We start from the raw sequence: 55,638 nt of genomic DNA, 5'->3' as shown, positions 1-55,638 counted from the left end.
GCTCGGCCAGCCCGGACAACGTCGGCGCGTACACCTCGTGCCCGGCCTGCTGTAGTAATTCCCGCACGTACCGATAGCACCAGCCGCCGTGTCCGCCGCCGTGCACCAGGACAAAGGTAGCCATTTCACTCCTGAAAATATGATTCTCTTATCAGGAGAGTCTAAATACCGAAGGCTCCGGCTGCTGGCGATTCAGGGTTCGATCGCTCGGAATTCGGGCTCGATCGCCAACGCCGCGATCACAATCGGCCGAGAACGCCACATCCCCGGCGATCCGGCCCACGCCGAGGCCATGCGGACAGATCCGTCGCGTACACGTCGCTCTTCCAGATGATGTTCGGTTCCCAGAGCATGCGCGGGGCCGGTTCGAACAAGCCGCCCGCGCGCGGCCGAGCGCGGTACTGGGCGTGCGTCTCGCTGACGGCGACTCGGCCTCGTGGGCACAGACTCGATTCGGTTCCGGCGGCAGGGTCGGTCAGAGCCGCCCGGAAGCCGCGTCTCCCACTGTATTGCCATACCGCTCGGACAGCCTGCGGCGATGGGCCGCCGGAGAACCGAACAACGCGCGGTTCAGCATCGCGCGCTTGTGATAGCGGTGGATGCCGCTCTCCCAGGTGTAGCCGATTCCGCCGTGCAATTGCATTGCCTTACCGGCGATTTCGACGGCGGCGGCACAGCTGTAGGACTTCGCCATCGAGGCGGCCACCCAGGCGTCGGGATCCCCCTCGGCCAGCTGCCGCACCGCGTCCGCGACCAGATGCCGGGCGATGGTGATCCGCACGAGCATATCCGCGCAGGCGTGTTTGACCGCCTGGAAGGAGCCGACGGGGCGGCCGAACTGTTCGCGAACGCGCACGTAGGCGGTCGTGGCGTCCAGCATCGCCGCGGACAGGCCGAGACTGTCGCAGGCGATCGAGAGCGCGGCGCGGTCGCGCAGACGCTGCACCGCGTCGACCGGATCTCCGGCGAACCGCCAGGCCGAATCCACTCGCACCGCAACATCATCGGCGGTGACCACGCCGAACGTCCTGGTCTCGTCCAGCACCGGTTGGGCGGCAATCGCCAGCGTGTTCGCCTGGACCGCGACGATGACCGGTACCCCGTCGGGGTCATCGGCCAGCAGCAGTAACGGGTCCGCGTTCGCGACATCGGGTACGAATTCCGCACGGCCGGAGAGCAACAGCCCATCGGCACCACCGCGGAGCCGAAACGGCGACGGAGCGCCTTCGCAGTCATCGGGTACCGCGACCAGGGCCGCGGTCGTCATCGTCTCGCCCGCGGCCAGGGTGCGCAAGAGATCTTCGTGATCGGCCGTCTCGGCGAGCAGAGCACAGGTTCCAGCAGCGAGCGTGGCGCCGAAGTATCCTCCGGCCGCCGCGCGCCCGAATTCCTCGAGCACGATCGCCGTCTCGGCGAAACTCGCTCCGCCGCCGCCTGATTCATCGGGCACTTCAAGGCCGAGCCACCCCAGATCCGCGAGCCTGCCGGGCGTGAGTCCCACGGCATCCTGGGAAGTGAGCACATCCCTTGCCACCGAACGCAATTCATCGTGTATTTCGGTGAAGTCCACAGTGTCCCCGACCGTTCCGCTCATCGTGCCCCGCTCGGTTCCCGGGGCAGCCCGAGCCCGCGCTCCCCGATGATGGTGCGCTGAATCTCACTGGTACCACCGGGAATCGTCCATTCCCACGACCCGAGGAAATCCAGCGCCCAGGCCCCGGACTCCCAGCCGCCCGAGCGCGGCTTGTGCAGCACGGTATGGGCGTTCACGCCCCCGAGCTCGGTGCCGAAATCGGTCATCCGCTGTAGCAGTTCACTGTAGTACAGCTTGACGATGGACGCATCCGCCGGCCCCGCGGCCCCGGATTCGTGGCGCTCCACCAGATCTCGGCACAGCAGCCGAAGTCCGGCGATCTCGGTCTCGAATCCGGCCAGCCGATCGAGCAGGGCCGGATCCTCGGCCGGACACGCCCGCACCAGCCAGCGGAATCCGGCATTGCCCAGCCGCTCGGCCAGTTCCAGCATGGTCAGCCCGCGCTCGGCCCCGAGCGTCTGCTGCGCCACCTGCCATCCGGAGTTCTCCGCGCCGATCAATCCACTGGCCGGGATGCGCACCCGGTCCAGGAATATCTCGCAGAAATGCGATTCCCCCGTCGCCTGCCGGATCGGGCGCACATCGATCCCCGGCGTCCGCATATCCAGCAGGAAGTACGAAATCCCTTGTCGCTTGGGCGCATTCGCATCGGTGCGCGCCAGCAGCAGACACCAGTCCGCGAACTGCGCGCCGCTGGCCCACACCTTCTGACCCGTCACGACATACCCGTCGCCCTCGCGTCGGGCCGTGGTCGCCAATGCGGCCAGATCCGATCCGGCCGCGGGTTCGGAGAATCCCTGCACCCAGATCTCGCCGTCCAGAATGGCGGGCAGATGCCGCTGCCGCTGCTCCTGAGTCCCGGCCGCCAGCAGCGTTGCCGCCGCGTGGTGTATCGACACGAATGCCAGCACCAATCGCGGCGCGTCATGCGCCGCCAGCTCCTGATACAGCACGATCTGCTCGCCCACCGGCATCCCCCCGCCCCACTCCGCGGGCCAGTGCGGCACCGCGAACCCAGCCCCCCGCAACCGCTGAAACCACTCCTGCTGAAACTCGACGAACTCCGCGTCCGAGGCCCCGGTCTGCGCGGCCCGCCACCCCGCCGGAAGCTCCGCCCGGCACCAATCCCGCACCTGGGCGCGAAACTCCCGCAGATCACTCGGCGTGTTCATCCACCAACCCCTGTCTCCCCCAGCCGATTCGAGCACAGCATTCGTCGTCATCAGCCGTCACGGTGAAAACAGCGATGGCCCCCAACGTAATCCGATCGCGCCGGATACAGCCCGTGGCCACCCGCCGCCGTCCGCCGAACGCGCACGCCCGGCCCCGGGGCCGAATAGACATCCGCAGAGACCGTGCAGCCATTCGTGACTCGCTTGCCGCTGCGTCGATCCCGCGTGGTGATCGGACGGACCGGCCCGGCGACCACACGACGGTGCCGGAACCGGGTTCGTGGACGCGATCGGCTGGGTCCGGCGTCATCGGCTCTTGGTCCTGTCCCGCAAGGCTTGCAGACGTTCTCGATGTTCCGGAGACTGCATGGTGACGACCTCGGCGGCGAATCCAGCCTGCATCGGGCCCGCCAGAGCCTGCGAAAGATACATGTTCACAACGCGTTTGGTGCTGCGCAGGGCTTCGGGCGGTTGGGCGGCCAGGCGCTGCGCGAGCCTGTGGGCCTCGTCGAGCAGATCGTCCGGCGCGACCACCCGGGTCGCGAGGCCCAGCTCGACGGCGGTGGCGGCATCGATCCGGTCGCCGGTGTACAGGTATTCGCGCGAACGCAGGATGGGCGTCAGCAGCGGCCAGAATGCCGCGCCGCCATCACCCGCGACCAGGCCCACCGCGACATGTGGATCGGCCAGGTGCCCCCGCTCGGACATCAGCACCACATCGCACAGCACGGCGATGCTCGCGCCCAGGCCCACGGCTGGACCGTTGACCGCGGCGATCACCGGGAGCTGGAACCGCAGCATCTCCTCGATGATCTGCGCGCCCTCGCGAATACTCTCGTCCCGCGCGACCGGATCATCGAGGAACGAGGTGATCCAGTCCAGGTCGCCACCCGCGCTGAACGCCCGGCCCGCACCGGTCAGAATCACCACCCGCGCCTCGGTATCGGCCGCCAGCTGCCGCCAGACCGTCGCGAGACCACGGTGCAGATTCACATCGACGGCATTGAATTCCGCCGGCCGGTTCAGCACCACCGTGCGCACCGGACCGTCGCACCGAATCTCCAGCGCGTCGGGTAGGTCGTACCGCAATTCCTCAGCCTCCCTGGATGTTCGGACCATTCACACGCCCATCGGGTCCGAGAACAACCCGCTCAGCCCGCGCCGGCCCAGTCCATCGCTGAGCAGCTCCTCGGTGGTCGTGGCGCCGAACGGCAGACGGCGAATGGGCTGGCTGTACCGCGAGACCCAGGACAGTGGCGATTCGTCGCAGAACCCCAGCGCCCCGTGCAGCTGATGCGCGACCCGGAAGACCGTATCGGCCGCCTCGATCGCGGCCAGACGCAGGGCCAGCGCGTCCTGAACCGCCGCCGGATCGCCGGATCCTATGCTCCACAACGCATATCGCGCGAGCATCTCCACACCGCGCCGCTCCACCTCGGCATCGGTGAGCTGGAACTGCACCGCCTGGAACTGCGACAGCGGCTGCCCGAACTGCTCGCGCACCAGCACGTGCGTCCGAGCCAGATCCACGGCCCGATCCAACATGCCCAGCAGCGTCCAACACGGCAGCACCAGCCCCAGCGCGACATCGGCAGCTCCGTCGGCATCCTCGAGCGCGGCTCCGACTTCCAGTCCGGCCACGAACATCGAGGTTTGCGGCATCGAATCATTCTGCCGCACAGCGACATTCCGGCGCACTCCGGCCACCGTCACCGCGGCCCACCGCAGGTCCAGCCCCGCCACCGGCGCGGCGGGCCGCACATCCGAGACCACCAACAGCCCGTCGACACCGGCCTCCGCGGGCCGCGCCAGCCGCTCGGCAACCGGATAAGGCGCAGCGACATATCCGGCGCTACGGCACAGCGCCGCAGCGGCTTCCAGCTCGACCGAGTCCTGTCGCGGCGAGAGATCCCAAGCGCCCAGCTCACCGAGCACCCCAGCCACGACCGAGCGCCGTACCTCCGGCTCCAGCTCGGCCCGCTGCACCAGCTCATCACCACCGGCCGCGGCCAGCGCCCGCCCCGCCTGCATACCGAATTCCCTTGCTTCGGAGCATAATTCAATGTTCATCGGACACCCTCCAGCTCATACCGCACAGTCTTGCGACGTCCGGTCGAACTCCGTACCGCGCCGATGGATCCAGAGCCGCACGCGGATACAGCCCTACGACGACCACACCGCCGCTCTCCGCCACACCGTGCCCGAATCCCCGCCGCCGGGACATTATCGCCACCGCGCCAACGGATTTCCCCCTCATGCCGGGTCCCGCTCGTTCCGACTGCCATGCAGCAGCCCCCGCGACAGCAGGATCCGCTGTACTCCTCGAGGCGACCGTCACAGCACGGCCATGTCACCCGCAGTCGACTACGGCGTGGCGGAAACGTTGCCGCATATTCCCCTCTCATGCCGCGTCCCGGTTCTTGCGAGGACCACTCAGCAGCGCCCGCGACAGCAGGATCCGCTGTATCTCGATACTCCCCGAGGCGACGGTGGCCGCGTGAGCGTAGCGGGCGTGATCGGCCACGGCCCGGCGGAAACGTTCCCGCGCGGGATCGTCGCCGGTGGCGAAGGCGGCGATCTCGGTCAGCACCGCGCCGCTATCCTGGTCCAGGCGGGTGACCGCGATGCGGTAGGCGGCCGCGTCGCCCGGGGTGATCTGCCCGGAATCCTGTAGTGATACAACCTGATACGCGAGCAGGCGAGCACGGCGGCAGTGGGTCAGCATGCGCGCCCAGCGGCCGCGCAGCGCGCAGGGCAACGTGTCCCAGACATCGCCCAGCACCTCGGGCGCGGCCTGCAGCAGCCGCTCGCAGCGGGCGTAGCGGGCGATCCCGACCCGTTCGAAGGACAGCACCTCCTGCACCACCGGCCAGCCGCCGCCCACCGTGCCGAGCACATCGGCCTCGGTGGCGCGCACGCCGTCGAAGAAGACCTCGTTGAGATGATGCGGCCCCAGCATCGACCGGATCGGGCGCACCTCGATGCCGGGATCGGACATCGGCAGCAGAAATACCGTGAGCCCCTGCTGTTTTCGCTCTTCCTTCGAGGTGCGCGCGAGCAGGAAGCACCACTGCGCCATACCGGCGTAGGAGGTCCAGATCTTCTGCCCGGAGATGCGCCAGCCGTCCCCGTCCCGGCGCGCGGTGGTCCGCAGTGAGGCCAGGTCCGAACCGGAATCGGGCTCGCTGAACCCCTGACACCAGATGACCTCGCCGCGCGCGATCGGCGGCAGATGTTTGCGCTGCTGCTCGGGCGTGCCGTGCCGCATGATCGTCGGGCCGACCCAGTTCACGCCCATGTACTGCGCGCCGCGAGGCTCATGATGGGCCCACATCTCCTCGCGCACGACGGTCTGTTCCCATATCGAGGCGCCGCGCCCGCCGAATTCGACCGGCCATGCCGCGCACAGCAGACCACGCTCGGCGAGCATTCGGGAAAAGCGCTGGGCCACTGCGAGATCCGCGGGATCGTCGGTGAACGCGCCGAGAAAGTCCGTGGGAACCTCCGCGGCGATCAGCCGACGCAGCTCTCCACGGAGTTCGGAGGCGGCCTCACCCATCGTGAAGTCCATGAAACGGACAGTACTTCAATCCTCATAAGGATAGCAATATTTGAACGGTCACCAGCCCGTGGGTAAACTCGCACGCGTGACAACACCGAAACAGGCAGGTCAAGCGCGCGGAGTCAGAAGGTGGGTTGCGTGACCAGCGCCCGGCGCGGCCGTATCCCGCAACGCCGCATCGCGGAGACCGTCGCCGCGGAACTGCGCACCCGCATCCTGTCCGGCGACGACGACTACCGCCTGCCCACCCAGGACCAGCTGGTCCAGGATTTCGGTGTCAGCTACCCCTCGATCCGTGAGGCGCTGCGCATTCTCGAGACCGAGGGCCTGGTCACGGTCAGGCGCGGCAATATCGGCGGCGCGGAGGTGCATCGCCCCGACGAGTCCTCCGCCGCATACCACCTGGGCCTGGCCCTACAGGGAGCCCGAGTCACCCTCGGCGATCTGGCCGCGGGACTGCGCACGCTGGAACCCATGTGCGCGGCCGAATGCGCCCGCCGCGAGGACCGCTCCGAGGAGATCATTCCCGCGCTCGAGGCCAATATCGAGGCGTCCGCGGACCTGATCGGCGAGGGCCTGCCCTTCACCCACAAAGCGCGCGACTTCCACGATCTCATCGTCTCGTTCACCCCGAACGCGACGATCCGCTACGTGGTCAGCAGCCTGGTCGCGCTGTGGTCCTCCCAGGAGGAGGCATGGGCCGAGGTGCTCACCAAGCGCGGCGAATACCCGTCCCCCACCGAATCCAAGGAGTCGGTCCGCACCCACCGCCGCCTGCTCGAGGAGATCGCCGCCGGTCGCGCCGAGGCCGCCGAGCGCCTCTACCGCGCCCACCTCACCGCCACCCAGGCGCTGGTCCTGGAGCGCTTCGACAACGGGATCGTCAACGCGACCTCCGACCTGGCCCGCCAGGCGATCCAGTCCAGCCGAGGCCCGCGGGTGTAAGCCCCGCGCGACGAAACACGCTGTCCGACGGGCACTTTCCGCATATCGGGATAACGCACCGGCACGTGACTCGGTGGCGAACAGACCGAGCTTCCGGACGGGACCGGTCCAGCCCAGATCTCGGATCGGCGACTATCGACAGCACCGAATACGCGTCCGCCGCAGACGCTCTCATGAGATCACAACCGACCGGCGCTGATGCGGTACGGCAGGCGACAGCGGGTGCGTCGTCGAATTCGGCGATGCGACAGCACACTGCGGGCGGTCACTTCACTGCCTCGGCGCGTCCTGATCCGCCCAGCCAGCCGAGCCCGCCACATCACCGCGATCGACCGGGCACAGGCGGCCCGGATCGACTCCCCCGGGCCATCTTTCGCTCAGCAACGCCCCTGAACACCGCTCACGGCGGTGTCCGCCCCCGCGACACTGTCCGGACCAGCGGTTTTCCGCTCTGCTCGGCCACGAACAAAAGCCCGTAGTGTAGTCCCGGAAAATCAGCCCTTCAAGTATTGCTATCCTTATGAGGATTGAAGTAGCGTAGCCCCACGAAAAGTGGCGTGCGTCACGACCGCCGATTCGGCCGGGTCCGCAGTCACCTCGTAAAAACATCGACGTTTCTCTTCAGTATGGGAGGCCCCGCCGTGACCCTGGGGGCGCGCTACAGCAGCACCACTCCGGTCGCCCTCGCCGAGGGATGGAGCCTGGAACGGCTCACCCCGCCGAGCCGACTGTTCGGCGCCAACGGATTACGCACCGGACCCGATGGGCGCGTCTACGTCGCCCAGGTCGCGGGCAGCCAGATCAGCGCCCTGGATGTGACCACCGGCGATCTGGAAACCGTCAGCGCCAAGGGCGGCGACATCGTCGCCCCCGACGATCTCGCCTTCGATCCCGGCGGCAACCTCATCGCCACCGAGTACATGGACGCGCGCGTCAGCGTGCGCAACACCGACGGCAGCACCCGGGTGATCCGCGCGGATCTGCCTGGCGCCAACGGAATCACCGTGCACAACGGCCGGCTGTTCGTCAACGAATGCCGGATCGGCGGACGCCTGATGGAGCTGCCGCTGGACGGCAGCGCACCGCGCGTCCTACAGGACAACCTGGTGATGCCCAACGCCATGGAGGTCGGCCCCGACGGCCTCCTCTACTACCCGGTCATGGGCTCCAACGACATCTGGCGCATCGATCCCGACGGCGGCGAACCCGAGCGCGTGGCAGGCGATCTCGGCACACCCGACTCGGTCAAATTCGATCCCTCGGGACGGATCGTCTCCACCCAGGTAGCGACCGGCGAGGTGCTGCGCATCGACCCGCGCACCGGTGAACGCCGCGTCCTGGCACAGCTCGCGCCCGGCCTGGACAACTGCACCTTCGTCGGCGACCGGCTGTTCGTCTCGAACTTCTGCGGGGAGATCACCGAGATCCTGTCCGACGGCGCGACGAAGACCGTGCTCGACGGCGGCCTGATGTGGCCGCTGGATCTGACCGTCGACCCCGAGGGCAATCTCTACGTCGCCGACGGCACCTTCTTCTACGTCCTGCGCGATGGCGAATTGCGCGTGGTCGCATCGCTTTTCAGCGCCGGGACGCCCGGATACGTGCGCGGCGTCAGCGCCGTGGCCCCGGGAGAGTTCCTGTGCGCCACCTCCGGTGGGCAGATCGCCTACTACCGGCTGAATCCCGAGCCGGAGACCGAACTGATCGCAGAGGGCTTCGACCAGCTCTACGGCATCGCCGCGACCGCCGATCGCACGATCGTCGCCGCGGAATTCGGCACCGGCCGGGTCCTGTCGGTCCGGGCGGGCGGCGCCGACGTGCTGGCCTCCGGTCTGCGGGGCCCGATGGGCGTGGCCTTCGGCCCGGACGGCACGCCCCTGGTCTCCGAATCCGGCGCCGGACGGATCGTCTCGATCGGCAGCCGCGTGGACACGGTGGTCGACGGCCTGGACACCCCGCAGGGAATTCTGGTGCGCGGCAACAGATTGCTCATCGTCGACGTCGGTCTCAACGCTGTCATCGGCGTCGACCTCGTCACCGGCGAACGCCAGACCATCGCCGCCGACCTCCCGCTCGGCGCACCGCCGGGAGTGGTGCCCAAACCACTGCTCGGCACTCCCCCGTTCTCCGGTCCGATGGGCCCGTTCGCGGGCATCGCCGCCGGTCCGGACGGCACGATCTACCTGTCCGCCGATGCCGAGGGCAGCGTCATGGCGCTGCGTTACCAGGAGTGACCGCGTTGACCGATTCCATACCAGATGCCTTCTCCCCCAACGAATTCTTCGGCCTCGACGGCCGCATCGTCATCGTCTCCGGCGCGGGCGGCGGCGGCATCGGCACCGCGGTGACCCGCCTGGTCGCCCGCGCCGGAGCCACCGTGCTGGCCGTGAGCCGCTCGAAGGACAACCTCGCGAAGCACGTGGATCCCCTTGCCGACGAGGGACTTTCGGTCATCTCGGTAGCCGCCGACGCGTCCACCGAGGACGGCATCGCCACGGTCATGCAGCGGGCCCGCGAGACCGATGGCCAGCTCTACGGCCTGGTCAACGTCGCCGGGGGAGCCGCGCCCAGTACCTGGATGCCCGCGACCCGGGTGACCCGCTCGGACTGGCAGGCGCTGTTCACCCAGAACCTCGAGACGATGTTCTTCTTCAGCCAGGCCGTCGCGGCCGAACTGAAGTCGAAGTCCCTGCCCGGCTCGATCGTGTCGGTCTCCTCGATCAGCGGGATGAACACCGCCCCCTTCCACATCGCTTACGGCACAGCGAAAGCCGCGCTGGTCGCGGCCACCCGGACGATGGCCGTGGAACTGGCGCTGGACGATATCCGGATCAACGCGGTCGCGCCCGGCGTCACCGAGACGCCCTCCTCGGGCACCTATGTCGACAAGGATCCCGACCGGGATCGCCGCGCCATCGCGATGGGCCGGCGCGGCACCCCGCGGGAGCAGGCGGGCGCGATCCTGTTCCTGCTCTCGGAACTGTCCGGCTACGTCACCGGGCAGACCCTGCTCGTCGACGGCGGCCTGAACCTCAAGTGGACCCATCTGGGCGACGACAACACCTCCCTGTTCCTGAAGGACGAATCATTCCGCGCCGCCATCACCAGGAGTAACCCTTAGCGGTTCCCCCGCCTGAGGCGGGAGATTTCCAGCTCAGACCGCAACCGAACCACCCACCCGAAGGAGGTGATCGGATTGTCTTACATCCTCGACACCGACGTGGCCCCGTTCTGCCACGGCCAGAACCACTCTGGCAGCGTTCCGATCACGACTGGCCGCGAAACCGCAACCCTCGCACCGGAAGTTCCTCTCGAGTCGCTTGGTTCTCGCGAAACACTGACTGCACGTCATGGTCGTGTATGCGGGCCGGACCACCACCACCGTCCGCCCGGCCCGCGTGGCACGCTCGATAAGTTCACGTTTCGCCGCGCCGATCGCGGCGTCAGCTGCCTTCCCGGCCATCGTGGATTTCGCCAGGAACACCGGCTTGAAATCCTCGACAGCGATCACCTCGTGGCGATCCACCACCCGCTTCGCCCAGACCCGCGAATCGTGGACGGTCTGCCGGGCGGCTTTCTTCGCCAACCGCGCCGCCTGCCGCTTCGCCGCGCCATAACCCCGCGACTGCGGCCCGCCTTTGCGATGGCGTCGCGCCATCTTCCGCTGAGCCTTCGCCAGCTCAGCGGCGCATCGCTGTCGATGCCCGAGGTACGGCAGATCGAAAGCCGGATCGGTAGTAGTCGCCGTGGTGGACACACCCCAATCCATACCGATACCGCCCTCACCACGCACACCCTTCGCCAGCACGAGCCGTCCGTCGCGGAGGGAGAATCCGCGCCTCGTATACGCCAACGACGGCAGGGATCTCTTGCGAGACTTCACCTTCGGACGACCACGGCCCTCGTACTGATGGACGGCCTCGTTCCACAGCCAACGACACCGGCCCCACTCGGCCAGCAACACCGCCTCAGCGGTGCGTCCCGGCCGCAAACGGTACGTATACCGCACCACTTCATCCATTCGAACGTACTATCGAAAGGCATTGTCATGCGGCCAATCCGACACTCCCGCCTTTTCCTCTCCGCCGTGAACGACGGAATGTCCAAGGCGGAATCCTGATGACCGAGACGACAGCGGAACAGCTCTCCACCCCGAAGACGATCGGTGTGGAGGCGTACATCTCCCCGGAATACGCTCGCGCCGAAGGAGATCGGCTGTGGGCCAAGGTGTGGCAGCAGGTCTGCCGGGTGGAGGAACTGCCGCGCGTGGGCGATTTCCTCACCTACGAGATCGTGGACGATTCGGTCATCGTCGTGCGCACCGCCGAAGACACCATTCGCGCATACCACAACGTCTGCGCGCACCGCGGCCGCCGCCTGGTCGACACCCCGTCCGGCGGACACGACGCGCGCGGCAGCCGCAAGCAGTTCGTCTGCGGATTCCACGGCTGGCGCTACGACCTACAGGGCAACAACACCTTCGTGCCCGAGCGCGACGACTGGACCTGCGGCCTGTCCGAACGCAACGACGGCCTGAATCAGGTCCGCCTGGACACCTGGGGCGGCTGGGTCTGGATCAACCTGGATTCCGAGGCCGAACCGCTGCGCGAATACCTGGAACCCGCTGCCTCCCTGCTGGATCCGTTCCACCTGGAGAACATGCGGTACCGGTGGCGGCGCTGGCTGACCTTCGACTGCAACTGGAAGGTCGCCTTCGAGGCGTTCATGGAGACCTACCACGTGCCCTACACCCATCCGGAATTCATGAATTTCGGCGATTTCCTGGGCTGGGGCCGCGCGCAGGGCAAGCACAGCAATATCGGATACGACGCGCCGAAGGGTATGGAGGAGAACCAGGGCAAGCTGCGCATCGGCAGTGGCGCGGACGCGCGTCTGTCGACCGCGCAATTGCAGAATTTCACCTGGGAGAACGCCAATACCAACACCACCGAATCGATGGTGGCGGTGGCCAATCGGCTGGCCGACGAGCTGCCCGAGGGCACCCCTCCCGGTGACGTGTTGCGGTACTGGCTGGACACCTGCCGTCGCGAGGACGCCGAACGCGGGGTGATCTGGCCGACCGTCGATCCCGAGATCGTCGCCAAGAGCGGCACCTCCTGGCAGATCTTCCCCAATTTCCAGATCGGCCACGCCCCGAACAACATGCTGTGCTACCGATTCCGGCCCTACGGCGCCGATCCGGACAAATGCATTTTCGAGGCATCGGTATTCGAATTGTTCCCGCCCGGTGAGGAACCGGAGACCGAGTGGATCTACACCCCGGTCGGCGACGAGGGCTGGCGCACGGTACTCCCACAGGACTTCGACAATATGGCCGCGGTCCAGCAGGGCATGAAATCTCGTGGATTCTCCGGCCCGAAGCCGAATCCGTACCGCGAACGCACCATCGTGAACCTGCACCACAACCTCGCGTCCTATATGGGCACCGGCGAGCCGACAGACCTGGTCTGAGTAATAAAGGAATTTGCATGGACAACTGCTCACCCACGCAGACACCCGAGGTCGACCGGGAAGCTCTCCGGCTGAAATACCTGGCCGAGCGGGACAAGCGGCTGCGCCCGGAGGGGCAGCAGCAATACCTCGAGGCGGACAACGAATTCGCGGACTTCTACGAGGGCGATCCGCATATGCCCGTGGAACCGCGCGAACCGATCTCCGGCGAACTGGAGGTCGCGGTGCTCGGCGGCGGTTTCGCTGGTCTGATCACCGCGCATCGGTTGCAGCAGGCCGGGGTCACCGATTTCCGGATCATCGAACTGGGTGGTGATTTCGGCGGCGTCTGGTACTGGAACCGGTACCCGGGAATTCAGGTGGACTCGGATTCCTACTGCTATCTCCCGCTGCTCGAGGAGACCGGCTTCATGCCGAAGGAGAAGTTCTCCCACGGCGACGAATGCTATGAACACGCCCAGCGCATCGGACGGCATTTCGGCCTCTACGAACACGCGCTGTTCCACACGCTGATCCGCTCGCTGGAATGGGACGCACAGCTCGAACGCTGGCGGATCAAGACCAATCGCGGCGACGAGATCAACGCCCGCTTCGTGGTCATGTGCCAGGGCCCGTACAACCGGCCCAAACTGCCCGGCATCCCGGGGATCGCGGATTTCGACGGGCATCTGTTCCACACCGCGCGCTGGGACTACGAGTACACCGGCGGAAATCTGCACGGCGGCTTGGACAAGCTGGGCGACAAGCGAGTCGCCGTCATCGGCACGGGTTCCAGTGGCGTGCAGGCGATTCCGCACGTGGCCCGGGGGGCGAAACATCTCACGGTCTTCCAGCGCACCCCGTCCTACATCTTCGAGCGGGACAACCACCCGACCGATCCGGAATGGGTGAAATCCCTCGAACCCGGGTGGCGCGCGGCACGTCAGCGCAACTTCCACAACGCGGCCTTCGCCTTCTACTCCCCCGGCGAGCCCGACCTGATCTGCGACGGCTGGACCGAGGTCGCCCGCAATCTGGCCGCCAAGCTCAACGAGACGAACGGCTGGGCGGCCCTGGCGGATCCGGCGAAGTTCCTGGAGCTCAAGGAGATCGAGGACTACCGCTCGATGGAGCGGCTGCGGCAGCGCATCGCGGACACCGTGGAGGATCCGGAGGTCGCGGAGATCCTCAAGCCGTACTACCGCAACATGTGCAAGCGGCCGGTGTTCAACGACGACTACCTGCCGACCTTCAACCGCCCCAACGTCACCCTCGTGGACGTCTCGGCGAGCAAGGGCGTGGAGCGGATCACCGAGAAGGGCGTCGTGGCCAACGGCGTCGAATACGAGGTGGACTGCATCATCCTGGCCAGCGGCTTCGAGATCACCACCTCACTGGACCGGCAGTACGACATCGAGCCGTTCACCGGCCGCGACGGCCGATCGCTGTACGACCACTGGGGCAAGGGTTTTCGCACGCTGCACGGGATGAGCACGACCGGCTTCCCGAACATCTACTTCACCGGATTCATCCAGGGCGGCGTCACCGCGGCCACCACCCTGATGTTCGAGCAGCAGGCCGACCACATCGCCTACATCATCGCCGAGGCCACCTCGCGCGGGATCACGACCTTGGAGCCCACCGAGGCCGCCGAGCAGGAATGGGTCAGCACCGTGCGGGCCAACACCGTGGACAACAGCACCTTCGTCACCGAGTGCACGCCGGGCTACTACAACAGCGAGGGCGAGCCGAACGGCCGTTCGTTCCTTGGCGATCCGTTCTGGGGCGGGTTCTACGTGCTCGAGGAGCTGCTGCAATCCTGGCGCGACGCGGGCGATCTGGCGGGCCTGTCCCTGAAGGAGGGGTAATCCCTTGTCCACCTTGCGATTCGATGATCGCGTAGCGGTGATCACCGGCGCCGGAAGAGGTCTCGGCCGCGCCTACGCGATGCTGCTCGCCGAGCGCGGCGCCTCGGTCGTGGTGAACGATCCGGGCGCCACGATGCGCGGCGAATCCCCCGACGACGGAGTCGCCGCCGAGGTGGTCCGCGAGATCACCGCGGCGGGCGGCACCGCCGTGGCCTGCACCGCCTCGGTGGCCACCCCCGAGGGCGGCCGCGCGATCGTCGAATCGGCGCTCGAGCATTTCGGCCGCCTCGACATCCTGGTGCACAACGCCGGAAACGTCCGCTACGGATCGCTCACCGAGCTCAGCTACGAGGACTTCGAGGCCGTCGTTGACGTGCATCTGCGCGGCGCGTTCCACGTTGTGCGCGCGGCCTTTCCGGTGATGCGCGAGGCCGGGTACGGGCGGGTGGTGCTCACCTCCTCGATCGGCGGCATCTACGGCAACAAGTCGGTCGCCAACTACGCGGTGTCCAAGGCCGGGGTGATCGGGCTGTCCAACGTCGTCGCGCTGGAGGGCGCGGACGCGGGCATCACCAGCAACGTCATCATCCCCTCGGCGCTGACCAGAATGGCCGCCGGACTGGACACCTCGGCCTATCCGGATATGCGCCCGGAACTCGTCGCACCCGCGGTGGGCTATCTGGCGCACGAATCCTGTTCGCTCACCGGCGAATTACTGGTCGCGATCGCCGGCCGGGTGGCCCGCGCATACATCGCCGAGACGCCCGGTGTGTACCAGCCGTCCTGGACCGTCGACGAGGTCGCCGAGCACATCGACGAGATCCGCGACACCCGCGACTCCTGGATCCTGCCACCGCTCTCGGCGCACGCCGACCACATCGGCCGGAGCTTCGCGATGGCCGCATCCACCAGAACCACTCCTACTACCTGATCAGGGAAGCAGGCACCATGACAGTGAAGGTCTACGAACGCATTCTGGAACTCTTCGAGGCCGAGGGGATCAACACCATCTTCGGCATTCCGGATCCGAATTTCGTGCACATGTTCCACCGCGCGCAGGAGCGCGGCTGGACGGTCGTCGCGCCGCATCACGAGGAGTCGGCCGGGTTGATGGCCGAGGCGGTCTCGCGCATGACCGGCAAGGCCGCGGTGGCCATCGGCACGCTGGGACCGGGTATCGCGAACCTGGCCGGCGCGATCATGTGCGCCAAGGTGGAGAACTCCCCGGTGATCTTCCTGGGCGGCCAGCGCGCCCGGATCACCGAGCAGCGGGTTCGCCGCGGACGCATCCAGTTCGTGCAGCAGACCCCGCTCATCGAGAACGCGGTGAAGTACAGCGCCAGTATCGAATACGCGGATCAGACCGACGAGATCATCCGCGAGGGCCTGCGCAAGGCCCTGTCGGGCACGCCCGGTCCGGTGTACATCGAATACCCCTCGAACGTGATCCTCGAGGATCTCGACGTCCCACCGGCGTTGCCGCCCAAGGCATACCGGCTCGTCGGCCAGACCGCCGGAGCGGATCGCATCACCGAGGCCGCCGAGGCCATCCGGGCCGCGAAACAGCCGGTGCTGCTGGTCGGCCACGGCGTGCACACCGCGCGGGCCGGGGCACAGGTCAAGGAACTCGCGGATCTCGTTGCCGCACCGGTCATCCAGACCTCCGGCGGCACCTCCTACATCGCCGGGCTCGAGGATCGCACCTTCCCGTACGGCTTCTCACCCTCGGCAGTCGAGGCGGTCGTGCAGTCGGACCTGTGCCTTGCCATCGGCACCGAACTCGGCGAGCCGGTGCACTTCGGCCGCGGCTACCACTGGGTGGCGAACGAGGCGAACCGGAAATGGATTCTGGTGGAACAGGATCCGTCCTCGATCGGGGTGAACCGGCCGATCGACGTTCCGCTGGTCGGCGATCTGCGCGCGATCGTGCCGCAGTTGATCGAGGCGTTGCGCGACACCCCGCGCAGCCCGTCCCCGGAACTGGCCGGGTGGATCGAACGCGATGCCGCCCGACTGACCGAACTGGCCGAGTCCGCGCCCTCGGGCATGTCGCCGGTCCATCCGGCGCGCCTGAGCGTGGAGGCCACCAAGGCCTTCCCACCGGACGGCATCATGGTCCGCGACGGCGGCGCCACAACGATTTTCGGCTGGACCTACTCGCAGGCCAAACCGCACGACGTCATCTGGAACCAGAACTTCGGTCATCTGGGCACGGGCCTGCCGTACGCGGTCGGCGCGTCGGTGGCCGACGGCGGTAAGCGCCCGGTCATGCTGATCACCGGCGATTCGTCGTTCCAGTTTCAGATCGCCGAGCTGGAAACCGCTGCGCGCCTGAATCTTCCGCTGGTCTGCGTGGTGGGCGTGGACTACGCGTGGGGCCTCGAGGTCGGCGTCTACAAGCGCACCTTCGGACAGGGCTCGCTCGAGACCGGCGTGCACTGGAGCACCGAGACCCGGCTGGACAAGGTCGCCGAGGGATTCGGCTGCTACGGCGAATACGTCGAGCGCGACGAGGACATCGCCCCGGCGATCAAGCGCGCCTACGCCAGCGGCAAGCCCGGCGTGATCCACGTGGCCGTGGACCCCAAGGCCAATTCCGAGGAGATGCCGAGCTACGACGAGTTCCGCACCTGGTACGCCGAGGGACAGCAGTAGGACCGGGACGAGAGCGGACGAATCATGCGTGAGTACTTCAAGTTCTATATCGACGGCAAGTGGGTCGATCCCGCCGAAACGGCCACCTTCGAGGTGATCAATCCCGCCACCGAAGAGGTGGCGGGACGGGTCTCGCTCGGCTCGGCGGCCGATGTGAATCTGGCGGTCGCCGCGGCCCGCCGGGCCTTTCCCACCTGGTCGGCCACCAGTGTGGCCGATCGGCTCGACCTGCTGCGCACCATCGAGAGCGAATACACCAAGCGCCGTGCCGATCTGGGCGCTGCGCTCACCGAGGAGATGGGCGCACCGGCCGCACTGGCCAACGGTTTTCAGCTCGATCTGGCGGCCGGGCATCTCGCCGAGGCGATCTCGGTTCTTTCCAGCTTCGAGTTCTCCGAGCGGCGCGGGCAGACCCTGCTGATCAAGGAGCCGATCGGCGTCTGCGGGCTGATCACGCCGTGGAACTGGCCGCTGAATCAGATTGCGGTGAAAATCTTTCCGGCGCTGTCGACCGGCTGCACGATGGTGCTCAAACCGTCCGAGCAGTCGCCGTTCAACGCCCAGATCCTCACCGAGATCCTCGATGCCGCGGGCGTTCCCGCCGGGGTGTTCAATCTCGTGCAGGGTGACGGGCCGGGCGTCGGGACGCAGCTGTCGGTGCATCCGGACGTGGACATGATCTCCTTCACCGGATCAACCCGCGCGGGCGTGGAGATCGCGCGCAATGCCGCGGCGACGGTCAAGCGGGTCACCCAGGAGCTCGGCGGCAAGGGCCCGAACCTGATCCTCGACGACGACGCGTTCGCCGCCAACGTCGCGAACGGCGTCACCGGGTTGATGATGAACTCCGGTCAAACCTGTAGTGCCACAACACGGATGCTGGTCCCGGCGCATCGGATGGCGGAGGCGATCGAGGCGGCCCGCGCGGCGGCCGAGCAGGTCACCGTCGGCGATCCGGCCCAGGACGTCACCCTCGGCCCGGTGGTTTCGCAGGCGCAGTTCGACAAGATCCAGGCGCTGATCCAGAAGGGTATCGACGAGGGTGCGACGCTGGTCAGCGGCGGCACCGGCCGCCCGGACGGACTGGATCGCGGGTTCTATGTCAAACCAACGGTTTTCGCGAACGTCACCAACGACATGACCATCGCCCGCGAGGAGATATTCGGTCCGGTGCAGTCGATCCTGGGCTACGCCGACCTCGACGACGCGGTGGCTATCGCCAACGACACCGAATACGGCCTGGCCAGCAATGTGGCCGGCACCGATCTCGGCACCGCCCGCGCGGTCGCCGCGCGGATCCGCTCGGGCTGGGTGTCGATCAACGACGCCGTCGACTTCAGCGCGCCGTTCGGCGGATACCGCCGCAGCGGCAACGGACGTGAGTGGGGCGCATACGGATTCGACGAATACCTGGAAGTCAAGGGCATCCTGGGCTACGAGCCCGCAGACGCCGGCGCCTGAACGGAGCTGATGTGACCGACATCCCAGCGGAGCTACGCGATCTCCTCGCGCAGAACGAAATTCGTGAACGCATCGTCCGGCTGGCACGTGGTGAGGACCGGCGTGACGCCGACCTCGTCCGCGCGGCCTTCTGGCCCGACGCGCACACCGATTTCGGCATCTTCGCCGGGCCGTTCGAGGAGTATCTGGCCTGGGTGGTGCCCGGTTCCCCGGCGGTGCCGGTCACCTCGCACGTGCTGGGCCAGACGCTGATCGAGCTGAAAGGCGCTGTGGCCCTGACGGAAACGCATGTCAATGCCTACCATCGCGTCGACGACGGCGCCGGGCAGCACGATGTGCTGCTCGGTGGCCGTTACCTCGACCGGTTCGAGCAGCGCGGTGGGCAATGGCGGATCAGCCGGCGCACCATGCTCTACGACTGGATCCGAGATCTCGGGACCGCGGTCGATTGGTCGGGCGGCGTCATGGGTGCGCCCCTGCACGGCGAGCATTTCACCGGGCGAGCCCTCGGCGATCACAGCGAAGTCCATTTCGGCAAGTGACTGGGAGAAGAGTATGGGTGCCCTGACCGGCAAAATCGCCATCGTCACCGGCGCCAGTCGCGGCATCGGGAAAGGTATCGCGCTGGCCCTGGCCGAACAGGGGTGCACGGTGTACGTGACCGGCCGCACGGTGACGTCCGGTTCCTGCCCGCTGCCGGGCACGGTCGGCGAGACCGCCGCCGAGTGCACCGCGCGGGGCGGGCAAGGCATTGCCGTGCGGGTGGATCACGCGTACGACGACCAGGTCGCGGACCTGTTCGACCGGGTCCGGCGACGCTCGGGCCGGCTGGACATCCTGGTCAACAACGCGTTCTCGCTCCCGGAGGATCTCACCGATCCGGCTCCGTTCTGGGAGAAACCCCTGACGAACTGGCAGATGATCGACGTCGGCGTGCGGTCGAATTTCGTGGCGGCCTGGCATGCCGCCTCGATCATGGTGCCGCAGGGTTCGGGTCTGGTCGTGGCGATCTCGGGCTACACCGGGGTGAGCTACACATACGGGGTCGTGTTCGGGACGGCGAAGTCCGCGGCGGACCGGATGGCCCGGGACATGGCTGTCGAGCTGAAACCGCATGGGGTGACGTCGATCTCGCTGTGGCAGGGCCTGACGTGGACCGAGCGGGCGCAACGCAATCTGGCGACCATTCCCGGCCTGGACGGTCAGGCCGCGACCCTGCCGCAGAACGGCTGCTCCCCCGAGCATCCGGGCCGGGTGATCGCGGCCCTGGCCGCCGATCCGGACGTCCTGGACCGCACCGGCGGCACCTACATCACCGCCGAACTCGCCGGTGAATACGGCATCACCGATATCGACGGCTCGGTGATCCCCTCGCTGCGCGCGACTCGCGGCGAGCCCATCTGGTCACCCGTGTGACTATGCCGCACAACGCATTACGGAGAACACGATGACCGCATCGCGCAACGCGGACACCCTCGCCAGGCTCGAGGCACTGCTGGACCGCCAGGACATCCTCGACACACTGACCCGGTTCAGCCGGGGGATGGACCGCTTCGACCGGGAGCTGTTCCTGTCCGCGTTCCATCCCGATGCCACGATCGCCGCGGGCGATTTCGTCGGCGGGCCGGTGGAATTGTTCGAATGGTCCAGGGCGATGCACGAGGCGGGACAGATTGCGACACAACATAATCTGCTCAACCTCACCGTGGACATCGACGGCGACACCGCGCACACCGAGCTGTACTACCTGTTCGCCGCGCGAAACCGCGACGACAGCAACTGGATCGCGGGCGGGCGTTATATCGACCGTCTGACCCGGCGCGACAACCAGTGGCGAATCATGCTGCGCACCAACGCGATCGAGTGGTCCGGCATGGTTCCCACGATGCCGATCCCGTTCGCCGACGTGCCCGACATCCACGTGAACGGCGTACCCTCGCGCAGTCCCGAGGATCCCTCGTACCGACGACCCCTGATCAACCTGCGGGAGCCGAACATTCCGGCGTGATCGGTGAATTCAGCGCACGACTGTGCAGGAAGGAGCGGCGTATGTCCGCACTCACCACCGAGAAATTGAGTGAGACGGTCGGGGTGAAGATCCTCGGCGTGGACGCCGAACGGCTGGCCACCGACGAGGATCTGCCCGGGCAATGCCTCGAACTCCTGGAACGGCACAGCGTGCTGCTGTTCCCCGAACTGCATGCCGGGGACGAGGCGCAGGTGGCGTTCTCACGGAAACTGGGGCCGCTGGCGAGCTTCCCCAACTTCCCGAACGAGCACGTCATGATCATCAGCTTCGATCCGGACAACCCGAATGCCAAGTACTACCCCAGTAACGACTACTGGCATATCGACGGGTCCATGGACGAGGTGCCCGCACGCGCCTCGATCATGAGCGCGCACGTCATCACCGAGGAGGGCGGCGAGACGGCGTTCGCCAGCACCTACGCCGCGTACGAGGCGCTGTCCGAGCGGGAGCGGGAACAGCTCGCCGAGCTGCGGGTGATCCACCGCATGGCCCGGATCCAGAGCCGGACCTTCCCGAATCCCACGCCGGAGCAGAAGGCCGACTGGGCACGTTTCCCCGACCGCGAGCATCCGCTGGTGTGGACGCACGAATCCGGCCGCAGGTCACTGGTTTTCGGCGCGTCGGCCTCGCACGTGGTCGGCATGGACTTCGACCGGGGCGAGGCGCTGCTGGAAGAACTACAGGAGCGCGCCACCACCCCGGACCGGATCTACACGCACACCTGGTCGGTCGGCGACCTGGTCATCTGGGACAACACCGGACTGGTCCACCGGGCCTGTGAATTCGACCGGTCCCTGCCGCGACGCATGCACCGATCCACCCTCGTCGGACAGGAGCCGATCAAGTGAGTACCGCACAGACCCCGCGCACGGCCATCGTCACCGGCGGCGCGTCCGGAATCGGCGGGGCCATCGCCCGCCGCCTGGCCGCCGACGGGGCATCGGTGGCGATCTTCGACCGGGACGGCGCGGCAGCGCAGGCAGCCGCGAAATCCATTGCGGAGAACGGCAATCGGGCGATCGGCTACGAAGTCGACGTGACCGATCGGGCCGCGATCGATGCCGGTGTCGCGCAGGTTCGCGAGCAACTGGGCGCACCCGGGATCCTGGTCAACAGCGCGGGCGTCACCATTGCCGGGCCCTCGCTGGAGGTGACCGCCGAGACCTGGAATCAGGTGCTCGCGGTCAACCTCACCGGCACCTTCGACTGCTGCCAGGCGGTGCTGCCGGACATGATCGCCGCCGGGTGGGGGCGCATCGTGAACATCTCCTCCTCCAGCATGCATTCGGGCGTGCCCGGGATGGCCGCGTACGTGTCCTCCAAGGCGGGCGTGGTCGGTCTGACCAAGGTGCTCGCACTGGAATTCGGCCGGAGCGGCGTCACCGTCAACACGATTCCGCCCGGATTCATCGAGACGCCCATGATGCGGGACTCCCTGAGCAAGGGCGTCTTCGATTTCGATCTGCAAGTGTCCAGAACTCCGGTGGGCCGCATCGGCCAACCCGAGGACATCGCCGCCACCACCGCGTTCCTGGTCAGCGAAGAGGCCGGTTACATCACCGGGCAGGTCATCGGCGTCAACGGCGGCCGCAACACCTGATCCCGTTCCGCCACACGAGGAGTCACCACCATGCCCCGCATATCCCCCCTGCCGAAACCGGAGTGGTCGCCGGAGATGACGGCGTTCGTCGACGGGTTCCGCACCTCGGTCATCGGTAAGAAGCCGACCGAGGAGAACCAGAGCGGATCCAACCTGCTCGGCACCCTGGCGCGCTATCCCGCACTGGCGCAACCGTTTCTGAGCTTCAACCGGCACCTGCTCTCGGGCACCTCGCTCACCGCCCGGCAGCGCGAACTGCTCGTCCTGCGCGTCGCGCATCAGCGGCAGTGCGGGTACGAGTGGGCACAGCACGTCATCCTGGGCGAGCGCGCGGGCCTGACGGCCGAGGAGATCGCCCGAATCTCCGCCGAACCCGTTGCCGCCGAATGGAAACCGCTCGATCGGGCGATGCTCTCCTCGGTCGACGAACTGCTCGCCGACGGCATCGTCGCCGACGAGACCTGGGCCGCGTTGTCCGCGGAACTGACCGAGGACCAGCTGATGGACCTGGTCTTCACCGTCGGCACCTACGCCATGGTCGGCATGGCCCTGCGCTCGTTCGGCATCGAACCCGAGGAAGCGCTGGTGCGGTATCTGCCGGATCACGGATCGGCCTGATACCAAGCGGCACTGTGAAACTCGGCGGCCCCGGCGACCGAAGTCATCGGGGCCGGGCGGAACGACGCGGATGCTACTCCGCGATCTCCAGGGACAGCGGCGTGCCGGTGTGGAAGAAGTTGATCAGCCCGCCGATCCGCCCGCAGTGCTCGGCACACCGCTGGTAGTGGTGGATCAGCAGCGCCAGATCCATCGCCACGGCGTGCCCGTGCGGCCATTCCGGGGCCGCTACCCGGGCCAGCACCTCGGCGCGCAGTTCGGCCAGCTCCGGATCGGGCGGCACGAGGACATCGCCCTCGCCTGCGGGCGCGGCGATGGCCGCATTGGTCGCCGCGATCAGCTCGGCGGTCGCGTAGCCGATCCTCGCGAGTTGTTCGGCCACCTCGTCGGGCGCCAGCGGGTCGGGGAAGTACCGCACCGCGGTCTCGGCGACGGCACTGATCAGCGTGCCGATCCTGGACAGGTCGTCGGTGATCCGGATGGCACTGACCACTTGACGTAGGTCGCGGGCGACGGGCGCCTCCAGTGCGAGCAGAATGACGGCCCGATTCTCGCAGGCCGTATATCCGGTCTGAAGTTCCTCGTCGGCCGCCAGGGCCTCGTACGCGGCGGTCAGATCGGCTCGGGCCAACCCGACCGCGGCTCGTTCGGATGCCAGGGATGCCAACTCCGCGAGCCTCCCGAGCTCCTCGCTGAGCGCCGCGAGCTCTGCGGCGAATTTGGTTCGCACGCCGTAATCTTCGCTGTTTTCACCGCCATATGCACAACTTCCGTGAAACCATCCGCACGGTCCGTTCGCTTTCCGGTATAGGGCTCGAATCCCCGGCGCGGGTACCGGTGCGCGGACCCGGCTGTGGCGCACTCGGGTTGCCCAAGGTAATGATGATTGGCATGGATGATCACAGCGTGGCTGCGCAGTTGGCGGCCGAAGCCGGTGAATTGCTGCTCGAGATCCGGCACGAGGGCGGCGCGGCCGGTGACCGGAAGTCGAACGAGCTGCTGCTGCGACGGCTGGCCGAACTCCGCCCGGACGACGCCGTACTCTCCGAGGAGAGCACGGACGACCCGATCCGGCTCGAGCGCGACCGCGTGTGGATCATCGACCCCCTGGACGGCACCCGCGAATACGGCCAGCCACCCCGCGGGGACTGGGCCGTGCACGTGGCCCTGGCCATCGACGGCGTCGCGGTCAAGGGCGCGGTGGCGCTGCCCGCTTCCGGCCTGGTCCTGCACACCGGAGAACCGCCCGTACTCCCGCCTGCCACGGACGGCCCGATCCGCCTGGTGGTCTCGCGGAGCCGCCCACCGGCCTGCGTCGCACTCCTGGTGAAGCATCTCGACGCCACCACCCTGCCGATGGGTTCGGCCGGCGCGAAAGCCATGGCCGTGGTGCGCGGCGAAGCGGACATCTACGCGCACTCCGGCGGCCAGTACGAATGGGATTCCTGCGCACCGGTAGCCGTGGCAGCCGCCGCCGGCCTGCACGTCTCGCGGCTGGACGGCTCGCCGCTGCGCTACAACCGCCCGGACCCCTACCTGCCCGACCTGCTCATCTGCCGCCCGGAACTGGCCGAGGCCGCACTCGAGGCGCTGCGCACGGCCGCCTGAGCACTCGGCCGCGGCATCGTCGACAGCGCACGGTCGCCTGAGGAAACCGGCGAATTCTCTTGTACCGCAATGCAGGAGCGTCAGGCGCTGCCGGTCGGCCAGTGCAGCGGGTTCCGCGGGGCCGGGTCGTTGTGTCGCGGCGGGTAGCCCGGATTGAGGTAGCAGTTGATATCGGCTGGGTTGCAAGGCAATACGGAGTCCGGCGGCGAGGGGATCATCGGGCCGCCCGGGTTGATCACCGGAGGGCGGGGATGATTCGGCCCGCCCGGATTCACTCCTGAGGGCGGGGCGGGGCGGTTCGGACCACCGGGATTCACCCCCGAGGGCGGGGCAGGGCGATTCGGGCCACCCGGATTCACACCTGACGGCGGGGCGGGGTGGTTCGGACCACCGGGATTCCCACCCGACGGCGGAGCCGAGTGATTCGGGCCACCCGGGTTCCCACCCGACGGCGGGGCAGAGTGGTTCGGGCCACCCGGACTCACCCCCGAAGGCGGAGACGAAGGGTTCGGACCACCGGGATTCACCTCCGGCGGTGGGCTCGGCTCCGTCGTGACCGGGTCGCTGGTGTTCGATGCGCTCGTAGCCGGTGCGGCCCAGGCGAAGGCCGCGGCTGCGCTCGAGAGTCCACCGATCAGGACTGCGGCGAAGAGAACACGGCCAACTCTGGGCGTGACGACGGTCTGCATGACGAGCTCCTCCGATGACGGACGGACTCTACCCGGACCGCCCGAAACCCCGAGCAAATCAGCCGATTCCGCGAAATTCATGGGAAGTGGTTGGCGGTTCGCTGTGAACCGGGCCACGCTTTCCTTGTAATCCTTGCATGTATTGCACCCTCCCGCTTGTGAGAATAAAATTCTCCTAAAACGTGAAGGAGACTTACATGCCCAAGCGGGACCTGCCCTATCGGCTGTTCGACGCCGACAACCACCTCTACGAGACCAAGGAGGCGCTGACCAAGTTCCTCCCGAAGCAGTACCAGGACGCGGTCAAGTACGTGGAGGTGGACGGCCGCACCAAGATCGCGATCCTCGGCCAGATCAGCGAGTACATCCCCAACCCGACCTTCGACGTCGTCGCCGCGCCCGGGGCCATGGAGGACTACTTCAAGAACGGCAATCCCGAGGGCAAGAGCATGCGGGAGATCTTCGGCAAGCCGATCCGCTCCACCGACGCCTTCCGAGATCCGGTCGCGCGCATCGAGGTCATGGACGAGTTGCAGATCGATCGGGCGCTGATGTTCCCGACGCTGGCCAGCCTCGTCGAGGAACGCATGAAGTCGGACCCCGAGCTCATCCACGCGGTCATCCACTCGCTCAACCAGTGGCTGTACGAGACCTGGTCGTTCAACCACAAGGACCGCATCTTCACCGTGCCGGTGATCAGCCTGCCGATCGTGGAAAAGGCCATCGCCGAGCTGGAGTGGGTGGTCGAGCGCGGCGCGAAGGCGATTCTCGTGCGGCCCGCGCCGGTTCCCGGCTTCCGTGGCCCGCGGTCGTTCGCGGTGCCGGAGTTCGATCCGTTCTGGAAGCGCGTGGTCGAACTCGACGTGCTGGTCACCATGCACTCCTCCGACAGCGGTTACGCCCGCTTCGCCTCGGAATGGGACGGCACGCAGCGCGAGATGCTGCCGTTCGTCACCAACACCTTCAAGATGGTCAACGCCTGGCAGCCGATCCGCGACGCGATGGCCTCCTGGGTGTGCCACGGCGCGCTGTACCGTTTCCCGGAACTGAAGATCGCGGTCATCGAGAACGGCGCGGCCTGGCTGCCCGGCCTGCTCGAGGACCTCGCGGCGATCTACAAGAAGGCCCCCGAGGGCTTCCCCAGCGATCCGGTCGAGATGATCAAGAACATCTACGTCAGCCCGTTCTGGGAGGAAGACCTGGTCGAGCTGTCCGGCCTGATCGGCGCGGATCACGTGCTGTTCGGCTCGGACTACCCGCACCCCGAGGGCCTGGCCGAACCCGCCCGCTACGTCGACGAGATCAAGGACCTGTCGCTCGAGGACCAGTCGAAGATCATGGGCGGCAACCTCGCCCGGCTGCTGAACGTCTAGCACGGCGCGAGGTATCACGACAGCCCCTCGCCCCCGGCGCATCTCGCCGGGGGCGAAGGCGCATGCCCGTCTCACCACCCTCGCCTCGCCGCTGAATCGACAAATCCACTGCTTCCCAGACGCATTCGGGTTCCGTTCGCCTGCTGCACGCTGCGCGATCCAGTTCTCCTGCCGCCGCGCCGGCCCCATCGCCTATCAGGGCGAATGTCGATCCCCCGAACATCCGTCAGCAATAGAGTTCACTCAGCGGATGCCTCGCCTGCGACCGCCGCTTCGCCGCCGACCAGCAGGTCTACGGCGGTCGAGAAGCTCGCCGGATCCGACCGGGCTCAGGCACCACACCGGCAATGTCATCAGCAATGCCGATGCGGCCCAGCCGGGTTCAACCAGCGTTTCGCCCCGCCACCCGGACTGCGGCCACGACTCCGCCGTCGACCAGCAGGTCTATGCCGTTCAAGAAGCTTGCCTTGTCCGACAGGGCGAAGGCGACGACATCGGCCACCTCATCAGCAATGCCTGTGCGGCCCAACGGAGTTCGCTCGACCAACGCTGCCATGCTGGCATGTTCGGCGGCCTCCTGACGTCCCTGCGGGGTATCGATCATGCCCGGTGAGACCGAGCAGATGCGCGCCCCGGACGGACCGAGGCGGACCGCCTCCCGTTCCACGAAGCGGTGCACGCCGCGTTTGGCCCAGCCGTACGCGACGCCCGAATTCTCCACGGCGGGGCCGAGCGCCTCGTGCAACCGGTCCAGGAACCGCGGGGCGAGCGGATCGTCCAGTATCGCGAGGGCGGCGGGGTCCGGGGGCGTGAGATCCAGCAGCGGGGCCATCGAGGCGAAACAGACTGTGGCCGTGCCGGATACGGCCAGCGGACGCAGGGTCTGCGCGAGCAGGGCGGTGCCGATCAGGTCGACGGTGAAGATGCGTCGCCAGTCCGCCATGGTCGGGGAGATTCCGGCGGCATGGGCGACCGCACGCAGCTCGCCGAGATCGCCGACCCGCTCGGCCAGTCGTGCCAGGCCCTCGGTATCGGTGATGTCGAGTTCCACCGATTGCACTGTCACACTGGGATTCTCGGCCGCCAGCACGTCCCGGGCGGCATTCGCCGTGGCCGCGTCACGATCGACCAGCAGCAGCGCGTCGACCATTCCCGCCACCCGCTGCGCGCAGGCATACCCCATCCCGCGACCGGCTCCGGTCACGATTCCCACGGAGCTCATACCGCACCGCCCGGTGCGGCCCAGCAGCGCGAGATGCCCGATTCGGCCGCGCGATCGACCAACTCCACCCGGAACCCCTCGGCACTGCGCAGGAATGCGAAGAACAGCCCGCCCTGCGGACCGCGGCGGGTGGCCTCGGTCAGGTATCCGTGCCGGATCAAAGCCTCGGTGTCGGCGGCGACGTCGTCGGACCAGTAGCCGATGTGGTGCATACCGGCCTCCCCCGCCGGTTCCCACAGGGTGCCCGCCACGCTGCGCACCACTTCCAGACGCGGGACCGTCGTCGAGTACATGCACCGCAGATTCAACTCGACGCTCTTGCCGTCGGGCAGGTCCACCGACACGAGATCACCGACCTCCGGCCCCCACTCGTAGCCGAGCACCTCGGTCAACCGCGCCGCGGTGGCCTCGAAATCCGGCGCCACGATGCCGATGTGGAACTGATCACCAGGATCAAGAATTGCGTTCTTTATCACGAGAAGGATATTCTCACCTTGAGAGAGGAGGCGCAATGGCATGGGATTTCGAGACGGACCCCGAGTACCAGCGCAAGCTCGACTGGGCCGATGAGTTCGTCCGCGAGGAGGTCGAGCCGCTCGACCTGGTCTGGGAGCACGAGCAGTTCGTACCGCTGGAAGGGCCGCGGCGCGCGGCGATCGAGCCGCTCAAGAAGCAGGTGCGCGAACAGGGACTGTGGGCCACACATCTGGGCCCGGACCTGGGCGGACAGGGTTACGGTCAGCTGAAACTGGCGCTGCTCAACGAGATTCTGGGGCGTTCGTCCTGGGCTCCGATCGTCTTCGGCTGTCAGGCCCCGGACACCGGCAACGCCGAGATCATCGCCCACTACGGCACCCCCGAGCAGAAGCAGCGCTACCTGCAACCGCTCCTGGACGGCGAACTGTTCTCCAGCTATTCGATGACCGAACCGCAGGCCGGGGCGGACCCGACCCGCTTCGAGACCCGCGCGACACGCGACGGCGACGACTGGATCATCAACGGCTGGAAGTTCTTCTCCTCCAACGCGAGAACCGCCGCATTCCTGATCGTCATGGCCGTGACGAATACGGAAGTCAGCCCCTACCAGGGCATGTCGATGTTCCTGGTGCCCACCGACACCCCCGGCATCGACATCGTGCGCAACGTCGGCCTGTACGGCGAACCGCTGGACGGCGGCTCGCACGCGCTCATCCACTACGACAACGTCCGGGTGCCCGCCGAATCGCTGCTCGGCGGCGAGGGACAGGCATTCGTCATCGCGCAGACTCGCCTGGGCGGCGGCCGGATCCATCACGCCATGCGCACGATCGGCCTGGCGCAGCAGGCGCTGGACATGATGTGCGAGCGTGCCCTGAGCCGCGAGACCGCCGGAAGTCGTTTGGCGGACAAGCAATTCGTGCAGGGCTACATCGCCGACTCCTACGCGCAGCTGGCCCAGTTCCGGCTGTTCGTGCTGCACACCGCCTGGAAGATCGACAAGTACAACGACTACAAGAAGGTCCGCAAGGACATCGCCACCGCGAAGATCGTCATGCCGACGGTGCTGCACGACATCGCCTGGCGCGCAATGCAAGTCCACGGCGCACTCGGCACCACCAACGAGATGCCGTTCTTCCGGATGATCCACGGCGCCGGCGTGATGGGCCTGGCCGACGGCCCGACCGAGGTGCACAAGGGCACGGTCGCCAAACAGGTGCTGCGCGATTACCAACCCACCGACGGCATGTGGCCCACCCAGTGGATTCCGGCGAAACAGCAAGCCGCACGGGCGAAGTTCGCCGATTACCTGGAACGCGAAGCCGGAAACCTTTGAGCGCGGACATTACGCGGCGCGCGGGCCGGCCGGACGAACACGGCGCGCCCGGCTCCGGCACAAGACGAAAACAGAGCAATCATCAACAGCGGCGAGCGCACCGGACTGATCCGTGTGCCGCCAGGCAGGGCATCCGCCGAGTCAGGAAGCCCGCGCAAGTGGAAGTAAGGCACCCATGAGTATCGACACCTCCCGACTCGCCGACTGGATGGACGCGCAGGGCCTGCCCGGCAAGGGCGAGCCCCTCGAGGCGCGGTTCCTGTCCGGCGGCACGCAGAACGAGATCTACAAGATCAGCCGCGGTGAGCATGTGTGCGCCATCCGGATGCCTCCGCCCGAGGCGCCCGCCGAGCGGGACGCGGGCATCCTGCGCGAGTGGCGGATCATCGAGGCGCTCGAAGGCACCGACGTCCCGCACACCGCAGCGGTCGCGGCCTGCACCGACGCCTCCGTACTCGGCCGCACGTTCTATCTGATGGGTTTCGTGGACGGCTGGTCGCCGATGGACCACCGCGGCGTGTGGCCCGAGCCGTTCGGCTCCGATCACACCTTGCGCGCGGGGCTGGGATATCAACTCGCAGAAGGGATCGCGCTGCTGTCCCGGGTGGACTGGAAAGCCAAGGGGCTGCACGATCTGGGTCGCCCGGACGGCTATCACGAGCGGCAGGTCGCGCGGTGGCTGAGCTTCTACGACCGGATCGACGGCGCGCGCACCCTCGAGGGGATGGATGTGGCCACGGACTGGCTGCGCACGCACCGCCCGCTCGACTACATCCCCGGTCTCATGCACGGTGACTACCAGTTCGCCAACGTGATGTTCGAGCACGGCGGCCCGGCCCGCCTGGCCGCCCTCGTGGACTGGGAGATGGGCACCGTCGGCGATCCCAAGCTCGATCTGGGCTGGATGCTCCAGGGCTGGCCCGAGGACACCAGCGATCCCGCGGTGGCGACCAAGGGCTACGCGAATATGCAGTACATGCCCTCGCGCGACCAGATTCTGGCGCACTACGCCGAGGTCTCGGGACGACAGGTCGACGATATCGACTACTACCTGATCCTGGCCAAATGGAAGCTGGCCATCGTGCTCGAGCGCGGATATCAGCGCGCCAAGGGCGATGAGAAATTGGAAGCGTTCGGCCCCGTGGTGGCCGACACGATGCGTTCGGCCGCCGAACTGGCAGAAAGTACGGGGTACAAGCGATGACCGACGGCAACGAAATCGTCATTGACCGGTCCGGGGCGGTGCTGGTCGCGCGCCTCAACCGGCCCGAGGCCCGCAATGCGTTGAACGGCAACGTGATTCGCGGAATCGGCCAGGCCGTGCTGGACGCTGAGGCCGATCCCGGGATCCGCGCCATCGTGCTCATCGGCACCGGTGACCGCGCGTTCTGTGCGGGCATGGATCTGCGCGCCTTCGCCGAAGGTGAAACCTTCGGCGCGGACGAGGCCAGCGAGGCGTACGGGCGGCTGAGCAAGGGGCAGGTGAGCGTGCCGGTGATCGGCGCGGCCAATGCCACGGCGGTCGGCGGCGGACTCGAACTGCTGCTCGCCTGTGATCTCATCGTCGCCTCCTCGGCCGCGAAATTCGGTTTCCCCGAGGTGAAGCGCGGCCTGTTCGCGGCCGGTGGCGGCACGACGGTCGGGACCAGGATTCCGCTCGCCATCGCGCTGGAACTGCTGCTGACGGGTGATTACGTCAGTGCCGCAAGGGCTTACGAGGTCGGCCTGATCAACGCCGTCGCCGAACCCGACGAGGTGTTGCCCACCGCCTTGGCCCTTGCCGAGCGGATCGCCGCCAACGCTCCGCTGGGCCTCGCCGCCTCCAAGGACCTGGCCCGTCTCGCGGTGACCGATGCCGCCGAGGCCGATGCGCGCCTGAAGACTTGGCAGACAAAGGTTTTTACCAGCGCCGACGCCAAGGAGGGCGCTCGCGCCTTCGCCGAGAAGCGCACCCCGCAGTGGCAGGGTAACTGAGATGCGAGCGGTGGTCTGCCCTGCCTACGGGCCGCCGGAGATCATCCGCATCGAGGAACGGCGGTCCCCCGCACCCGGACCGGGACAGGTCCGGGTGCGGGTGGGCGCGGCCGCGGTCAACTTCCCCGATGTGCTGGTGATCGCGGGCGAATATCAGATCAAGGTGCCGCCGCCGTTCGTGCCGGGCAGCGAATTCGCCGGAACCGTGGTCGAAATCGCCGATGACGTCGACTCGGTGGCGGTCGGCGACCGGGTGACCGGCACCGGCATCGTCGGGGCGTTCGCCGAGGAGGTCGCGGTGCCCGCCGCCGGGCTCGCGCGCATCCCCGACGGCGTGGACGACCACCGCGCCGCGGCGTTCGGCGTCGCGTATCGCACCGCGTACCACTGCCTTCGGTCCGTGGCGCGAATCCGTGCCGGAGACCAGCTGGTGGTGCTCGGCGCGGGCGGCGGCGTCGGCCTGGCCGCGGTCCAACTCGGCGTACAACTCGGCGCGGAGGTGACCGCCGTCGCTTCCTCAGCCGAAAAGCTCAGCGCGGCAGCCGCATACGGCGCATCCCACCTCATCGACCACACCACCGGAGACCTGCGCGGAACGTTGCGCGAGGCATTGCCGGAAGGTGCGCACGCGGTCGTCGACCCGGTAGGCGGACGCCTGTCCGAACCCGCCCTACGCTCCCTACGTCGCGGAGGCCGATTCGTCACGGTCGGCTTCGCCTCGGGCGTAATCCCCCAGATCCCACTTAACCTGGTGCTGGTCAAGGGAATTCACCTACTCGGCTTCCAGTTCCAGGACCTGCCCCCCGACGAATTCCACCGCAACGAGGACGAATTACGCAAGCTACTCACCACCGGACAGGTGAACCCACACATCAGCGCCGTCTACCCACTTACCCGCGCGACCGCCGCCCTGCGCAAGGTCGCCGACGGAAAGGCAATCGGCAAAATCCTGCTCGACCTCACCGCCTGACCGTCCACGCCGACGAACGAGTGCTGGACGAGGCCGGACACGTCCTGCCCGAGGGTTCCTGTTCTGCCCCAACGGAACTGAGGGTTACGATTCGTGCGGATGTCCGGCGAGGGTTGAGGCGCCCGCATATCGAGCCCGGGTGCCGAGTTCGGCTTCGATGCGCAGGAGTTGGTTGTACTTGGCGGTGCGGTCCGATCGCGAGAGCGAGCCGGTTTTGATCTGCCCGCACCCGAGGGCGACGGCGAGGTCGGCGATGCTGGTGTCCTCGGTTTCCCCGGAACGGTGCGAGATGATCGACGTATATCCGGCTCGCCGGGCGATATTCGCGGTGTCGAAGGTTTCGGTGAGCGTCCCGATCTGATTGATCTTCATCAGGATCGAATTCCCTATCCCGGACCGGATGCCTTCGCTCAGCAGCGCGGGGTTTGTGCAGAACACGTCGTCGCCGACGAGTTGACAGCGTTCGCCGACCGCGGTGGTCAGCTGTCTCCAGCCTTGGTAATCATCTTGGGCGAGAGGGTCTTCCATGGACACGATGGGATACGCGTCGAGCAGCCCCAATAGATGGTCGATGTGTTCGTCGACCGTCCTGACGGTTCCGTCAGCGCGATAGTGATAGGCGCCGTCGGTGTAGAACTCCGAGGCCGCGGGGTCCAGCAGAATGACGATGTCCGCACCGGGCCGGTAGCCGGATGTCTCGACAGCCGCCACGATGTGATCCAGGGCCTGCTCCGCCGAGCGCAGGTCGGGAGCGAAACCGCCCTCGTCTCCGACGTTGGTGTTTTCACCAGCAGCGGCGAGGTCGGCTTTCAAGGTGTGGAACACCTCCGAGCCGATCCGTACCGCGTCCCTGAAGGTTTCGGCCCCGACGGGGGCGATCATGAATTCTTGGAAGTCGAGCAGGTTGTCCGCGTGGGCTCCGCCGTTGATGATGTTGAACATCGGCATCGGCAGCAGCCGAGCCGAGGCTCCACCGAGGTAGCGGTACAGCGGAATGCGGTGGGCCGCCGCCGCGGCCTTGGCGACGGCGAGCGAAACCCCCAGAGTGGCGTTGGCGCCCAACCTCGACTTGTTCGCGGTGCCGTCCAGGCTGATCATCGCGTGATCGATCGCAGCCTGGTCCTCGGCGTCCCTTCCGATCACGATCGGCCCGATGTCGGCGTTGATATGCGACACCGCGGTGAGAACACCTCGGCCGTGGAAGCGGGACCGATCCCCGTCGCGCAACTCGACCGCCTCCCGAGTGCCCGTCGAAGCGCCCGAGGGCACGCTCGCTCGCCCGATCGAACCGTCCTCGAGTTCCACGGTGACTTCCACGGTCGGATTGCCTCGACTGTCGAGGATCTCGTATCCGACCACCGCTCGAATTCGTGTCACTGAACGTCCCGTCCTGTCCTGAACTGTGTGTGCCCGGGTGGCGTGATCAGTGTCTCGGGGGCGACCGTACCTGCGGTAGAGCATGTTCCATCGGGTGCCCATAAGGTTGCCCTATGGGCTTGTCGTCGAGAGTTTCCGATCTGGGGCCGTTCGAGCTACTCGCGACGATCGCCGCCACGGGCAGCATCGGCGCCTGTGCCCGGCACCATGGGCTGTCCCAGCCCGCGGTCAGTGCCCGCATCCGGAACCTCGAGCAGCGCCTGGGTCTGCGACTGCTGGACCGTCACCCGCGCGGGACCACCGTGACCGAGACCGGGCAGATGGTGTTGCGGTGGGCGCGCCCCGCACTGGACGCCACCGCCGATCTCGACCAAGCGCTGAACGCGTTGACCGGAGCATCGTCGGCACATCTGATGCTGGCGGCCAGCACCACCATCGCCGAATTCTTTCTGCCGACGTGGTTCGCCGCCTTGCGAAAACGGTTGCCGGGGACCAACATCAGCCTGTTGTGCCACAACAGCGCCGACACCGTCGCCCTGATCCGTCGCGGCGGCGCGGAGCTAGGATTCGCGGAAGCCGGCCACATTCCCGCCGAGCTCGAACATTGCCCCGTAGTGCGTGATCGGCTGGTGGTCGTGGTCGCCCCGGATCACCCTTGGGCCGCGCACCGAGCCATCACCGCCACCGATCTGGCCACCGCCGCCCTGATCCTGCGCGAACCGGGCTCAGCCACCCGATCCGTACTCCACGACCGGCTCGCGACACTGCCCGACCCGTTGACCGCAGTTCCCGCAATGGAACTGACTTCGGCCACCGCCATCAAGAATGCCGCCGCCAGCGGCCTGGGTCCCGCGGTGCTGAGCGAGTTGACGGTCCGCGACGAACTCGCCGACCACACACTCGTCGAAGTCCCCATCCCCAGCCTCACCCTGGAACGCAATCTGCACGCCTGCTGGCGACGCCACCACCGCTTCAGCGCACCGGCGCGCCACCTACTCGACATCGCCACCACCCACCGGCCGCCCGCTCACCAATGACGCCCGCCGCCAATAGAAATCGCCAATCACCGAAGACGTTGCGCCCGAAGGTGTTACAACGCAGCCGCCGCAGACGTGCATCGCGCCGCGCGACTGCTCGAAAACGCCATCGGCACATGGGATCCGCCACGCTGACAAACGATGGGCGGTCGGAGTGCCCTCCACGGCACCAGCGTCAGGCGCACTCGTGCCGTGTGCACAGCCACTGATCATGTTGTCGGAAGCGGCATTTCGAGTTCATTGGGCATTACCGCGCGCTCGGCGGCAAATCACGATACAGTAACGCCCGCTCGCGTATATTCGATGGAGGTAGTGCCGAGGTGGGACGTCACCGGATGAAGCCGGAATCAACGGTCCGGCGCAAGTCAGTGATCGCGTTGTCCGGATTGGTTCCCGGAGTGGTCTCCCTGACCGCCCTGGCCACCCAGGCCTCGGCCGCCCAGACCGTGCCCGAGGTTCGCATGGTCGCGCTGCCCACCGGATCGGCAGGCACGGGGTCGGCGGACTCCGGATCGGCGGGCACGGGATCCGCGGGCTCCGGGTCGGCCACCAGCTCGAGCGCCGCGCAAATTCCCTCGGTCGCGGAAACCGCGTACAAGGTCGCCGCGGCCGAACTCGCCGTGGAGCAACCCCAGTGCCACATGCCGTGGCAGTTGCTCGCCGGTATCGGCCGGGTCGAGTCGCATCACGCGAACAACGGAAACGTCGACATGTTCGGCACGACCCGGCGCGCGATCTACGGCCCGTCCCTCGACGGCACGCTGCCCGGCAACGAGGTGATCCGCAACCATGCCGGCAAATTCCTTCGCGCCGAGGGGCCGATGCAGTTCATGCCCGCAACGTGGGCACGGTACTCACGGCCGGGCGGCAACCCGCAAAATCTGTTCGACGCGAGTTACACCGCCGGAAATTACCTCTGCTCGGGCGGGTTGAATATGCAGAACCCGGCACAGCGAACGGCCGCGATCCTGCGCTACAACCACTCGATGGCCTACGTCACCCAGGTCATGGGCTGGGCACATCGTTACCGATAGTCCGAATCACGCTGAAATCAACTGTCCCGTATAACCGTTCGCGCCAATACGTTGTGCTGGTGAGCGAACGCGACTGGTATGCCTGGCACACCGAATACGATCAGCCCGGCAGCCGGTTGGCCCGGCGACTCGACGCTGTGCAGGAGCAGATCCGGGTCGCTCTCGACGCCGCGGCGCCGGGTCCGCTGCGAGTGATCAGCCTGTGCGCGGGCCAGGGACGCGATGTGATCGGCGTGCTCGCCACACACCCTCGCCGCCGTGACGTCACCGCGCGCTTGGTCGAACTCGATCCGCGAAATGCGGGTGTGGCAAGGGAACTGGCGGCACAGCACGCGCTGGATCGGGTCGAGGTCGTCGTGGGCGACGCCGCCCTCACCGACCACTACGCACCGCTGGCCCCAGCGGATTTGGTGATCGCCTGCGGGATCTTCGGCAACATCTCCGACACCGACGTCGAGCGCACCATCGAGTTCACCACTCAACTCTGTGCCGAGGGCGGCACCGTCGTGTGGACGCGCGCGCGTCGCGAGCCCGACCTCGTGCCACAGCTCTGCGACTGGTTCACAGAGCGTGGTTTCGAGCAGGTGTGGGTCTCCGACCCGGAGGTATCGTTCGGAGTCGGTGCGCACCGGTTCACCGGAACACCCTCGCCCCTGCAACCGGGCGCAACGATATTCACCTTCATCGGCTCCGACCGCCTCTCCGAACCGGCGAACTGACACCACGGATCACCCTGCCGCGGTGCGGGGGGGGCGCTGCCCGATGTCGTTGCGGCGCTTGATGATCAGCTCACTTTCGTTCGGATGCGACGGCGAACGAGAGCCAGCACGGGCCGTCGACCAGGAGCAGCAGCAGCGGCCGATAGCCCGCGCCGGGCACGGCGAGCGCGATGACGAAGGCCAGTGCCAGGCACGCGGCATTGCCGATCAACTGCTCGAGCCCTGCCCTGCTCGGGGCCGACTCCCGCCGACCGGCGCAGCGCGATGGCCCGCGTGGTGAGGGCGGAGGCGGCCCCGCTGCTGTCCGTTGCCGATCGAGGTGACGCGGCCTGCGCGGCTCGAGCAGGGCTGCGTCAGCGTTTCGACGCTGCCCGAAGCTGATCGAACGCTCGATGCGGCGGTCCGTGTTCGCGGAACTGCTCGAGGTGCCGGTGGCGACAGCCCCGCACGGACTAATTCCCTTGCCCCGGAACGCAGGCGTCGGCAAATATGCAGCCATGGTGATCTCGGGTGCTGCGGCGATCGGTGTGACAGTGACGGCCCTGGGAATGGTGCTGACTCCGGGGCCGAACATGATGTACCTGGTGTCGCGCAGTATCGGCCAGGGGCGCGTCGCCGGGTGGATCTCACTGGTGGGCACCGAGGTCGGGTTCGTGGTCTACGTGATGATGGCCAATCTGGGGTTGGCGATCGTGTTCGTCGCGGTGCCGTGGCTGTATATCGGCTTCAAGGCCGCGGGCGCGGCGTATCTGGCGTATCTCGCGTGGCAGGCGTTGCGACCGGGCGGCCGCGGATTGTTCGAAACGCGCGAGATACCGCGCGATTCGGCCGCCAAGCTGTTCCGAATGGGACTGCTGACGAACCTGCTGAATCCTAAGGCCGTGGTGATGTATCTGGCGCTGATTCCGCAGTTCATCGATCCGCGGCGCGGGCACATCGTCGAGCAGGGATTCGTGTTGGGCGGCTTGCACATTGCGGTCAGCACGACCGTCAACGCGCTGATCGTGCTCGCGGCGGGCGCGATCGCCGGGTTCCTCGCGGCGAGGCCGCGCTGGGTGGTGTGGCAGCGCCGGGTGACCGGCACGCTGCTCGGCACGGTGGCCGTTCTGCTCGCCCGAGAAGTGCCCGCCCGCGCCCGCGTCTAGCCGAACAACTCAGAATCCGTGGGTGCGCAGCCAGGGGTCGAGGGCGTTGCGGAACTGGGTGGCGGTGGGTTCCATGGTCAGGCCGTGGGTTGCGCCGTTCACGATGTCGCTGGTGACGTCCGGGCTGCCGGTGAACAGCTTGCCCTGGTAGCGGGCGCGATTCACGTCGAACACCCGGTCTTCGGTGCCGGTCAGGGTCAGAACCGGGATGTGGATCGCGCCGAGGCGGACGGGGTCGATCAGGGTCGCCTCGGTCAGGGAGATCATGTCGCCGCAGGGGTTCAGCTGACGTAGCGGAGTTGCCGCGGCGAACACCTTCGGTGGCGACTGGGCCAGGAAATCTTGTTGGTACGCTTTGGTATTCGGGGTCAGGTAGCTGTATCCGGGGGCTCCGGCGGGGGACTTCTGGCTACCGGTCACACAGGTGGATCCCCAGGACAGAGTGCCTACCAACTGCTCGGGAGTCAGGGCCAGATCGGAGTAGGACAGCACGCCGATGGCGTCCACATCGCCGAACGAATACGCCTCGATCTGCGTGATTGCTCCGCCGAGCGAATGTCCCAGCAGCGCAACATGTCCGAAGGCCACAGCCCCGCCCTCCGCCGAATAGTTGCCCGATCGCAGATCCTGGACGATCTGATGCGCGACGGTTGCCTGACCGCCCACACAGCTGAGCGTTCCCGGCGGCTGACCGCTGGCGCCGTAACCGAGCCGCTCGATCGTGACCGACACGTGCCCGCGCTCGGCCATCTCCCGCACGTGGTCGTAGCCGGGCACGGCGCCGAATCGCCAGAACCACTCACCCACCTCGAGACCGTGCAGATACAGCGCCGCACTCGTTGCGGTGCGCCCTGCCAGCGCGTTCGCCGGACCGGTGAGGTGCCCGTGCACCGTGTAGGTTCGGCCGTCGGTTCCGCACGGCACCCCGGAGGTGTTCACGTTGCGGACCGAGAACGTGATCGCCCGGTCGACGACACCGCCGGGCGCGGCGGCGGCCATCGGAACGGCCGGAACGGCGAGCGAAAGCACGGAGATCACCGTGGCCAGGACGAAGCGGGAAAAGCGCATGGTTCCGAACCTCTCTGACAAGGTGCTGCATCGGACTCACGGGCAAAGGCACGGAAATGCGCCTCGGGGGGATCCTACGGCCTTGCCGATCGCGCCGAGTCGTTCGGCCGCACCCCCGCGAGACCTGTCCGCGCGGTGCCGTGACCGGATCACGCCTGTACGGGTGCCCGGCGCGCGAGGACCTTGCGGTGACAGATGCGCCAGCCCTGCGGTTCTCGGCGGAGCGTGTCCTCGTAGACGACGGTCCCGCTCGTCCCGTCCGCATTGACCGACAATCCTTTGGATCGCGCCCGCGCCCGGTCGCCATCCTGTTCGACCACAACGATATTGGTGACGTGATGCCCCAGCGGCTGGGCCGCGTCATCCTGGTTGTCGCGGGCCAATTTCCGTAGCGCCGCGAGTCCGTGGGTCGTGCCGAGCCCGAAGTCCTCCAGGTCCAGCACCAGATCATCGGTGTACAGCTCGCCCCACCGATCCCAGTCGCGGTCGTCGGCCACATGTCCGTGCAACGCGATCGTCTCGTGAATCGCGATCCGATCCGACGCAGTGATGTCCAGCATTCGAACGCCTCTCACATAAATGGGGACCTCCCCGTTTAGCCGCCGCTAGAATAACCGGGGAGTTCCCCATTTAGCAAGGAGAAATGTGGCCCGACCACGCCGCGCCGACGCGCGCCGAAACTACGAACTGGTGCTGGCGGCCGCGCGGGAGGTATTCGACGAACTCGGCGTCACCGCCCCACTGGACGAGATCGCCCGCCGCGCCGGAGTCGGCAATGCGACGATGTACCGCCACTTCCCCACTCGCCGAGAGATGGTCATCGCCGTCTACGCCGAGGAGGTCACCGCACTGGGCGAGCTGGGCCGCACCCTCCTCGACGCCCCCTCCCCCGCCGACGCGCTGTTCACCTGGCTACGCGCGTTCATCACGCACGTATCCACGAAAGGCCAACTCCCCCTGTCCATTCCGGACGACGAGGCGGGACAGCGATCAGCGCTGTACCACGAATGGCACGAGACGATGCACACCGCCGCGGCCGACCTGCTGCACCGAGCCCAGCACGCGGGCGCGATCAAGAACGACCTCGACGTGGCCGACCTGCTGGCCGCGGCCAACGGAATCGGACACGCCGCGGCCGACGCTCCGCAAATCGAGCGGTTGCTGACCATCCTCCGCGATGGCCTCACACGTTGACCTGCCGCTCGACTACCCGAGGAAGTCGGCAAGCACGGCAGCGCCACGGGCCGGATCCTGAAGCATCCACCAGTGCCCCAGACCTTCCAGGCGCACGGTCCGGGCGCCTGCGCGTTCCCCGGGCCGAATCCGCCGATCGCCGGCGCCGACGAAGCCGTCCTCGGTGGCGACGATGTGCAGGCCGGGGCGGGCGGCGGCATTTTCGAGGTTCTTGCCCAGTTCAGCCATGACCGGCTGGGCGGCCGAGCGATACACCGACAGGATCGCGCGGCCCATCTCGTCGCCTTGCGCGTCGGCAACCGCCTCGGCCACATCGGCGGGCATCCCGAGCTGGGTGTTGCGCTCCACTCTCGCCTCTCGCGGGGCCTGCATCATCAGGTCGACGAGTTTCTCGCCCTCGGCCGGCGTCTGCCAGATCCGAGCGGCGTCGTGCCACACGTAGTCCGGGTCGAACAGCCCGACGACATCGCTGACCCAGCTGCGCAACAGATCCGGCCGATACATCGCGACATTGACCACATGCCCGCCACCCCAATCGTGACCGACCAGGTCGACCGGCTCGCCGATCGCCTCCAACTCACCCACCAGCCAATCGCGGTATTCGAGCACCGTGGCGCCGAACCCGTCCGGCAGCGGCGCACCGAATCCGGGCGGCGACAGGCAGACCGTGTCGTCACGACCCAGCTCCGCCCGCAGCGGCCCCCAGATGGCATCACTCTCAGGATTGCCGTGTACGAAGACGATCGTCATGCCCGTCACGGTAGCGCCGAAACCCAACCCGGATAGCACCTTTCGCAGCACCGCGAAAATGATCGGCCCCGATCTCAGCGCAGGCCGAGGTCTTTCGCGACGATGGTCTTCATGACCTCGCTGGTCCCCGCGTAGATCCGCGCCACCCGGGCATCGGCGTACAGCCGGGCGATGGGGTATTCCAGCATGTAGCCGTAGCCGCCGAACAGTTGCAGGCAGCGGTCGACCACGCGGGCCTGGACCTCGGTGCAGAACAGTTTGGTCCGGGCGGCGTCGGCGCCGGACAACTCGCCCTCGACCAGATCCAGCACGGCTCGATCGATCATCGTCTGTGCCGCTTCGACCTCCGCGGACATGGCGGCGAGTTCGAACTTGGTGTTCTGGTACGAGGCGACCGGCTGGCCGAATGCCTTGCGCTCCTTGACGTATTCGCTCGTCGCGACGATCGCCGAACGCGCCTGGGCGACCGAGCCTACGGCGACCGTGATGCGCTCCTGGGCCAGGTTGTGGCCTAGGTAGCCGAATGCCTTGCCCTCCTCGCCGAGCCGATTCGACTGCGGCACACGGACATTCTCGAACGAGAGCTCCACGGTGTCCTGCACCTTGCAACCGAGCTTGTCCAGGATGCGGCCTTTGGTGAAGCCGGGGCGACCGCTCTCCACCACGATCAGGCTCAGTCCCGCGCGGCGGTTCTCCGGATCGGTGTCGGTGCGGGCCACGACGATCACCAGATCGGCCAGCAGGCCACCGGTGATGAAAGTCTTCGCGCCGTTGAGGATGTAGTCCTCACCGTCGCGCACCGCGGTGGTGCGGATGCCGGCCAGATCCGAACCGGTACCGGGTTCGGTCATGGCGACCGCCGTCAGCAACGTGCCGTTCGCCAGTCCCGGGAACCACCGGCGGCGTTGCTCCTCGTTCGCGTATTCCAGGAAGTACGGCAGGATCACATCGATCTGGGTGCGCACGGTGCTGAGGGTGACCAGCGCCCGATACGCCTCCTCCTGTAGGACCGCGTTGAACCGGTAGTCCCGCACGCCTCCGCCCCCGTACTCCTCCGGAATCGCGGTGCCCAGCAGCCCGAGTTCGCCCATCCGCTCGAAGATTTCGCGCGGCATGCGTCCCGCGCGCTCCCAGTCCGGGTAGTGCGGGACGACCTCCTTATCGATGAAATTCCTTGCCAGCTCCCGGAATGCCTCGTGATCGGCGGTGTAGAGGGTACGGCGCACGACGGCTCCTTCAGGACGCTAGTTCGACGATGGTGGCGTTGGCGGTTCCGCCGCCCTCGCACATGGTCTGCAGGCCGTAGCGAATTCCGTTGTCGCGCATGTGGTGAATCATGCGCGTCATGAGTACGGCGCCCGAGCCGCCCAGCGGGTGACCCAGGGCGATGGCTCCGCCGAGCGGGTTCAGCGCGTCGGGATCGGCGCCGGTCTCCGCGAGCCAGGCCAGCGGGACGGGCGCGAACGCCTCGTTCACCTCGAACACACCGACGTCCGCGACGCCGATTCCGGCCTTGCGCAACGCTTTCGCCGTCGCGGGGATGGGCCCGGTGAGCATGAGCACCGGATCGGCTCCGGTCACGGCACCGGCCCGATACCGCACCAACGGGGTCAGCCCGAGTTCGCGAGCCCGGTCGGCGGTCGTCACCAGCAGTGCCGCCGCGCCGTCGGAGATCTGCGAGGAGCTGCCCGCGTGGATCACGCCGTCGTCCTGGAACGCGGGCTTCAAACCCGCGAGCTTCTCGACGGTCGTACCGCGCCGGATGCCTTCATCGGCGGCCACCGTCCCGGAATCCGTTGTGACCGAGACGATCTGCTCCTCGAACGCGCCCCGATCCTGTGCCGCGGCCGCCAGCTCGTGCGAGCGGGCCGAATACTCGTCCAGGCGAGTGCGTGTGAAACCCCACTTCTGTGCGATCAATTCGGCGGAAATGCCCTGGTTGAACGAGAAATCATCATATCGGGCAAGCACTTTCGGGCCGTACGGCACACCGGTGGCGCGCGCCGATCCGAGCGGCACCCGGCTCATCACCTCGACACCGCCTGCGACCACGATGTCCTGCTGCCCCGAGGCGACGGCCTGCGCCGCGAAATCCAGTGCCTGCTGGCTGGATCCGCAGGCCCGGTTGACCGTCGTACCCGGAATCGTCTCCGGCCAGCCCGCGGCCAGCACCGCGTAACGACCGATATTGCTGGACTGATCGCCCACCTGGGAGACACAGCCCCAGATCACGTCGTCCACGATCGCCGGATCGATGTCGGTGCGCCGAGCCAGCTCGTTCAGCACAACCGCCGACAGATCCGCGGCGTGCATGTCCGACAGACCGCCGTTCCGTTTGCCGACCGGGGTCCGCACGGCCCCGGCGATGACTACCTCACGCATCTGTTCCCCTGGTTTTCTCGGAGTTCTCGCGGCCGGGCATCGCGGGTCGGTGCACGGTCCAGCGACCGGTGAATTGCGCCTCGCGCTTCTCGGCGAAGGCGGCGAGCGCCTCCGGGGCGTCCGCGGTGGCGAAATTGAGTCCCTGCGCGGTGGCCTCACCGGCCAGCGCCTCGCGCAGCGTGTGATCGGCCCCGGCATTGAGCAGCGCCTTGGTCTGCGCCAGCGCGATCGGCGGCCCCGCGGCGAGCCGCCCGGCGAGATCGCTTACGTACGTGTCGATCTCGTCCTCGGGCACCACCCAGGTCACCAGGCCCAGCTCGCGTGCCTGGTCTCCGTCGAGGGTCTCGGCCAGCAGCGCGAGCCGCTTGGCCTGTTGCAGGCCGACCAGTTTCGGCAGCAGCCAGGAGCCGCCCAGATCCAGCGACAGTCCGCGTCGGACGAAGATCTGCGAGAACCGGGCCTCGGGCGTCGCGACGACCAGATCGCAGCCCAGGGCCAGATTCCACCCCGCACCGACCGCGACTCCGCGCACCTTGGCCACCGTCGGCATGGGCAGCTCGTGCAGCAGCAGCGCGACGTCGGTCAACTCGCGCATGCGGTACACCGGATGGTTGTTGTCCGGCGCGGAGATGTCCGCGCCGGAACAGAACGCCCCGCCCGCACCGGTGATCACCACCGCCCGCACGGAACGATCGGTTGCGGTGTGCCGCAACGTATCCGCGAGGGTGAGCCACAGTTCGTGGTCGATGGCGTTCTTACGCCAGGGACGGTTCAGCGTCAGTGTTCGCACACCGTCCGCGTCTTCGGTCAGCAGAACCGGCGCGTCAGGCATGACGTCTCCCTGAAATGTTGCAGCGCTGGAATATTCGAGCCCCGTACGAACACAGCGACTCGAGGCGTGCGGTCGCCCCTCGGGCGCCGCCCACTCTCCCGAGCCCGCGTCCCGGCGCGCAGCGAGCGGCCTCCGACGCCTGGTCGGCCATCCGCGAATGTGCGGGCATGCGGTCCACGGTCTGCGGAACGCGTCGTCCACCTCCGAGCCCGGCGCGCCCACCCACTCGAATAGGAGCGGTCAGCTGTTCGGTACGCCGGGCATCGCGGATCTCCGGCCCCCGGGTCCGCAGCGTCGCAACCGTCATGCTGTCTCCCGAGGCGACTCGTAGCGCGCACCGACCGCGCCGCTCTCCCGAAGTCCGGCGATATCCGCTGCGCTGCAACCGAGTTCGGCGAGCAGGCTGTCGGTGTGTTCGCCGAGTCCGGGCACCGGGCCCATGGGCGGTTCGAAGCCGTCGATCACCGCGGGGGGAAGTACCGCGACGATGCGTCCGCCCGGGGTGTCGATGGTGCGCAGGCGGTGGCGGTCGACCAGCTGCGGGTGGTTGATGACCTCGCTGGGACGGTTGTAGCGCGAGTTGCCGATACCGGCGGCGTCGGCGACCTTCTGGATGTGTGCGAGATCGTGTGTCGCGCACCAGGTTCCGATGGCGGCATCGAGTTCGCCGCGGTGTTCGCAGCGGCCGGAGTTGCTCGCGAAACGGGCGTCGTCGGCCAGGTCGGCGCGGCCCAGCAGATCACGGGACAGGCGCTGCCACTCGCGATCGTTGGTGGTGCCCAGGACGACGGTCTGGTCGTCGGCGGTGCGATACGCGCCATAGGGGGCGACGGCCGGAGAGCTCATCCCCAGCGGTTGCAGATCCACGCCGGAGTACCGCGCGTAATTGAGGTGATAGCCCATCATCTCGGCCATCGTGTCGAACAGGCTCACCGCGATGTTCGTGCCCGGACCGGGTCCGTTGCGCAGCCGGCCGCACAGCGTGGCCAGAATCGACAGTGCCGCATACAGTCCCGTCGTCACGTCGGCCACCGGCGGGCCGGGTTTGGCGGGCGAGTCCGGGGTCCCGGTCACCGCGCAGACGCCCGATTCCGCCTGTACCAGCAGGTCGTACGCGCGTTTGTGGGACAGCGGCCCGCCCGCGCCGAAGCCGTCGATTTCGACGGCGATCAGATCCGGGTGCCGGGCCGAGATGTCCTGCGGAGCCAGCCCGAGCCGCGCGGTCGCCCCGGGCGCGAGATTGGACACCAGGACATCGGCCCGATCCAGCAGCCGGTGCAGAAGGTCTACTCCCGCATCGGATTTCAAGTCGAGGGTGACCGATTCCTTCCCCCGGTTGACCCACACGAAGTGGGCGGCCTGCCCGTGCACCACATCGTCGTAGTACCGGGCGAAGTCACCGCCCGACGGATTCTCGACCTTGATCACCCGTGCACCGAAATCGGCCAGGGCGCGCGTGCACATCGGCGCGGACACCGCCTGTTCCAGTGCGACGACGGTGATTCCGGCCAGCGGGCCGGCTGTCGGCTCCAGCATCACATCACCATGCCGCCGTCCACCGGCAGCACCTGGCCGGTGATGAAGGAGGCGGCGTCGGTGGCCAGGAAGACGAACGCACCCGCGATCTCCTGTGGATCGGCCCAGCGCCGCAACGGAATCCGGTTCAACATCTGCTTGGCGAACTTCTCGTCGGTGCGGATGGTCTCGGTCATCGGGGTGGCTGCCAGGGGCGCGAGCGCATTCACCAGGATGTTCTTGCGAGCCAGTTCGCGGGCGAGGGATTTGGTGATGCCGATGATGGCGGCCTTGGCGGCGGAGTAGTTCACCTGGCCCAGGGTGCCGACGATTCCGGCCGAGGACGTGACGTTGATGATCCGCCCGGTGCCGTCGGTCGGCAGATAGGGCAGCGCCGCCTGCGCGCAGTTGAAGGTGCCCATGGTGTGGATCTCCAGCAGCCGCCGCACCGAGTCGGCGGTGATGTCGGCGAACATGTGCGGATCGGTGACACCGGCATTGTTCACCACGATGTGCAGTGTGCCCCCGGTGAATTCGGCCGCGCGGGCGGCCGCGGCGTCGGCGGCCTCCCGATCGGACACGTCGAGTGCGAAACCCGCTGCGGTGCCGCCATTTCCGACGATCTTCTCCGCGACCGCGGCAGCGGCCTCGCCATTCACATCGGTGACCAGCACCGCCGCCCCCTGGGCCGCGAGGGCCTGGGCGACCGCGGAGCCGATACCCCCGGCCGCACCGGTGACCAGCGCCGCGCGCCCGGTCAGATCGAATAGGGTATTGGTTTGTGGCATCGGTCAGCTCCTCGTGTTTCGGTGATGCGGCATCCCGGGCGGACTCGCTCGCCCGGACTACCGTTGGGACGGGTAATGCCTTGCGGCTCAATAACTCCGAGGCAATCCCAGCGTGTGCGACCCCAAGTAGTTCAATATCATCTCCTGGCTGATCGGCGCGATCTTCATCACGCGCGCCTCCCGGAAGTAGCGCGCGACGTGGTACTCCTCGGCGTATCCCATACCGCCGTGCGTCTGCAGCGCCCGGTCCGCGGCGGTGAATCCCGCGTCGGCGCAGAGGTATTTGGCGGTGTTCGCCTCCCGGCCGCACGGCTTGCCCTGGTCGTAACTCCAGGTCGCCTTGCGCAGCACCAGTTCCGCGGCGTCCAGGCGTGCCAGTGAATCGGCCAGCGGGAACTGCAACCCCTGGTTCATGCCGATCGGCCGGTCGAACACGACCCGCTCCTTGGCATATCGCACCGCCCGGTCCAGGGCGACGCGCCCCAATCCCAGCGCCTCGGCCGCGATCAGCATGCGTTCGGGATTGAGCCCGTCGAGCAGATATTTGAAGCCCATCCCCTCCTCGCCCACCCGATCCTCGACCGGAATCCGCAGCCCGTCGATGAACAGCTCGTTGGAGGTGACCGCATTGCGGCCCATCTTCGCGATCGGACGGATGTCGACGTGCGCGCGATCCAGATCGGTGAGGAACAGCGTCATCCCGTCGGTCTTCTTGGTGACCTCGTCGTATCGCTGGGTGCGCGTGAGCAGCAGGATCTTCTCCGACTCCATCGCCTTGGAGATCCACACCTTGCGACCGTTGACCACGTAGTGGTCACCCTCGCGCCGCGCGAACGTGGTGATCCGCGAAGTGTCCAGTCCCGCACCGGGTTCGGTGACGCCGAAGCACACGTGCAGATCGCCGTCGGCGATGCGCGGCAGGGTGCGCCGCTTGAGTTCCTCCGAGCCGTGCACCACCACCGGATGCATGCCGAAGATCGACATGTGGATGGAGGTGGCCGCGTTCATGCCGCCGCCGGAGCGCGAGACCTCCTCGGCCAGCAGGGTGGCCTCGGTGATGCCCAGGCCGTGCCCGCCGTACTCCTCGGGAATCGTGATGCCCAGCCAGCCGCCCCTGGCGATGGCCTCGTAGAACTCGGTCGGGAACTCGTGCGCCTGGTCCTTGGTCATCCAGTACTGGTCGTCGAACTTGCGGCACAGCTCCGCGACGGTCGTGCGGATCAGCTGCTGATCCTCGGTGAGCTCGAAATTCATGCCGCAGCTCGTCATCGTGGGACTCCTTTCCGCCCGCGAGGGCCGGACTCTTCGGACTTCGGGCCCGCCGACGAGCCGGGCACGTAACACTAGGGAAACTATATTCTCTTATTTGGAGAATCACCATCCGATCCGACGGCAGGCAGCGCCGGGCCGACAGCACAGCTGGTCGCGACCCGCTCTCGGCGGCCGCGATTTCCCCAGGCCGCAGCCCTGACGTTGACTATCGCACGGGTTCATGGAAATCTAGTCTTCAGTTTTAGAGAATCAGATTCTCACGAGAGGAGGTCGGCATGCGCCTGCCGCCGCTACCGGCGGACCAGTGGGACGACCGCACCCGCGATGCGTTTCGTACCCTGTTGCCCCGAGCGAGACGCAACCCCGTAGGGGCGGGCCCGGCAATGGCACCGCTGGCCCGGCACCCGGACCTGACCGAGGCGTTCCTGGGTTTCAGCGTCTATCTGCTGTTCCGATCCACCCTGCCGCCGCGCATCCGCGAACTGGTGATCCTGCGAGTCGCCCACCGCCGCGGCTGCGACTACGAATGGGTGCACCACAGCCGGTTCGGACAGGAGGCGGGCCTGACCTCCGCGGAGATCGATGCCGTCGCGCGGGGTGAGGCAGCCGACGAGTTCGAGCGGCTCGTGCTGTCCTCGGTCGACGAACTGGACGAGAAATCCGAACTGTCCGACGAGACCTGGGCGGCCCTGGCCGAGCAGCTCGACGAAAAACAGCGCATGGACCTGATTTTCACCGTCGGCGGCTATGTCGCGTTGTCCATGGCACTCAACACCTTCGGCGTACAGCCCGAACACCGCTCGATCGAGTCAGGGCCGAAGGCGGCAGCGGAGCGTAACCACGAAGGCCCCCCGAGCGAGCGAATCAACACTGAGAGGTAATCCCTTGCCACACTTCACAAAACCGGCTGCCGGCAGCTGGACGGAGAATTACCCCGAGCTGGGTACCGAGGTGGTCGACTTCACGGACTCCACCGATCCCGCCTTCTACGCCGACGAGCAGGAGGCGATCTTCAAGAAGAGCTGGCTCAACGTCGGCCGCGTCGAGCGGCTGCCCAAGGTGGGCAGCTACTTCACCCGCGAACTCGCTTGCGTGAACGCGTCTTTCGTCGTGGTCAAGGATCACGACAAGCAGATCCGCGCGTACTACAACATCTGCCGCCACCGTGGTAACAAGCTGGTCTGGGAGGACTACCCGGGCGAGGAGACCGCCGGGGTCTGCCGCCAGTTCACCTGCAAGTACCACGCCTGGCGATACAGCCTCGAGGGCGAGGCCACCTTCGTCCAGCAGGAGAAGGAATTCTTCGGCATCGACAAGAGCAAGTTCGGGCTCAAGCCGGTGCGCTGCGAGGTGTGGGAAGGGTTCGTCTTCATCAATCTCGACGACAACGCCCAGCCCCTCGAGGACTACCTCGGCGCGTGGGCGAAAGGCTTGGAGGGCTACCCCTTCCACGAGATGACCGAGGTCTACAGCTACCGCGCCGAGATCGGCGCCAACTGGAAGTTGTTCATCGACGCGTTCGCCGAGTTCTACCACGCACCGGTGCTGCATATGAAGCAGGCGGTCAAGGACGAGGCCGACAAACTACTCGAGGTCGGCTTCGAGGCGCTGCACTACGAGTGCTGGACGCCGCATTCGATGGTCTCCTCGTGGGGCGGCATGGCCCCGCCGAAGGACCCGAACATGGTCAAGCCGATCGAGCGGGAACTGCGCAGCGGCCTGTTCGGACCGTGGGACCGCCCCGATATCGAGGGCCTGGATCCGCTGCCGTCCGGGGTCAACCCGGCGGGCCACAAGGCTTGGGGCGTAGACGAATTCGAAGTCTTCCCCAACTTCGGCATCCTGATCTGGGCGCCCGGCTGGTATCTGACCTATCACTACTGGCCGACCGCGGTGAACAAGCACGTCTTCGAGGCGAACCTGTACTTCGTGCCGCCCAAGAACGCCCGCGAGCGGCTGCGCCAGGAACTGGCCGGGGTGACGTTCAAGGAGTACGCGCTGCAAGACGCCAACACCCTCGAGGCGACGCAGACGATGCTCGAAACCGGTGCGATCACCGAATTCCCGCTCAACGACCAGGAGGTGCTGCTGCGCCACCTGCACATCACCGTCCAGAACATCGTGAAGGAGTACCGCAATGGCCGAGCAGCAAGCTGAGACCAAGACCCTGCCCGCTGAATTCGCTGACCTGCAACGGTTCTCGGACTGGATCCTGGCCACCGAGCCCGAGCGCTACGCCAAGCGCCTGGCCTCGTCGATGGACGAGATGCAGGACGTCTACGAGACCGTCTTCCCGCGGTTGCAGGAGGCGCTGGATCACATCGAGAAGTTCGACTGGAACGACCTGCCCGACGAGCAGCGCCACCTGTTCCACCTGCTGCAGTCGCTGGTGATGGTGTCCTTCCCGGTCGAGGTGTGGAAGCAGCCCCGGGTGCCGGACTCCGGCGCGGCCTACCTCGACGTGATCGCCGAGCCGGTGGTGTAGGCCATGCTCACACTCAAAGCGGCCGGTCTGCTCGACATCGACACCGGCGAGATCGTCCGGCCCGGCATCGTGCACGTCGACGGCGATCGCATCGTCGGGCTGGGTGGTCCGGCGCGCGGCGAGGTCCTGGACCTCGGCGACGTCGTGCTGCTGCCCGGGCTGATGGACATGGAGGTCAATCTGCTGATGGGCGGTCGCGGGGAGACCGGCCTGTCGTCGAGTGTGACAGACGATCCCGCACTGCGGATGCTGCGTGCGGTGGGCAACGCCCGCCGCACGCTGCGTGCGGGTTTCACCACCGTCCGTAACCTCGGCCTGTTCGTCAAGACCGGCGGTTATCTGCTCGACGTCGCACTGGGCAAGGCGATCGACCGCGGGTGGATCGACGGGCCGCGGATCGTGCCCGCCGGACATGCGATCACCCCGCTGGGCGGGCACCTGGACCCGACCATGTTCTCCGCCTTCGCCCCCGACGTGCTGAAGCTGACCCTCGAGGAGGGCATCGCCAACGGCGTCGACGAGGTGCGCAAGGCGGTGCGGTACCAGATCAAGTACGGCGCGCAACTGATCAAGATCTGCGTCTCCGGCGGCGTCATGTCGCTCACCGGATCCCCTGGCGCACAACACTATTCGGACGACGAGCTGCGCGCCATCGTGGACGAGGCGCATCGGCGCGGACTCAAGGTCGCCGCGCACACGCACGGCGCGGAGGCGGTCCGGCACGCGGTCGACTGCGGAATCGATTGCATCGAACACGGTTTCCTCATCGACGACGAGACCATCGACATGATGGTCGAGCACAACACCTGGCTGGTGCCCACCACCCGGCTCACCGACGCCATGGACATCTCGCACGCCGACCCCGCGCTCAAAGCCAAAGCGGCCGAGATGTTTCCGAAGGCACACAGTTCGGTCCTGGCCGCCTACAAGGCGGGCGTGCGGATCGCGGTCGGCACCGACGCACCGGCCATTCCGCACGGCAAGAACGCCGACGAGCTCGTGGCGCTGGTCTCGCGCGGCCTCGATCCCCTGGACGTGCTGCGCGCGGCGACCGTCAACGGCGCGGACCTCATCGATGCCGAGGACCGCGGACGGCTGGCCGAGGGGCTGCTCGCCGACATCATCGCGGTGCCCGGCGACCCGATCGAAGACATCACCGTCACCCAGGACGTGCGGTTCGTGATGAAAGGCGGCAAGGTCTTTGTCCAGCGATAAGAGTTCACGATACGAGGACCTGCTCGATATCCAGCAGTTGCTGGCCCGGTACGCGGTGACCATCACCCAGGGCGATATCGAGGGCGTCGTCGCGGTGTTCACTTCCGACGGCACCTACAGCGCGTTCGGCGACACCTACACCCTGGACCTGTTCCCGGAACTGGTCGCCGCCGCGCCCAAGGGCCTTTTCCTCACGGGCACACCGGTTCTGGACATCGACGGGGACACCGCGACCGGCACTCAGCCGCTGTGCTTCATCGATCACAGCACGCACGACATGCGGATCGGCTACTACAGCGACACGTTGGTGCGCACCGAGGACGGCTGGCGGCTGCGCACCCGGCGGATGACATTCATCCGGCGCAACGGGAACCACGATTCGGGCATTCCGCACGCGTTCGAGCGCACGCGACATTGATCCACCGGGCGGGGCGGCGGGAGTGTGACGTCCACACGATGACATTCATCGCCGCGACAACAGTCGCGACCCCGGTGGCCCACGCGCCCGACCTTCGTCGCCGCGACGCCGCCGCGCCCGGCGACCCGCACGCGACAGCCGCTGTGCTTCATCGATCACAGCACGCACGACACACCGAGCGCAGACAGCAGTAGTTCACTGGGTCGGGCAGCCGGGAGGTGATACCCGGCAGCTCCGGAAAGAGTGCAAATCACATGGATATCAATGAATTCCGGTCCGGGGTGCGCGCCTGGCTCGACGAGAACGACCTCACCCCCGGCCCCGATCACTCACTCGACGGCGAACTCGAGCAGCTGTGCCGCGTGCGTCGAGCTCTGTACGACGCGGGGTGGATGCGGTACGGCTGGCCCGCCGAGGTCGGCGGGCTCGGCGGGCCGCCCGTGCTCCGGGCGATTCTCGGTGAGGAGGTCGCCAGCCGCGACCTCGCCGAACCCGGGAACTACTCGATGGTCGAGGTGCTCGCGCCGACGATGATCTCCTATGCCCGCCCCGAACTGGCCGCAGAGATGGTGCCGCTGCTGCTGTCCGGGCGCGAGCAGTGGTGCCAGGGCTTCTCCGAGCCCGGCTCGGGCAGCGATCTGGCCTCGCTGAGCACGAAAGCCGTTCCGGACGGCGATGATTGGGTGGTCAGCGGGCAGAAGGTGTGGACAAGTCTGGCGCAGTACGCGGCACGCTGCGTCCTGCTCACCCGCACCGCGCCCGGCCACGACGGGATCACCGCCTTCTTCCTCGACATGGATTCCCCCGGCATCACCGTGCGCCCGCTGCGCACCATGCACGGCGTGGACGAATTCGCCGAGGTGTACTTCGACGACGTCCGCATTCCGGGCGACCGCATGCTGGGCCGTCCGGGCGACGGCTGGCGGGTTGCGATGGATCTGCTTCCGTACGAACGCTCGACGTGTTTCTGGCATCGGATCGCGTACCTGTTCACCCGATTGGATCGAGTGCTCGACCAGACCACGATCGCGGACGACGCGGAACTCGGCTCGGCCTACCTGGCCCTGCACACCGTGCGATGCCGATCGCGAGAAACCCAGCAGCGCTTGGCATCCGGCGCACCACTGGGCCCGGAGACCTCCGTGGACAAGATCCTGCTGGCAACAGCCGAACAACAACTCTTCGACACCGCCCGCGATCTGCTCCCCGGCGCGGTCGAACTACAGGATTCCCCGTGGCGCACCGAATTCCTGTACTCCCGCGCCGCCACCATCTACGGCGGCACCGCCGAGATCCAGCGCAATATCGTCGCGCGGCGGTTGCTGGATCTGGGAAAGGAATAAGCATGCGCAAGGGGCCGACACGGACAGCGAGCGCACGCTGCTCCAGCCAGGTCGGGGAATCCATTGTGGCGAAAAGAATCCCGCCACAGCGTCATCGCCCGCGGTCACCTCGCTCCGAGCAACCGGTGACTACCGACGAGGGGCCGGGATGCGCCGCGGAAGGCTCGACAGCAGCACCCGAACCGCGTGCCCGCGCGGGCAGAACTCGATGGTTCACAGTGGACGCACCGAGATCCGCCCTGCCTGCGCGGGGAAGGCCCGCACGTCAGATGCCTTCGCACGCCGAGGAAGGACGAATCCGATGACCGAGACCGATTCCGGAGAGATCGCGCTGCTCGCCGAGAGCATGCGCAAGGCGATGAGCACAGCCTCGGGGGCCGCGCTCGATCGTGCGCTGGGTGAGTTGGGATGGGCGGAGATGCTCGGCGAAATGCCCGATGTCGCAATACCTCTGGTGTTCCGGCTGCTCGGGGAGACCGGTGCGCATGCGCCGGTGCTCAACGATGTGATTGCGCACGCGGCCGGAAAACCGTTGGGCGACAAGGTGGCTCTGCCGTTCGCCGGTGGGTCGTGGGTGGTGTGGGAGCGCACGGATCGTCCCGGTGGCACCGTCGACGAGGATCTGCCGTTGCATCCCGCGTCGCAGGGCGGGGATATTCCGCTGGGCGCGGGCCGCCGGGCGCTGGCCTGGTGGCTGATCGGCAGCGGCCGGACCATGCTGACGCTGGCGCGGCGACATGCGTTGGACCGCAAGCAGTTCGGGCGTCCGGTGGCTTCGTTCCAGGCGATCCGGCATCGGCTGGCCGAGACGCTGGTCGCGCTCGACGGGGCCGAGGCGACGCTGAGCACCGCCGACGACGAGTTCGGGGCGCTGCTGGCCAAGGCCGCCGCGGGCCGGGCGGCGCTGCTGGCCGCGAAGCATTGTCAGCAGACGCTCGGCGGGATCGGGTTCACCGCCGAACACGAGTTGCAGGGACACATCCGGCGGGTTCTGGTGTTGGACGGATTACTGGGCAGCACAAGGGAATTGACCCGCGAAGCCGGAGCACGTATCCGCGCGGAGGGGTCCGCGCCCCGGTTGGCGCAGCTGTAATGCGGGCGACCCGCGAAAGGGCCGGCGCGAATCGCGCCGGCCCTTTCCGTTCGTGCGGAACCGCTCGTGCGGAGAACTCAGCTGCAAGCCGCGGACTTGCCGCCCTGCATCGTCATCAGCTGGCAGAAGGTGGCCGCGGCGACCTTCCACTTACCCGCGTCCTGCACCGCCTTACCGGCCTGGTTGGGCAGCACCGGGTTTCCGTTCAGGGCGATCGTGTACGTCACCGAGGCGTGGGTGGGGTCGTCCAGGGTCACGGCCGAGACGGTGGCCGTGGTGCCCTGCGCCTGCGGGTTGCTCGCCTGCGCCTGCAAGACCGGAGCGAACACGTCGCCCTTCTCCACCAGGGTGGCCTTGTCGGCGGCGGAGGTCTTGGCGTCGAAGAACTTCGTGAAGACGTCGGTGATCGCCTGGGTGGTCGCGGCGTCGGCCTTGGTCCCGGCGCTCGACGTGGTCGCGGCAGCGGACGTGGCCGCGGCCGTCGTGGTCGAGCTGCTCGTGGAGTCGTTCGAGGAGCCGCAGCCCGCCAGGACGGACGCCGCGACGGTCACCAGGGCGGCGCAGATCGCGGTCCGGCGGAAAAGGGTATCGCGCATGAGGGTATTTCTTTCCGGAAAGAATTTCGGGGTGGTATTCCACCGCGGGTGCTTCGGCGGAATTCATATATGCGGTCGATACGAGCGGCGAGCACCGATCCGGAGCATCGCCGACCCGAGATTCGTGTATTCGACTGCTTCACTGCCGTGTCACGTATAGCGAAGCGCTGCCGGTTAATTCGAGTGGAATGCCGACAGCAATCATGCTAGCCAAGCAGACGCCTCACATGTTGCGAATGCCATTTTTCGGCCCGAAATTCTTTCGGTTATTTCAATTTCTCCTTCATCTCGGCCAGATGCGCCAGAATCGGCATGCCGGTATGACTGAGCGCATTCCCGTGGCCGGTCTGGTGCACGTCGAACACCGATTGGATCGCCGCGTAGAAACCCTGGATGTCGAGGGTCTGATTGACCGCGCGCTTGGCCTGCCGCAGCCCGAACGGCGGCATCGTGGCGATGTGCTGGGCCAGCGCGGCGGTCTCGGAGTCCAGCGATTCGCGCGGGACCACCTTGTTCACCATGCCCACCTGCTCGGCTTCCTTCGCGGTGACCGGACGTCCGGTGAACAGGATCTCCTTGGCCTTGCGCGGCCCCAATTCCCAAGTGTGCCCGTGATATTCGACCCCGCCGATACCCATCAGCACCACCGGGTCGGAGAACAGCGCGTCCTCGGCGGCGATGATCAGATCACACGGCCAGCACAGCAGCAGCCCACCGGAGATGCACCGGCCCTGCACTGCCGCGATCGAGGGTTTCGGGACGTTGCGCCAA

General features: G+C 67.2%; 55 protein-coding genes. 32 read left to right on the top strand and 23 right to left on the bottom strand.

Translation table 11 applies throughout. The features are described from left to right. From NM2_RS53170 to NM2_RS39185, 6 genes are all read right to left on the bottom strand, one after another. The coding region (locus NM2_RS53170; protein WP_369690358.1) for an alpha/beta fold hydrolase at positions 1-124 on the bottom strand (124 nt) is incomplete at its 3' end. Between the two features lie 351 nt (positions 125-475). After that, entirely contained in the window at positions 476-1,594 is a 1,119-nt protein-coding gene (locus NM2_RS39205) for an acyl-CoA dehydrogenase family protein (protein WP_067680465.1), read from the bottom strand. Next, positions 1,591-2,766: an acyl-CoA dehydrogenase family protein gene (locus NM2_RS39200; protein WP_067680462.1), complete on the bottom strand. Its 1,176-nt coding sequence runs from the start codon at positions 2,764-2,766 to the stop codon at positions 1,591-1,593. Before NM2_RS39200 ends, NM2_RS39205 begins: the two co-directional genes overlap by 4 nt. A gap of 306 nt (positions 2,767-3,072) precedes the next feature. Then, complete coding sequence (locus NM2_RS39195; RefSeq protein WP_067680502.1) at positions 3,073-3,855, bottom strand: enoyl-CoA hydratase/isomerase family protein; 783 nt, start codon at positions 3,853-3,855, stop codon at positions 3,073-3,075. A 30-nt stretch (positions 3,856-3,885) separates the two neighbouring features. Continuing rightward, positions 3,886-4,836 carry an acyl-CoA dehydrogenase family protein gene (locus tag NM2_RS39190; RefSeq protein WP_067680459.1) on the bottom strand — a complete coding sequence of 317 codons (951 nt, stop codon included), beginning with the start codon at positions 4,834-4,836 and terminating at the stop codon, positions 3,886-3,888. A 331-nt stretch (positions 4,837-5,167) separates the two neighbouring features. Beyond that, on the bottom strand, positions 5,168-6,337 hold the full coding sequence (locus NM2_RS39185) for an acyl-CoA dehydrogenase family protein (protein WP_067680456.1): 1,170 nt from the start codon (positions 6,335-6,337) through the stop codon (positions 5,168-5,170). A gap of 129 nt (positions 6,338-6,466) precedes the next feature. Here NM2_RS39185 and NM2_RS39180 point away from each other — a divergent pair, with 129 nt between their 5' ends. From NM2_RS39180 to NM2_RS39170, 3 genes are all read left to right on the top strand, one after another. Further along, positions 6,467-7,273 carry a FadR/GntR family transcriptional regulator gene (locus NM2_RS39180; protein ID WP_067680499.1) on the top strand — a complete coding sequence of 269 codons (807 nt, stop codon included), beginning with the start codon at positions 6,467-6,469 and terminating at the stop codon, positions 7,271-7,273. A gap of 626 nt (positions 7,274-7,899) precedes the next feature. Next, the gene (locus tag NM2_RS39175) at positions 7,900-9,507 is read left to right on the top strand and encodes an SMP-30/gluconolactonase/LRE family protein (protein WP_067680453.1); all 1,608 of its coding nucleotides are present in this window, start codon (positions 7,900-7,902) and stop codon (positions 9,505-9,507) included. A 5-nt stretch (positions 9,508-9,512) separates the two neighbouring features. Then, positions 9,513-10,394 carry an SDR family NAD(P)-dependent oxidoreductase gene (locus NM2_RS39170; RefSeq protein WP_245718435.1) on the top strand — a complete coding sequence of 294 codons (882 nt, stop codon included), beginning with the start codon at positions 9,513-9,515 and terminating at the stop codon, positions 10,392-10,394. A gap of 33 nt (positions 10,395-10,427) precedes the next feature. Here NM2_RS39170 and NM2_RS39165 read toward each other — a convergent pair whose 3' ends face one another. Continuing rightward, positions 10,428-11,294, bottom strand: a complete 867-nt coding sequence (locus NM2_RS39165; protein WP_067680450.1) for an RNA-guided endonuclease TnpB family protein — start codon at positions 11,292-11,294, stop codon at positions 10,428-10,430. Between the two features lie 98 nt (positions 11,295-11,392). Here NM2_RS39165 and NM2_RS39160 point away from each other — a divergent pair, with 98 nt between their 5' ends. Genes NM2_RS39160 through NM2_RS39110 form a run of 11 tightly spaced genes read left to right on the top strand, consistent with a single transcriptional unit; the run spans position 11,393 to position 22,955 of the window. Further along, positions 11,393-12,745: an aromatic ring-hydroxylating oxygenase subunit alpha gene (locus NM2_RS39160; RefSeq protein WP_067680447.1), complete on the top strand. Its 1,353-nt coding sequence runs from the start codon at positions 11,393-11,395 to the stop codon at positions 12,743-12,745. A gap of 17 nt (positions 12,746-12,762) precedes the next feature. Continuing rightward, complete coding sequence (locus NM2_RS39155) at positions 12,763-14,592, top strand: flavin-containing monooxygenase (RefSeq protein ID WP_067680444.1); 1,830 nt, start codon at positions 12,763-12,765, stop codon at positions 14,590-14,592. 4 nt (positions 14,593-14,596) lie between these two features. Beyond that, on the top strand, positions 14,597-15,523 hold the full coding sequence (locus NM2_RS39150) for an SDR family NAD(P)-dependent oxidoreductase (protein WP_067680441.1): 927 nt from the start codon (positions 14,597-14,599) through the stop codon (positions 15,521-15,523). 17 nt (positions 15,524-15,540) lie between these two features. Then, positions 15,541-17,247, top strand: a complete 1,707-nt coding sequence (locus tag NM2_RS39145) for a thiamine pyrophosphate-binding protein (RefSeq protein ID WP_067680438.1) — start codon at positions 15,541-15,543, stop codon at positions 17,245-17,247. A 24-nt stretch (positions 17,248-17,271) separates the two neighbouring features. Next, positions 17,272-18,708, top strand: coding sequence for an aldehyde dehydrogenase family protein (locus NM2_RS39140; RefSeq protein WP_067680435.1), 1,437 nt, complete (start codon positions 17,272-17,274; stop codon positions 18,706-18,708). A gap of 11 nt (positions 18,709-18,719) precedes the next feature. Further along, positions 18,720-19,250, top strand: a complete 531-nt coding sequence (locus NM2_RS39135) for a nuclear transport factor 2 family protein (protein ID WP_067680432.1) — start codon at positions 18,720-18,722, stop codon at positions 19,248-19,250. Positions 19,251-19,263: 13 nt separating this feature from the next. Then, positions 19,264-20,124, top strand: a complete 861-nt coding sequence (locus NM2_RS39130; RefSeq protein WP_067680429.1) for an SDR family NAD(P)-dependent oxidoreductase — start codon at positions 19,264-19,266, stop codon at positions 20,122-20,124. 31 nt (positions 20,125-20,155) lie between these two features. Beyond that, entirely contained in the window at positions 20,156-20,716 is a 561-nt protein-coding gene (locus NM2_RS39125; RefSeq protein WP_067680426.1) for a nuclear transport factor 2 family protein, read from the top strand. 41 nt (positions 20,717-20,757) lie between these two features. Further along, on the top strand, positions 20,758-21,585 hold the full coding sequence (locus tag NM2_RS39120) for a TauD/TfdA dioxygenase family protein (RefSeq protein ID WP_067680494.1): 828 nt from the start codon (positions 20,758-20,760) through the stop codon (positions 21,583-21,585). After that, the gene (locus NM2_RS39115) at positions 21,582-22,337 is read left to right on the top strand and encodes an SDR family NAD(P)-dependent oxidoreductase (RefSeq protein WP_067680423.1); all 756 of its coding nucleotides are present in this window, start codon (positions 21,582-21,584) and stop codon (positions 22,335-22,337) included. Before NM2_RS39120 ends, NM2_RS39115 begins: the two co-directional genes overlap by 4 nt. Positions 22,338-22,367: 30 nt before the next feature. Continuing rightward, complete coding sequence (locus tag NM2_RS39110; protein ID WP_067680420.1) at positions 22,368-22,955, top strand: carboxymuconolactone decarboxylase family protein; 588 nt, start codon at positions 22,368-22,370, stop codon at positions 22,953-22,955. A gap of 73 nt (positions 22,956-23,028) precedes the next feature. On the opposite strand, the gene NM2_RS39105 is transcribed toward NM2_RS39110, so the two are convergent. Continuing rightward, entirely contained in the window at positions 23,029-23,685 is a 657-nt protein-coding gene (locus NM2_RS39105) for a phosphate signaling complex PhoU family protein (RefSeq protein WP_067680417.1), read from the bottom strand. Positions 23,686-23,846: 161 nt separating this feature from the next. Here NM2_RS39105 and NM2_RS39100 point away from each other — a divergent pair, with 161 nt between their 5' ends. Next, the gene (locus tag NM2_RS39100) at positions 23,847-24,563 is read left to right on the top strand and encodes a 3'(2'),5'-bisphosphate nucleotidase CysQ (protein ID WP_067680491.1); all 717 of its coding nucleotides are present in this window, start codon (positions 23,847-23,849) and stop codon (positions 24,561-24,563) included. Between the two features lie 886 nt (positions 24,564-25,449). Then, the gene (locus NM2_RS39090; RefSeq protein WP_067680411.1) at positions 25,450-26,625 is read left to right on the top strand and encodes an amidohydrolase family protein; all 1,176 of its coding nucleotides are present in this window, start codon (positions 25,450-25,452) and stop codon (positions 26,623-26,625) included. Between the two features lie 382 nt (positions 26,626-27,007). Here NM2_RS39090 and NM2_RS39085 read toward each other — a convergent pair whose 3' ends face one another. After that, positions 27,008-27,847: an SDR family oxidoreductase gene (locus NM2_RS39085; RefSeq protein WP_067680408.1), complete on the bottom strand. Its 840-nt coding sequence runs from the start codon at positions 27,845-27,847 to the stop codon at positions 27,008-27,010. After that, positions 27,844-28,323 carry a VOC family protein gene (locus tag NM2_RS39080; protein ID WP_245718434.1) on the bottom strand — a complete coding sequence of 160 codons (480 nt, stop codon included), beginning with the start codon at positions 28,321-28,323 and terminating at the stop codon, positions 27,844-27,846. Before NM2_RS39080 ends, NM2_RS39085 begins: the two co-directional genes overlap by 4 nt. Positions 28,324-28,358: 35 nt before the next feature. On the opposite strand from NM2_RS39080, the gene NM2_RS39075 reads away from it, so the two are divergent. The 4 genes from NM2_RS39075 to NM2_RS39060 all read left to right on the top strand — a co-directional run bounded on the left by NM2_RS39075 (position 28,359) and on the right by NM2_RS39060 (position 32,604). Next, positions 28,359-29,660: an acyl-CoA dehydrogenase family protein gene (locus tag NM2_RS39075; protein WP_067680404.1), complete on the top strand. Its 1,302-nt coding sequence runs from the start codon at positions 28,359-28,361 to the stop codon at positions 29,658-29,660. A 175-nt stretch (positions 29,661-29,835) separates the two neighbouring features. Beyond that, on the top strand, positions 29,836-30,864 hold the full coding sequence (locus NM2_RS39070; protein ID WP_067680401.1) for a phosphotransferase family protein: 1,029 nt from the start codon (positions 29,836-29,838) through the stop codon (positions 30,862-30,864). Further along, positions 30,861-31,634 (top strand): enoyl-CoA hydratase-related protein, encoded by a 774-nt coding sequence (locus NM2_RS39065; RefSeq protein ID WP_067680397.1) that lies wholly within the window; start codon positions 30,861-30,863, stop codon positions 31,632-31,634. Before NM2_RS39070 ends, NM2_RS39065 begins: the two co-directional genes overlap by 4 nt. A gap of 1 nt (position 31,635) precedes the next feature. Beyond that, positions 31,636-32,604, top strand: a complete 969-nt coding sequence (locus NM2_RS39060; protein WP_067680394.1) for an NADPH:quinone oxidoreductase family protein — start codon at positions 31,636-31,638, stop codon at positions 32,602-32,604. Positions 32,605-32,688: 84 nt separating this feature from the next. Here the strand turns inward: NM2_RS39060 and eno are convergent, their stop codons facing one another. Continuing rightward, positions 32,689-33,981, bottom strand: a complete 1,293-nt coding sequence (gene eno, locus NM2_RS39055) for a phosphopyruvate hydratase (RefSeq protein WP_067680391.1) — start codon at positions 33,979-33,981, stop codon at positions 32,689-32,691. 113 nt (positions 33,982-34,094) lie between these two features. Between eno and NM2_RS39050 the strand changes: the two genes are divergently transcribed. The 3 genes from NM2_RS39050 to NM2_RS39040 all read left to right on the top strand — a co-directional run bounded on the left by NM2_RS39050 (position 34,095) and on the right by NM2_RS39040 (position 36,771). Next, positions 34,095-35,018 carry a LysR family transcriptional regulator gene (locus NM2_RS39050; RefSeq protein WP_067680388.1) on the top strand — a complete coding sequence of 308 codons (924 nt, stop codon included), beginning with the start codon at positions 34,095-34,097 and terminating at the stop codon, positions 35,016-35,018. 335 nt (positions 35,019-35,353) lie between these two features. Beyond that, a complete protein-coding gene (locus tag NM2_RS39045; protein WP_067680386.1) occupies positions 35,354-36,052 on the top strand; it encodes a lytic transglycosylase domain-containing protein in 699 nt (232 codons plus the stop codon). Between the two features lie 59 nt (positions 36,053-36,111). Further along, on the top strand, positions 36,112-36,771 hold the full coding sequence (locus NM2_RS39040; protein WP_067680485.1) for a class I SAM-dependent methyltransferase family protein: 660 nt from the start codon (positions 36,112-36,114) through the stop codon (positions 36,769-36,771). A gap of 70 nt (positions 36,772-36,841) precedes the next feature. Here the strand turns inward: NM2_RS39040 and NM2_RS49765 are convergent, their stop codons facing one another. Beyond that, positions 36,842-36,982, bottom strand: coding sequence for a hypothetical protein (locus tag NM2_RS49765; protein ID WP_157121670.1), 141 nt, complete (start codon positions 36,980-36,982; stop codon positions 36,842-36,844). A 289-nt stretch (positions 36,983-37,271) separates the two neighbouring features. On the opposite strand from NM2_RS49765, the gene NM2_RS39035 reads away from it, so the two are divergent. Beyond that, positions 37,272-37,916, top strand: coding sequence for a LysE family translocator (locus NM2_RS39035; RefSeq protein WP_439956967.1), 645 nt, complete (start codon positions 37,272-37,274; stop codon positions 37,914-37,916). 9 nt (positions 37,917-37,925) lie between these two features. On the opposite strand, the gene NM2_RS39030 is transcribed toward NM2_RS39035, so the two are convergent. After that, positions 37,926-38,984, bottom strand: a complete 1,059-nt coding sequence (locus tag NM2_RS39030; RefSeq protein WP_067680383.1) for an alpha/beta hydrolase — start codon at positions 38,982-38,984, stop codon at positions 37,926-37,928. Between the two features lie 149 nt (positions 38,985-39,133). Beyond that, positions 39,134-39,544: a nuclear transport factor 2 family protein gene (locus tag NM2_RS39025; protein ID WP_084532018.1), complete on the bottom strand. Its 411-nt coding sequence runs from the start codon at positions 39,542-39,544 to the stop codon at positions 39,134-39,136. 85 nt (positions 39,545-39,629) lie between these two features. Here NM2_RS39025 and NM2_RS39020 point away from each other — a divergent pair, with 85 nt between their 5' ends. Continuing rightward, positions 39,630-40,178 carry a TetR/AcrR family transcriptional regulator gene (locus NM2_RS39020; RefSeq protein WP_067680380.1) on the top strand — a complete coding sequence of 183 codons (549 nt, stop codon included), beginning with the start codon at positions 39,630-39,632 and terminating at the stop codon, positions 40,176-40,178. Positions 40,179-40,190: 12 nt separating this feature from the next. Here NM2_RS39020 and NM2_RS39015 read toward each other — a convergent pair whose 3' ends face one another. From NM2_RS39015 to NM2_RS38985, 7 genes are all read right to left on the bottom strand, one after another. Next, positions 40,191-40,928 carry an alpha/beta fold hydrolase gene (locus NM2_RS39015; RefSeq protein ID WP_067680377.1) on the bottom strand — a complete coding sequence of 246 codons (738 nt, stop codon included), beginning with the start codon at positions 40,926-40,928 and terminating at the stop codon, positions 40,191-40,193. A 74-nt stretch (positions 40,929-41,002) separates the two neighbouring features. Next, a complete protein-coding gene (locus tag NM2_RS39010; protein ID WP_067680374.1) occupies positions 41,003-42,154 on the bottom strand; it encodes an acyl-CoA dehydrogenase family protein in 1,152 nt (383 codons plus the stop codon). A gap of 10 nt (positions 42,155-42,164) precedes the next feature. Further along, positions 42,165-43,310 (bottom strand): thiolase family protein, encoded by a 1,146-nt coding sequence (locus NM2_RS39005; protein ID WP_067680371.1) that lies wholly within the window; start codon positions 43,308-43,310, stop codon positions 42,165-42,167. Further along, positions 43,303-44,142 (bottom strand): enoyl-CoA hydratase/isomerase family protein, encoded by an 840-nt coding sequence (locus NM2_RS39000; RefSeq protein WP_067680367.1) that lies wholly within the window; start codon positions 44,140-44,142, stop codon positions 43,303-43,305. Before NM2_RS39000 ends, NM2_RS39005 begins: the two co-directional genes overlap by 8 nt. Before the next feature lie 303 nt (positions 44,143-44,445). After that, on the bottom strand, positions 44,446-45,678 hold the full coding sequence (locus NM2_RS38995; protein ID WP_067680365.1) for a CaiB/BaiF CoA transferase family protein: 1,233 nt from the start codon (positions 45,676-45,678) through the stop codon (positions 44,446-44,448). Continuing rightward, positions 45,678-46,445 (bottom strand): SDR family NAD(P)-dependent oxidoreductase, encoded by a 768-nt coding sequence (locus tag NM2_RS38990; RefSeq protein ID WP_067680362.1) that lies wholly within the window; start codon positions 46,443-46,445, stop codon positions 45,678-45,680. The genes NM2_RS38995 and NM2_RS38990 overlap by 1 nt, the downstream gene beginning before the upstream one ends. Before the next feature lie 87 nt (positions 46,446-46,532). Then, positions 46,533-47,699, bottom strand: a complete 1,167-nt coding sequence (locus NM2_RS38985) for an acyl-CoA dehydrogenase family protein (protein ID WP_067680468.1) — start codon at positions 47,697-47,699, stop codon at positions 46,533-46,535. A 293-nt stretch (positions 47,700-47,992) separates the two neighbouring features. Between NM2_RS38985 and NM2_RS38980 the strand changes: the two genes are divergently transcribed. From NM2_RS38980 to NM2_RS38950, 7 genes are all read left to right on the top strand, one after another. Then, positions 47,993-48,598 (top strand): carboxymuconolactone decarboxylase family protein, encoded by a 606-nt coding sequence (locus NM2_RS38980; RefSeq protein ID WP_084532017.1) that lies wholly within the window; start codon positions 47,993-47,995, stop codon positions 48,596-48,598. A gap of 4 nt (positions 48,599-48,602) precedes the next feature. Next, positions 48,603-49,874 (top strand): aromatic ring-hydroxylating oxygenase subunit alpha, encoded by a 1,272-nt coding sequence (locus NM2_RS38975; RefSeq protein WP_067680359.1) that lies wholly within the window; start codon positions 48,603-48,605, stop codon positions 49,872-49,874. Further along, entirely contained in the window at positions 49,855-50,202 is a 348-nt protein-coding gene (locus NM2_RS38970; protein WP_067680356.1) for a hypothetical protein, read from the top strand. Before NM2_RS38975 ends, NM2_RS38970 begins: the two co-directional genes overlap by 20 nt. A 3-nt stretch (positions 50,203-50,205) precedes the next feature. Beyond that, positions 50,206-51,417: a metal-dependent hydrolase family protein gene (locus NM2_RS38965; protein ID WP_067680353.1), complete on the top strand. Its 1,212-nt coding sequence runs from the start codon at positions 50,206-50,208 to the stop codon at positions 51,415-51,417. Continuing rightward, positions 51,404-51,835, top strand: coding sequence for a nuclear transport factor 2 family protein (locus NM2_RS38960; protein ID WP_067680350.1), 432 nt, complete (start codon positions 51,404-51,406; stop codon positions 51,833-51,835). The genes NM2_RS38965 and NM2_RS38960 overlap by 14 nt, the downstream gene beginning before the upstream one ends. 254 nt (positions 51,836-52,089) lie before the next feature. Further along, a complete protein-coding gene (locus tag NM2_RS38955) occupies positions 52,090-53,178 on the top strand; it encodes an acyl-CoA dehydrogenase family protein (RefSeq protein WP_067680347.1) in 1,089 nt (362 codons plus the stop codon). A 301-nt stretch (positions 53,179-53,479) separates the two neighbouring features. Continuing rightward, positions 53,480-54,271 carry an acyl-CoA dehydrogenase family protein gene (locus NM2_RS38950; protein ID WP_067680344.1) on the top strand — a complete coding sequence of 264 codons (792 nt, stop codon included), beginning with the start codon at positions 53,480-53,482 and terminating at the stop codon, positions 54,269-54,271. A 77-nt stretch (positions 54,272-54,348) separates the two neighbouring features. Here the strand turns inward: NM2_RS38950 and NM2_RS38945 are convergent, their stop codons facing one another. Together NM2_RS38945 and NM2_RS38940 are read right to left on the bottom strand one after the other, a co-directional pair. After that, entirely contained in the window at positions 54,349-54,867 is a 519-nt protein-coding gene (locus tag NM2_RS38945) for an MTB12 C-terminal domain-containing protein (protein ID WP_067680341.1), read from the bottom strand. Between the two features lie 266 nt (positions 54,868-55,133). Then, positions 55,134-55,638 (bottom strand): enoyl-CoA hydratase-related protein (locus NM2_RS38940; protein ID WP_245718433.1); only part of this gene is annotated, 505 nt, incomplete at its 5' end.

It is taken from the genome of Nocardia miyunensis NBRC 108239, from assembly GCF_001613065.1.
GTDB classification, from domain to species: Bacteria; Actinomycetota; Actinomycetes; order Mycobacteriales; family Mycobacteriaceae; genus Nocardia; species Nocardia miyunensis.
Note: the sequence above shows the minus strand (reverse complement) of the source record. Positions and strands in the feature narration are given on the sequence as shown.

What these genes read in the sequence shown, in the direction of transcription:
- NM2_RS39205 (WP_067680465.1), bottom strand. Translation starts at nt 1,594, where the DNA reads ATGAGCGGAACGGTCGGGGACACTGTGGACTTCACCGAAATACACGAT.
- NM2_RS39200 (WP_067680462.1), bottom strand. Translation starts at nt 2,766, where the DNA reads ATGAACACGCCGAGTGATCTGCGGGAGTTTCGCGCCCAGGTGCGGGAT.
- NM2_RS39190 (WP_067680459.1), bottom strand. Translation starts at nt 4,836, where the DNA reads ATGAACATTGAATTATGCTCCGAAGCAAGGGAATTCGGTATGCAGGCG.
- NM2_RS39185 (WP_067680456.1), bottom strand. Translation starts at nt 6,337, where the DNA reads ATGGACTTCACGATGGGTGAGGCCGCCTCCGAACTCCGTGGAGAGCTG.
- NM2_RS39175 (WP_067680453.1), top strand. Translation starts at nt 7,900, where the DNA reads ATGGGAGGCCCCGCCGTGACCCTGGGGGCGCGCTACAGCAGCACCACT.
- NM2_RS39165 (WP_067680450.1), bottom strand. Translation starts at nt 11,294, where the DNA reads ATGGATGAAGTGGTGCGGTATACGTACCGTTTGCGGCCGGGACGCACC.
- NM2_RS39160 (WP_067680447.1), top strand. Translation starts at nt 11,393, where the DNA reads ATGACCGAGACGACAGCGGAACAGCTCTCCACCCCGAAGACGATCGGT.
- NM2_RS39155 (WP_067680444.1), top strand. Translation starts at nt 12,763, where the DNA reads ATGGACAACTGCTCACCCACGCAGACACCCGAGGTCGACCGGGAAGCT.
- NM2_RS39145 (WP_067680438.1), top strand. Translation starts at nt 15,541, where the DNA reads ATGACAGTGAAGGTCTACGAACGCATTCTGGAACTCTTCGAGGCCGAG.
- NM2_RS39140 (WP_067680435.1), top strand. Translation starts at nt 17,272, where the DNA reads ATGCGTGAGTACTTCAAGTTCTATATCGACGGCAAGTGGGTCGATCCC.
- NM2_RS39130 (WP_067680429.1), top strand. Translation starts at nt 19,264, where the DNA reads ATGGGTGCCCTGACCGGCAAAATCGCCATCGTCACCGGCGCCAGTCGC.
- NM2_RS39125 (WP_067680426.1), top strand. Translation starts at nt 20,156, where the DNA reads ATGACCGCATCGCGCAACGCGGACACCCTCGCCAGGCTCGAGGCACTG.
- NM2_RS39120 (WP_067680494.1), top strand. Translation starts at nt 20,758, where the DNA reads ATGTCCGCACTCACCACCGAGAAATTGAGTGAGACGGTCGGGGTGAAG.
- NM2_RS39110 (WP_067680420.1), top strand. Translation starts at nt 22,368, where the DNA reads ATGCCCCGCATATCCCCCCTGCCGAAACCGGAGTGGTCGCCGGAGATG.
- NM2_RS39100 (WP_067680491.1), top strand. Translation starts at nt 23,847, where the DNA reads ATGGATGATCACAGCGTGGCTGCGCAGTTGGCGGCCGAAGCCGGTGAA.
- NM2_RS39090 (WP_067680411.1), top strand. Translation starts at nt 25,450, where the DNA reads ATGCCCAAGCGGGACCTGCCCTATCGGCTGTTCGACGCCGACAACCAC.
- NM2_RS39085 (WP_067680408.1), bottom strand. Translation starts at nt 27,847, where the DNA reads ATGAGCTCCGTGGGAATCGTGACCGGAGCCGGTCGCGGGATGGGGTAT.
- NM2_RS39075 (WP_067680404.1), top strand. Translation starts at nt 28,359, where the DNA reads ATGGCATGGGATTTCGAGACGGACCCCGAGTACCAGCGCAAGCTCGAC.
- NM2_RS39070 (WP_067680401.1), top strand. Translation starts at nt 29,836, where the DNA reads ATGAGTATCGACACCTCCCGACTCGCCGACTGGATGGACGCGCAGGGC.
- NM2_RS39065 (WP_067680397.1), top strand. Translation starts at nt 30,861, where the DNA reads ATGACCGACGGCAACGAAATCGTCATTGACCGGTCCGGGGCGGTGCTG.
- NM2_RS39060 (WP_067680394.1), top strand. Translation starts at nt 31,636, where the DNA reads ATGCGAGCGGTGGTCTGCCCTGCCTACGGGCCGCCGGAGATCATCCGC.
- NM2_RS39050 (WP_067680388.1), top strand. Translation starts at nt 34,095, where the DNA reads ATGGGCTTGTCGTCGAGAGTTTCCGATCTGGGGCCGTTCGAGCTACTC.
- NM2_RS39045 (WP_067680386.1), top strand. Translation starts at nt 35,354, where the DNA reads ATGAAGCCGGAATCAACGGTCCGGCGCAAGTCAGTGATCGCGTTGTCC.
- NM2_RS39030 (WP_067680383.1), bottom strand. Translation starts at nt 38,984, where the DNA reads ATGCGCTTTTCCCGCTTCGTCCTGGCCACGGTGATCTCCGTGCTTTCG.
- NM2_RS39025 (WP_084532018.1), bottom strand. Translation starts at nt 39,544, where the DNA reads ATGCTGGACATCACTGCGTCGGATCGGATCGCGATTCACGAGACGATC.
- NM2_RS39015 (WP_067680377.1), bottom strand. Translation starts at nt 40,928, where the DNA reads ATGACGATCGTCTTCGTACACGGCAATCCTGAGAGTGATGCCATCTGG.
- NM2_RS39005 (WP_067680371.1), bottom strand. Translation starts at nt 43,310, where the DNA reads ATGCGTGAGGTAGTCATCGCCGGGGCCGTGCGGACCCCGGTCGGCAAA.
- NM2_RS39000 (WP_067680367.1), bottom strand. Translation starts at nt 44,142, where the DNA reads ATGCCTGACGCGCCGGTTCTGCTGACCGAAGACGCGGACGGTGTGCGA.
- NM2_RS38995 (WP_067680365.1), bottom strand. Translation starts at nt 45,678, where the DNA reads ATGCTGGAGCCGACAGCCGGCCCGCTGGCCGGAATCACCGTCGTCGCA.
- NM2_RS38990 (WP_067680362.1), bottom strand. Translation starts at nt 46,445, where the DNA reads ATGCCACAAACCAATACCCTATTCGATCTGACCGGGCGCGCGGCGCTG.
- NM2_RS38985 (WP_067680468.1), bottom strand. Translation starts at nt 47,699, where the DNA reads ATGAATTTCGAGCTCACCGAGGATCAGCAGCTGATCCGCACGACCGTC.
- NM2_RS38980 (WP_084532017.1), top strand. Translation starts at nt 47,993, where the DNA reads ATGCGCCTGCCGCCGCTACCGGCGGACCAGTGGGACGACCGCACCCGC.
- NM2_RS38970 (WP_067680356.1), top strand. Translation starts at nt 49,855, where the DNA reads ATGGCCGAGCAGCAAGCTGAGACCAAGACCCTGCCCGCTGAATTCGCT.
- NM2_RS38965 (WP_067680353.1), top strand. Translation starts at nt 50,206, where the DNA reads ATGCTCACACTCAAAGCGGCCGGTCTGCTCGACATCGACACCGGCGAG.
- NM2_RS38955 (WP_067680347.1), top strand. Translation starts at nt 52,090, where the DNA reads ATGGATATCAATGAATTCCGGTCCGGGGTGCGCGCCTGGCTCGACGAG.
- NM2_RS38950 (WP_067680344.1), top strand. Translation starts at nt 53,480, where the DNA reads ATGACCGAGACCGATTCCGGAGAGATCGCGCTGCTCGCCGAGAGCATG.
- NM2_RS38945 (WP_067680341.1), bottom strand. Translation starts at nt 54,867, where the DNA reads ATGCGCGATACCCTTTTCCGCCGGACCGCGATCTGCGCCGCCCTGGTG.